We start from the raw sequence: 56627 nt of genomic DNA, 5'->3' as shown, positions 1-56627 counted from the left end.
ACGTCACGGACAATCCCCACCCGGTCCATGAGCGGGACCAGCTGGTCAAGGCCGGCCGTAAACCCTATGACAAGGCCCATGCGAAACATCATACGTCCCTCAGGGACTATGCGGATGCAAACGACCATCCGGATATTATGCTGATCAATCTGAATGGGGATGTGATTTACAGTGCCCGCAAGCGGGCGGATTTCGGCGTGAATGTACGCTCCCAAGACTGGCAGGGGACGCCGCTGGCTGCAGGATTCGAAAAGATCGTGTCCGGTGAAGCCGAAACCGTCCTGGGGTTCGATCCGGTATTCTACCCGGGTAAGGACAATGAGCCGGCGGGTTTCTGGATCGCTCCGGTAGCCGTTGGCTCGAAAACCATCGGGCTCGTGGTCTATGAGACACCGATCGGCAAGATCAATTCCCTTCTCGGCAAATACGCCGGCCTCGGCGAAACGGGGGACATCTATCTGCTGAACGAAGATGGCCTGATGATAAACGACAGTCAGCGCACAGCGGATGTGTCTGAATTGCTGAGCACACAGTTCAAAACGCCCGAAACCATGTCGGTGATGGGAGGCGAGGCGGCGTTCAAGCATCTGCCGGACTACAACGGACGGGATGTCTTCGCGGCGATGGTTCCCTTTACGGCGCTGGGCAACAAATACACGTTGGTTGTCGTTCAAGGAGCGGATGAGGTTCTGGCGCCGCTAACGTCTCTGAAACTCTGGATTTTCAGCATTGCGCTCGCCTGTGCGGTTGCCGCGTGTGTGTTCGGGCTGCTCATGGCGCGAAATCTGTCAGGCCGGATCAATGGCCTTGGCGAAGTCATGAACAGGCTTGCCGGAGGCGATATCGCGGTCGAGGTGCCGGCGCAATCCGCATCCGATGAGATCGCCGAAATGGCCGCTACGGTGGACGTGTTCCGCGAAAACGCCCTGGCTCGCGAGCGGCTGGAAGCAGAGCAGCGTGAATCCGGCCTTGCACAGGAACGGCAGGCTGAGGAAGTCTCCAGAATGATCGCTGATTTCCGGTCGGAAGTCACGGAAATGCTGGACGCGGTATACAGCAACAGCGAGCAGATGCGGTGCGCCGCCGAAGAGCTGAACAGTGTTGCTGACGAGACAGCGGGCGATGCCACAAATGCATCGGCTGCCTCCGAAGAGGCGTCGACAAATGTGCAGACGGTTGCGTCAGCCGCCGAGGAGTTGTCGGCATCGATCCAGGAAATCCGCCGGCAAGTTCAGTCGACCACTGAAATCGTCCAGAACGCGTCACATGCCGCGGTGCAGACCAACAACAAGATCGAGGGGCTCGCAGAAGCCGCGCAGCGTATCGGCGATGTTGTCAATCTGATTTCCGCCATTGCCGAACAGACCAATCTGTTGGCGCTGAATGCCACGATTGAGGCCGCAAGGGCTGGCGATGCCGGGCGCGGGTTCGCGGTTGTGGCTTCGGAAGTCAAGGAACTCGCGACGCAAACCGCCAAGGCGACGGAAGAAATCGAAGGTCAGATCGCGGAAGTGCAGGCGGCGACTAAAGAGGCCGTCTCGGCGATCGCTGGAATTACCCAGACAATGAGCCAGGTTGACGAATATACCGGGTCAATTGCTTCGGCCGTAGAGCAGCAGGGAGCTGCGACGAACGAAATTTCCGGCAACGTGCAGGAAGCGGCCAGAGGCACGCAGGATGTTGCGCGCACCATCGTGACGATCTCTGAAAAGACCCGGATCACGAGTTCGTCCGCCGGACAGGTGCTGTCGGCCTCGACAGATGTCAACAGCCGGACCAACGCCTTGCGGGCAACGGTCGACCGGTTCCTGAACGCGGTGGCAGCTGCTTGATATAACGCCCGGCCGGATCAGCCTGCTTTCATGAGAATTTCCATGAAAGCAGGCTGATCGATTCCGAGGTGTCGTACCGACCTCAACAAACAAGAACCTACAATTTACTCACGGACCGGACATTCAGCTGAACAGGCTGGAGACCGATTTTTCCAGGGCCGTGCGGTTGATGGCCTCACCGATCAGCGGGGCAATCGAGACGACGCGGATGTTGGCCGCCGCCGTGATCGCCGCCGTCGGTTCGATCGAGTTGGTGATCACCAGTTCCTTCAGTTTGGAAGAGGTGACGCGCGCGACGGCTCCACCGGACAGAACGCCGTGGGTGATATAGGCCGTCACCGACTTGGCGCCCTTGGCGAGCAGGGCCTCGGCCGCGTTGCAGAGCGTGCCGCCGCTGTCGACGATGTCATCGACCAGAATGCAGTCAAAGCCATGGACTTCGCCGATGATGTTCATGACTTCCGACTCTCCGGGCTTGTCGCGGCGCTTGTCGACGATGGAGAGTGGCGCCTCGATGCGCTTGGCAAGCGCGCGGGCCCGGACCACGCCGCCGACATCGGGAGAGACCACCATGACATTGTCGGTGGCATAGCGTTCCTTGATGTCGCGGGTCATGACAGGGGCGGCAAACAGGTTGTCGGTCGGCAGATCGAAAAAACCCTGGATCTGTCCGGCATGGAGATCCAGGGTGAGAACGCGGTCAGCGCCGGCTTCGGTGATCAGGTTGGCCACCAGTTTCGCCGAAATCGGCGTTCGGCCGGAAGCGCGGCGGTCCTGCCGCGCATAGCCGAAATAGGGCAGCACCGCCGTGATACGGCGGGCGGAGGAGCGGCGCAACGCATCGATGATGATGAGCAGCTCCATCAGGTGGTCGTTGGCCGGATAGCTTGTCGGTTGAACGACGAAAACGTCCTCGCCGCGCACATTTTCCTGGATTTCAACGAAGATCTCCTGGTCGGCAAACCGCCTGACCAGGCATTTGGCGAGGGGGACCTCGAGATATCCGGAGATTTCCTCAGCCAGGGCTCGGTTGGAATTGCCCGCGACGATTTTCATAAGCCGCAAGTCCTTCTGGTGCGACAGCGGGTCAGCAGGCAGGATCGTTCCTGCTGAAACGCGGAAAGGGCCAAGAGCATTCTGCGTTCAAGTCAACACAGACTTCTCCAACACTTTGAAATCGATCAGCTTTTCTTCTCTCACGCGATGCTGCATGTGAGCAGGCCGAATCGAGGTCTTAACACGTTGCCGGATGCCGGTGGCCCGAATGGAAAGCCTTGGCAGGCGGCGGCGTTGTAACAACCAACCACCCGGACCACAACAGGCGTTCGCCATTGAGACCCGCTTTTTTTGAATTTTTGTGGCGCTGCATGTTCATTATCCAGCTAAAGGCAGATTAGCGGTTGAGCCAGGCCTTTATTTCCACCATCGACCGGTTGGCGATGCGCGATAAAGTTCCGGAGCCGACCGCCTGCCAGGGATCGCCGGAAGCGCCGCCCGTATCCTCCGTGCCGGAGATTCGTTTCACCCGGCGGCCGGAGCCGTCAACGATATCGAACACATAGAAGACGGTGCCGTTGGAGGGTTGGCCGGTGGCTGCGAGATAACCGTTGACGCGATAGGTCGCGGCCGCGCCAACGCGGCGGACAAGAGTGATCCCCTGCTTGCGGGCTTCCGCTCCGATGAATTCGGACAGTTCGTCGGAAACGTTGCCCGGAGCTCCGGTAAAGGGCTCAAATGCTAACGTTACGCCTTCTTCCTGGTCGATCTGGCCCGAGATCGATGGCGCGGGTGCGGTCGTAGCGATGGGGCCTGGCGGCTGCGGTGCCGACTGACAGGCGGCCAGGCCGCCCAGCAACAGAAGGCAGACGATCGAACGCAGGGTCCAAAAGGAATTCTGTCTGGAAAAGGTGAGCATGTAGGCGCCTGGCTCTGGTAATCGATTTCGACATGGTGCGGACCGTCTGCCGGCAATGCAAGAACGGAGCCGGGCCGCTGAGTTGCAGTTTGTTTAGCCTGACTTGACCGGCAGGTCGAGAGGCAGGGTGGATAAGCGCTCCGGAGCGCCATTGGTGGTCAGGTAGGTCTGCCCCAGTGTCATCGCCGTTCCGGTAATGGAATCCATCAGGATCATGTGCATGAAGATTACCATGTCCGGCTTCACCTCGGCGGGATTTGCCTTGTAGGCCATGGGCATGTCCATCCAGCTCGGTGTGAAGCGGGCGCCCAACGAATAACCGCAGGCATTCAGCCTGTGGGGCATCATGTCATGGGCATCCATGCGTTCGGCATGCGCGTCGAAAACATCTCCGAAATTCCGGCCCGGAACAAGCTGGGTTTCAACGGCGGCAAGCGCTTCGCGTGCGGCGGTATACATCTCGTGGTGCCTGTCGGTCGGCGCACCGATGACGACAGTGCGCATCAGCGCGGCGTGGTAGTGGCGGTAGCTGCCCGCCCATTCCAGCGTGATCTGGTCCTGATCGGACAGGGTCCGCCGCCCGGCCTTGTATCGGCACAAAAGCGCGTCGGGGCCGGAGCCGATGATGAATTCATTGGCGGGATAGTCTCCACCGCCTTCGAAAATCGCTCCCTGCATGGCGGCAAGGATGCGGCCCTCGTCCGCGCCGGGGCGGATTTCCTCCAGCGCGGCATAATAAGCCTTGTCGGCAAGTTCGGCGGCCTTGCGCACATAGACGATTTCTTCCGCGCTCTTGATGGCGCGCAGTTGCGGGATCAATTCGGAGGCGTCGGAAATATCGGCGAAACTGGTCAACTCGGCATTGATCTGCAGTCCGATCCTGCCGGTCATGCCATGGGTCTCATATTCGATGCCGATGCGGCTGCCGAGGAGATCCATGTCGAACAGGAGATCCTTGAGCTGGGTGACCGGGCTGGCCGAACCCCGGTCGATCCAGATACGGATATCGGCGATGTTGGATGTATGCCTGGCCTGACGCTGGTCGGCGGAGCGGGTGAGGAGTACTTTTTCTCCGTCCCTTGTGACGACGAGACACTGGAAAAAGCAGAAGCCGAAGGTGTCGTAGCCGGTCAGCCAATACATGCTCTCCTGCGCGAAAAGCAGCATGGCATCGAGTTTTTCCGCCTCCATGGCGGCTTTGAGCTTTTCGAAACGGCTCTCGAACTCAGCTTCGGAAAAGTGCAGTGCCATCGGTGTCTCCCTATGTCAGAACGATCGCGCTGATCTGGCGGCCATAGTCCGGTTCCTTGCGGTGTGTGGTGCGTCGGTAGGAGAAAAAACGGGTCTCGTCACCGTAAGTGCAAAGGCAAAGGTCCGCGACCTGGCCAAGACCCAGTTGCCCGAGACTGTCCCCGATGAAGGCAGGCAGGTCGAACATGAAATGATTGTCCCGTTCCGAAGGCTGAAAATATTCCGTATTGGCAGAGGCGTCCTGAACGAAACGCTCGTGAAATTCCGGACCGACTTCATAGGCCTGACGGGATATCGTCGGCCCGAGGACCGCAACGATACTGTCTCTTGAGGCGCCGAGGACTTCCATGGCGGTGACCGTGTTCCGCAGAATTCCGGATATGGCGCCTTTCCAGCCCGCATGGGCGGCCCCGACGACGCGGGCTTGGGGATCCGCGAAGAGCACCGGACCGCAATCGGCCGTCGAAATCCCGATGGCCAGCCCCGGCGTGCTTGTGACGAGCGCATCGGCTTTCCTGTCCGCGCCGTCCCCCCATGGGCCACTGACCGTGATCACGTCCGGTGAGTGGATCTGATAGGGGGAAAGCAGGTTCTCCGGGGCGACGGCGACCGCATCGGCGACCCGTTTGCGGTTCTCCAGAACCCTGCCGCGCTCATCATCCGATCCGAGGCCGATATTGAGACTTTCATAAATGCCGTCCGAGACGCCGCCCTGCCGGGTGAAAAAGCCGTGGCGCAGGCCCTCAAGCTTCAATGCGTCTGCCTCAATTCTCATACGGGTCTCCGGACCGGTTCTTCCTGCTTGCGATTGGCCCCACACGAAAGCAGAAAAGTTGAGCGCTCTTAAGATGCTCCAGACGGGATTCGTTTTTGCCGCGATTGATCCTTGAGGGGATCAGGGCGCGCTGTCAAACGGCAGAAACGATATTCCGGCGCCTGTCACCGCCAGAACCTTGAAGAGATCTCCCATTTCAGCGGGAGCCGCCAGGCGCTCGACCGCGTCGTGGATCGCTTCCTGCTCTTCACGGGACTTTCCCGCACCGAGCGCGCCTGCGCGTTCCAGAAGTCCGGAACGCAGGAGAAAGTCCCCCTGTGTCATCGGCGGGAGCACCCTTGCGCCGCCTCTGACAGCCGCGGTTGCCAATGCGTCGAAATTCACATGCGCTGTCAGGTCCGCCTCGCCGGAATGGGCCAGAACATCGTCGAATTCATGCCTGTAAAGCGCCTGCAGCGTGTCGCCGGGGGCGGTTTTCAGATAGCCGTAATCGATGATAAGCGCTGCCCCGCCGTGATCGGCAATGCGCGCGCCGATGTCTTCGGCTATGGCGTTCGCTGCGGGTTGGGTTTCGAGGATAGTTCCTTCCGCGGAGCCGGCAATCCGGGCCGGGATGGCCTCGTCCGGGAGCCTGGCCGTGCCTGCGCCGAAGATGAGGCCGCCGTCCTCCGACAGGCCGATCTGGCGTTCGCGCCAGCCGTTCGCGGTTTTCACGAACTGATGGATGGGCAGCGCATCGAAGAATTCGTTGGCGATCAGGATCACCGGGCCATCGGGGATATCGGCGAATTTGGTATGGAAGTCCGGTCTGAGCGGTGAGCCGGCCAATGTCTCTTCCTGAATTTCCCGCAGCCGCGGGCTCGTTTCGACGAGGTTCAGGCGGGCCGCTTCAAGGAACGCCGGGCGCAGCGCCGCCGTGCGAAGCAGGTCAGCCATCAGGGTTCCGCGGCCCGGTCCGAGCTCGACGAGCTGAAACCGCTCCGGGGCTCCCATGGCCTCATAGGCGGACAGGCAGGATGCGCCGATCAGTTCCCCGAACATCTGGCTGACTTCAGGCGCGGTGATGAAATCGCCGCTCGCGCCGAAAGGCTCCCGGGTCGTGTAATAGCCCGCTTCGGGATCCCCAAGGCAGATCGACATATACCTGGCGACCGAAAGAGGGCCTTCGGCGGATATCCGCGCCTTGATCCTGTCCTTCAGAGAGAGGGCCGGCATGGTCTTACCCGGCTGTGGCAGCGGAATTGCGGGACGAAGCCCAGATCATCGCGGCCAGTCCACCCAGGATCATCGGCAGCGACAGCAATATACCCATGGTGAAAAAGCCGCCCAGATAACCGATATGGGCATCGGGAACCCTGAAAAGTTCGGAGATCGAGCGGGTTATGCCGTAGCCGCAGGCAAAGGCACCGGCGAGAAAGCCGGGTTTTTTCAGAAGTTTGAAACGGTGGCTGAGAAGGCGCAAGACCAGAAACAGGACAATGCCCTCCAGCGCGGCTTCGTAGAGCTGGCTGGGATGGCGGGGATCCGGACCGGCATTAGGAAAGACGACGGCCCAGGGGACATCCGACGGGCGGCCCCACAATTCCGAATTGATGAAATTGGCGATCCGTCCGAAGAACAGCCCGATCGGCGCCGCGCAGCCGGCAAGATCGAACATGGTCCAGACGGACAGGTCCCGACGCCAGGCGAACAGCAGCATGGCGACCACCGTGCCGGCGAAGCCTCCGTGGAAGGACATGCCTCCTGTCCAGATCGCGAACGCTTCCATCGGATTGGCGAGATAATAGGCCGGATTGTAGAAGAGCACATATCCGAGACGGCCGCCGATGATGATCCCGAGCGTTCCCCAGAGGACGAAGTCGTCGAGTTGGACCAGGGACGGCCTGCCGATGCTGCCCCAGAGCCGGTGGTTGAGGACGAGCGCGCGCATATAGCGCCAGGCCAGAATGATGCCGACGATATAGGCCAGCGCGTACCAGCGCAGCGCGAAAGGACCGAATTCAACAATGACCGGGTCGATGGCGGGGAACGGCAGGACGAGTAAGGGCGGCACGGCATAACCTTCTTTGTTTTTGTCCTGAAAGAGCAGGGCAAAGCCCGGCGCAACGCATGCGCGATCTTGTTCGATCCGTCAAGCACGCGGGCGGAATTGGTTCTTGAAGTTCAGGTCATTCCCACATACCTCTCAAGTGTAAGTTTGTTCCTGACCAAGGAGGGTCACATGGCCCAGGGCCCGAACCGTATTCTCGATGATTTCGCCAAGCTGATGACTGACGCCGCCGGTGTCGCCCAAGGGGCGCGCCGTGAAGTGGAAACCGCGTTCAGGGCACAGGCCGAGCGGTTCCTTTCCGACATGGATATTGTGTCGCGGGAAGAACATGAAGCCGTCAAGGAGATGGCTGTGCGTGCGCTCGACAAGGTTGAAGAGCTCGAATCACGGCTCGCCAAGCTGGAAAAAACCGGTTCCGCCAGCGGCAAGAGCGCCTGAAGCGGTCGCTGACACGGATGTGACCGATTTCTGTTCACAATTCGTGACAGATATGCGACGGATGCACTTGGCGGAAATGCTTTGCTTTTGAGCAGTGTGATGAAAATTGACGCTGTGTCGTCCACAAGATTCGGCTTTTCGGGCAGAAATGGTATGTATCCCTTAAATCATTCTTGCTCCTATACTCATCGGTAACAGGGATTCGTCGGAGCAAGACGGAACCGGTTCGCTCCAAGGACCACCAAGGGACGCGTTTTGCTCCTCCGGCATGGGACATTTCCCGGCGGTCCGCCCGGTTTTCCTGATCGGGTATTCGGCCCCGGCTCGAAAGGGAGTAGGCACATGAGCCTCATCGAGATCGAATTCGAGCGACCTGGCAATCCCGTTGATACAATAGAAACCGTCGCCGCTCTAAACGACTGGACTTTCGAACGGTCGGACGATGACGAGATCACCATCTCCCTGGGCGGCAGCTGGTGCGACTATCATGTTTCCTTTTCGTGGATGGAAGACGTGGAGGCGCTGCATCTCGCCTGTGCCTTCGACCTCAAGGTCACGGAACCCCGCAAGACGGAAATCGTCCGTTTGCTGGCGCTTGTGAACGAGCAGCTCTGGATGGGACATTTCGATCTCTGGCACAAGGAGAACGTCGTCATGTTCCGCCAGTCGCTCATTCTGGCAGGAGGGGCGGAAGCCTCTTCGGCGCAGATCGAGGCGATGCTGACGAATGCGCTTGAAAACTGCGAGCGTTTCTATCAAGCCTTCCAGTTCGTCGTCTGGGCCGGTCACTCGGCGTCCCAGGCAATGGACACGGCCTTGTTTGAAACTGCGGGAGAAGCATGAGTTTTTCAAAAGAGAGGCCTTTCCTTCTTGTCGGAGCCGGCAAGATGGGGGGGGCGATGCTGTCAGGCTGGGTGGCGGACGGAATAGACACGTCCGCCCTCATGGTATGCGATCCGCATCTGTCCGGGCCAATGGCCGCGCTCCTGAAACAGTACGGTATCCGGCATGTAGCCGCCGTACCGGATGACCTGAGCGCGGGCATTGTGCTTGTCGCCGTCAAACCGCAGATGATGGACGATGTCCTGCCCGCCCTGAAATCAGCGGTGGCGCCGGACACGCTCGTCCTGTCGATCGCCGCCGGGACGCCGGTCGCAAAATTCGAATCCGTGTTCGGGACCGTACCGGTCTGCCGCTGCATGCCGAATACACCGGCAATGGTCAAACGGGGCGTTACCGCGGTTTATCCAACGGCGGCGGTGTCCGAAGAGAGCAAAAATGACGTCACCCGGCTCTTGAGCGCAATCGGGAAAGTGGTCTGGCTGGACAGCGAGGACCAGATCGATCTGGTCACCGGCGTCAGCGGATCCGGTCCGGCCTATGTGTTTTATCTCGCCGAGGCCCTGAGCGAGGCCGGCAGGCAGGCCGGGCTTCCCGGCGATCTCGCCGATGAGCTTGCCATTGCCACGGTCTACGGCGCGGGCGAACTGATGCACCGGTCCGGCGAGCACCCTTCGGTTCTTCGCAAGAACGTCACCAGTCCCAACGGAACGACGGCGGCGGCGCTGGAGGTTCTTATGGGGGGCGACGGCTTGCAGCCGATCATGACCGAAGCCGTTGCGGCGGCGGTCCGGCGGGCGAGGGAACTGGCGGGCTGATCCCGCCAGCGTCTTCCTTGCCCACCGGCGCCCGCTTCATGGCTTCAGGTACTGGCGATTGAGGCGATGAAGCGCGCATTTTCAAGCGTGCTTCATCCGCTCTCTGGCCAAGCTTTTACTGCTCGTTGATGGCGGAAACCGCCAGACCCGTCAGCTTGCTGTTGGCGGCTTTTTCCTGATCGAGGATGCCGGACAGCAGGTCGTGCGCTTCGTCGTGGCCCAGGACCTTCGCCCACTCGCGCAGAGTGCCGTAGCGGGCGATCTCATAGTGCTCGACGGCCTGGCAGGCGGCGACAAGCGCCGCGTTTTTCGCCGTGCCGCTGGCTTCCTCGATTATGCTGTCGGTTTCCTTCAGAAGGCCCTCGATCGCATCGCATTTTTCCCCGGAGGCTTTCTTGCCGATCGACTTGAAAACCTGTTCGAGGGTCTTGACCTGGGTCCTGGTCTCTTCAAGATGGTCGCCGATAGCGTCCTTGAGCTTTTTACCGTTGGCGGCTTCCTGAAGTTTCGGCATGGCTTTCGTGAGTTGCTGCTCGGCGTAGTAAATGTCCTGCAACGTGTGTTCGAATGCATCGGCAAGAGTTTTCATGGGGTTTCTCTCCTCGGGATAATTGTCTGGTGGCCGGTTGTAACGGTCGATTTTCGAAAGGCTGCGACCCTGCCGAGCTGTCGCGGCTGTGGCGGGACCGCGAGGTGCCGGCCCGGGCCGCATCCTTCGAAAGGTCAACGCAGCGGCCTCCGCTCTGGTTCCGGCCACATGCGAAGAATGATCGGGCAGTAATACGGCCGGGGCCGCGGCACGGTGCCGCCCTTTCCTCCGGGTGTCAGGTTTCCTATCTTAGCGGGGGCAGACAAATTGGAGACCGCTTCATGGCAACCGCGAAGACCAGGCAGAAAATCCTTCAAACGTTTTTGGATCTGTTGAGCGAACATCCTTACAAGGATGTCTCCCTGCCGATGATTGCCGAGACGGCAAAGGTGAAGCTCTCGGAGATGCGCAGCGCTTATGCCTCGAAACTTCAGCTTGTCGCCGCTTTCACCGAGAAGATCGACACCACGGTTCTTGACGGGCTGGACGCGGATATGGGCGATCAGCCGCCGCGTGATCGGCTGTTCGATGTCCTGATGACGCGGATCGACGCGCTTGCCCCGCACAAGGAAGTCGTCCGGGCCCTGCATGACGCGGCGCGGCACGATCCGGGGCTTGCCCTGGATTTCAACAGGCTGGCGGTGCGTTCGCAGAAATGGATGCTGATCGCCGCCGGTATCGATGTTTCCGGTGTGAAGGCGACCATCGTCGGACAGGCCCTGGCTGTCGCCTTCGCCCGTGTGGTCGATGTCTGGCTGGACGAAGCCGACGAAGGCATGCCCCGCACGATGGCGCGCCTCGACAAGGAACTGGACAAGGGCTCCTCCTTCATGAAGCGTTTGAACGGTGTGGAGAGCCTCGCAAAGGGACTGCGCTCATTTCTGAGAAAGGCGTCGTCTGGCGGCAAGCGGCGCCAGCGCCGGGAAGGCGAGCCGGACCAGGATGCGGGTGTTGACGGAGAAGCGCCCGCAAGTGCCTGACGGCCACAGGTCTGCCGCAAAAAGCCGCTCCACTGCTGTCTGTGTCTTGCACGGTCCTCGCTGACCGGCCATGGTCGCTCGCAAAAGGAGTGTTTTCCGTGAGCGACCAGATCAGTTTTGACGATTTTATGAAAGTGGATGTGCGCGTCGGCCGTATTGTCGAGGCCGAGGATTTTCCCGAGGCGCGCAAGCCAGCCTACAAGATGCGGATCGACTTCGGCCCGGATCTCGGCGTCAAGAAGACCTCCGCGCAGATCACCAAGCACTACACGCCGGAAGAACTGGTCGGCAAGCTGGTGATGGCGGTGGTCAATTTTCCGCCGCGCCAGATCGGTCCCGTCATGTCCGAGGTTCTCACCCTCGGCGTTCCGGACGCGGACGGAGAAGTGGTGCTGCTGACCCCGGACAAGGACGTGCCGGTCGGCGGGCGGCTTTATTAGGGCACAAGAACAGACCTACGCCGGCACCCTCAGTCTCGTTCTCAACCCTCCCAGCGGGCTGTCTTCCAGGTAAAGTTCGCCGCCGTGGCCGCGGGCGATGTCGCGGGCAATCGCAAGGCCGAGGCCGCTGCCGGTCTGGTCCTGATTGCGGGCCAGGTCCAGCCGGTGAAACGCCCGGAAGGCCATGTCGCGCTGGTCCTCGGGAATGCCGGGGCCGTCGTCGTCAATGGTGATGACAAGCCACTTGCCCTCGATCCCGGCAGAGATTTCGACTTGGGTGCCGTATTTGCAGGCGTTGGTGACAAGGTTGGCAAGACAGCGTTTCATCGAAATGCGTCTCACTTCGACGTCCAGCGGCCCTTCAATGCGGGTCGTCACGGAATGGCCGGAGATTTCGGCTTCCTCCTCCAGTTCCTCCAGAAGAAGCGCCATGTCGGTCGTCTGAACCTCCTCGTCGCCGTCGCCGCTGGCAAAAGCGAGATAGTCCTCCAGCATATGGCTCATCTCGTCGACGTCCTTGCGCATGGCATCGCTTTCCGGCGTTTCGTCCAGAAAGGCGAGCTGCAGACGCAGGCGCGTCAGGATGGTCCTCAGATCGTGGCTGACGCCGGCCAGCATCGTGGTGCGTTGTTCTATCTGGCGTTCGATGCGGCGGCGCATGTCGATGAAGGCCAGGCTGGCGCGTCGGACCTCGCGCGCTCCGCTTGCCCTGAAATCCGCGGCCGGACGACCCCTGCCAAAGGATTCCGCGGCATTTGCCAGACGGATGATCGGGCGGATCTGGTTGCGCAGAAAGAGCAGGGCGACAATCACCAGAACAAGGGAAGTGGAGAACATCCAGACCAGGAAGATATGCGAGTTGGAGGCGTAGGTCTGGCTGCGCCGCGTGAAAATCTTCAGGATGGAATCGGTGAGCTGAATGCGGATTTCCACAAAGCGGGAGCGGCCGACCGTGTCGATCCAGAAGGGTTTGCCGATCCGCTGGCTGATCGCAAGGCTCAGTTCCTGGTCGATGACATCGAAGAACGGTTTGGGCGTGGGAGGCGGTAGCGGCTCCAGCGGCATGACGGTCATCGACATGCCGAGCGCGCGTGAGGCAAGCTCCTCGACCTTGCGGTTATCCTCATCCTGCGGATAATTCTCCAGCACGAAGACCACGGCGGCTATCTCCCGGACGACCGCCTCCGACATCCGGCGCGAAACCAGTTGATAGTGCCGCTCCATGAAGACGAAGACCAGGACCGACTGGAGGATCACGATGGGCGCAAGGATGATCAGAAAGGTCCGGGTGAACAGGCCCTTGGGCATGATCCGGTACATCAACCTGGATAAAAACCGGTACCCGTGGACAAACGGCTTCAAGGGAACGGCAAGGGACTTCAGGTGATCACCCATGTGAAAATGCCGGAGGAAGGTGAAGGTCTCTTTTTCCGCCATGGGGTCAGTCGCAGGCCAGCCGGTAGCCGATGCCCCGGACAGTCTGCAGATAGACCGGATTGCCCGGATCGGTTTCGATCTTGCGCCGCAGACGGTTGATCTGCACGTCCACAGTGCGCTCACCGAGACCGCTGTCGTCGCCGACGATCTTGTGACGGGGCACCGTTGCACCGGGCTGTTCGGCAAATATCGACAGGATCTGTTTTTCCCGGTCTGTCAGGCGTACAGGTTGGTCGCCGTTTTTCAGTTCACCCCGACCGGCATTGTAGGAAAACGGACCGAAGCGGATTTCCTGCCGGGCGACAACCGGCTGCTGGTTTCCGCGCCGCAGGATGGCCGCGATCCGCAACATCAGTTCCCGGGGTTCGAAGGGTTTGGCGAGATAATCGTCCACGCCGGCTTCCAGGCCGGCTATCCTGTCGGGAGCGTCCGATCTGGCGGTCAGCATCAGGATCGGAACTTCGGAATCCTTTCGCAGCGAACCGGCAAGCTCCAGTCCGCTTTCTCCCGGCATCATCACGTCCAGGATGATCAGGTCGAATTCCAGGCCGGACAGACACTTGCGCGCCTCGGCGGAATTGGCAGCGGTGGACACACGGAAGCCGTTGTCCTTGAGCAGCCTGGAAAGCAGATCCCTGATCCGTTTGTCGTCGTCTACCAGGAGAATGTGGTTGGCATTGTCGTCAGGCGCCTGAACGTTCATTTCGGTCGTCTCGTCCCCTTGGGTGGTGTCAGGATCGCGTTTGCCGGCTCAACGAACGGACGCTGAGCCCCTTATCTTTCTTTCAGATCGAAGGAACTGCGGACAAGCTTGAGGATGTCCGGCCGGGCATCGGGATCGATCATCTGCAAGAGGAACCTGCGGATGGTTTCCTCACTGCCATCAGGCAGACCAATTAGGGCGCGTTCAAGGCGCTTTTGCTGCAAGCGCGTGAGGTCGACAGCAAGCGCGTGGCCTGTTTCAGTGGTGTAGAGAAGGCGCTGGCGGCGGTCATGATTGCCCTCCCGCTGCTCGATGATCCCGGCGTCCACCAGCTGTTTCAGCACCCGTCCGAGGCTTTGTTTGGTGATCCCCAGTATGCCGAGCAGATCCGTCACCATGATGCCGGGGTTCCGTTCCACGAAATGCAGAACCCTGTGATGGGCCCGGCCGAACTCGTATTGGGCCAGAACTTCGTCCGGATCGCCGGTGAAATCGCGATAGGCAAAAAACAAAAGTTCAATCAGATCATAGGGCAAGGCGTCATCGCCGCCTGCCTCACCGCTGTCCGGCTGCCCGGGTTTGTTTTCCCTCGAAAGGGGGGGAAGTGCACTTTTGAAATTTACGTCAGCCATATTGACTTAATTCTGGTCGATTGTTACTTGTTAGCGTCCGTGGACGAAATGATCGGTCTTTTTGGTGCATTTTTACGCACCAGATGATAAACGAATCCGATCACGAACGCTGCGGTCATCAGGATACCCATAGTTGGCGTGCTGTGCAAAAGATACAGCGGTAAAGCGGGCGCAAGTCTTTGGCGCCATTTGCCTCTGCAACGGAAAACAATAATCGCTCTCAGAGCGGGCGGGAGATGAAAGATGGCTGGAACGCCTTTTGATCAGCTCAGTGGAGACATCTGGTACGACGGCATATTCGTGCCGTGGGCGGACGCGAAACTGCATGTGCTCAGCCACGGGCTGCATTACGGCAGCAGCGTGTTTGAAGGCGAGCGCGCCTATGGCGGCCGGATCTTCAAGTCCGAAGAACATACCAGGCGCCTGCTGGAATCCGGCCGCATGCTCGGCTTCGAGATCCCCTGGACCGCGGAGCAGATCAACGCGGCCAAGGAAGAGACCCTGGCGCGGATGAACCTGACGGATGCCTATATCCGCCCCGTCGCCTGGCGCGGCAGCGAGATGATGGGCATCTCCGCGCAGAAGAACACCATTCACCTGGCCATTGCGGCCTGGGAATGGCCGAGCTATTTCGCGCCGGAGGAACGGCTGAAGGGTATCCGGCTGGACATGGCGGACTACCGCCGTCCCGATCCGAAAACCGCTCCCTACAAGGCCAAGGCCGCCGGTCTTTACATGATCTGCACCATCTCCAAACATGCAGCCGAGTCCAAGGGCTATACGGATGCGCTGATGCTGGACTGGCGCGGGCGGGTGGCGGAAGCGACCGGCGCCAACGTGTTCTTCATCAAGGAAGGCAGGATCCATACCCCGACGCCGGATTGTTTCCTGAACGGGATCACCCGCCAGACGGTCATCGGCCTGGCCAAGGACCGTGGCATAGACGTGGTCGAACGGGTGATCATGCCGGAGGAACTGCCGGATTTCGAGCAGTGCTTCGTCACCGGCACGGCCGCGGAAGTTACGCCGGTCTCGGAAATCGCCGGAAACCGCTATGAAGTCGGCGCGATCATCAAGACGCTCATGGAAGACTACGATGCCGCCGTACGGCCGCAAGCTCCGGCGCTGCAAGCCGCCTCCGGCTGATCGGAAGCCGGCAAAAGCTTAGGAAAAAGGCGGGCATGAGCCCGCCTTTTCTGTTCTGGCCGTCTTTCAATTTTCAGACGGTTTCCCCGCGCTCCGTCGAATGGAACATGCGGCCGCGTTCGGCATAAAGGATGCAGCCGATGGCGCAAAGACCGTAGACCGTATAGGCCAGACCCAGGGGCTGGGTCGTTCCGTCGAAAAGCTGTCCCATGACATAGCCCAGAAGCGCGCCGCCCAGGGTGCTGATGAAACCGATCACGGAAGAGGCGGTCCCTGCGATGGCGCCGAGCGGCTCCATGGCCATGGTATTGAAATTCGCGCCGATGAAGCCGAACGTCGTCATGATGACGGTCACCAGCGCCAGGAAGATCCAGAAGTTCTCGTAGCCGAGTGCGGCAAGCAGATAAATCGTCATCCCCGTCACGGTATAGACCACCGCCGCGGTGTGCGAGAGGCGGCGCATGCCGATGGCCTCCACAAGCTGGGAGTTCATGAAAGAGGCCAAGGCCATGGTAATGGCGATTACGGCAAAAACGATCGGGAAGAGCGTTCCCAGGCCGAAGATGTCGACAAAGATCTGCTGGGACATGGCCAGGAAGGAGAACAGGCCGCCAAAGATGAATGCGGTGCCGACGGTATATCCCAGGCTGACGCGTGTCGTCAGCGCCATCAGGTAGGCGCTGGTGATGGTGGAAAAAACCAGTGGCCGCCGGTTTTCCGGTTCCAGGGTTTCAGGCATGCGCAGACCCGACCATACCAGCATCGCAACGCCGGAAATCAGCAGCAGGGCGAAGATCCAGTGCCAGCCGGCCACAAGCAGGATGGCCTGGCCGATGGAGGGTGCGATGACGGGGACGGACATGAAGACCATCATGACAAGGGACATGACCTTGCCCATGCGCCTGCCGGTATAACAATCGCGGACGATGGAGAGCGCCGTCACCCGAGCCGCGGCGCAGCCGATGCCCTGTGTCACGCGCGCGAACAGCAACTGGTCCAGGTCCACTGCGAAAATACAGGCGATGCTCGCCAGGCTGTAGAGCGCAAGACCGCCAATCAGAATCTTCCGCCGGCCAACGGCGTCCGCGACCGGACCGAAAAACAGCTGCCCGCCGCCAAAGCCGATCAGATAGGTGAGAAGAATAAGCTGCCGGTCATTGTCCTCGGCGATGTCCAGCGCGTTGGCGATGGCCGGCAGGGCGGGAAGCATCACATCGATCGCCATGGCGTTCAGTGCCATAATCATGGCGATGATGGTCACGAATTCGGCGAATGGAATGCCGGGCTCGCGCAGGACTTCGCTGTAGCCGCCGGACTTGGGTGGCCTCGCCGCCGAACGGGCCGGCGGGCTGCTGGATATATCGTCTTTGTGTTTCACGGAATCGAGACCAATTCGAAGGAATGTGACGCGGGGGCGCGTCAAGGAGGGTTTTGAAAGGCTATACGGTCAGTCGTTGAAAATCGGTTGTTTGCGGTTCAGGAAGGTGACCATCGCGCGGCGTCTTTCTCATCGCCTGCCTTGGTGTCCACCCAGGTGCCGCCGGTCCCCGATACGAGGTGCTCCTTTTTCCAGAAAGGTGCCCTGGTTTTCAGAAAGTCCATGAGAAAGTCGGCAGCCTCGAAAGCGGCCCGCCGATGCGCCGAGGCGGCGACGACCAGCACGATGTTCTCACCCGGCGCGATTTTTCCGAAGCGGTGAATGACGCTCAGCCCGGTGAGGGGCCAGCGGGCGACAGCCTCCTCGGCGATGCGTGTCAGCTCGGCTTCGGCCATGCCGGGGTAATGTTCCAGTTCCAGCGCCTCAAGCGTTCCCGCCTCGTCGCGGCACAGCCCGGTGAAGGTTACCAGCGCGCCGACATCCGTGCGGCCAGAGGTGAGGCGTCGCGTTTCCGCCCCGGCGTCGAAATCCTCTGCCTGAACCCTGACAAGCGGTCTCACCTGCATGCCTCAACCGCCCGTCATCGGTGGAAAGAAGGCGACCTCTCTGGCATCGCCGAGATCGGTGTCAGTTTCCACATGCAACTGGTCGAGAGCCACCCGGATGGCGTCTTCCTCCTCGAAGGCGGCCGCGTGGTTGTCGTCCAGGGTTTTCAGATGCGAGATCAGATCGGCGACGGTTTTCACACCTCCTGGAACCTCAATCGTTTCTTCCTCGATGCCGACCCGTTCACGGACCCAGGCGAAATAGCGAATGTTCATGAGAGCCTCGATAGTGTGCGGGCCAACGCCGAAGTGCGCAAACCGGTGCTGGGCGAGCTTAACTTGACTTATCCGATAGGGGAAGTCCGGCGGCCCGGCCCCTGAAAGGGCCGGTCAAGCGGGTCAAACCGGGCTGTTTCCGCTCCCGCCGACCGGCTCCCTACTCCTTGATGAGGTGGCCGATACCGGCGCGGAAATAATCATATCCTGTATATAGGGTGAGTGTGGCGGCAAGCCAGAGGGCGATCAGACCGGTCAAGGTGGTTCCCGGCAGAACCGTGTCGCCCGCGGGGCCCGCCAACAGGAAAGCGACCGCGACCAGTTGGACCGTCGTCTTCCATTTCGCCAGTTTGGTGACCGGCACGCTGACCTGGAGTTCGGCGAGAAACTCCCTCAGTCCCGAGACCAGAATTTCGCGGCACAGGATGATGATCGCGGCGATCATCGACCAGCCGCCAATCGTGCCGTCTCCAGCCAGCACAAGCAGGCAGACGGAGACCAGCAGCTTGTCGGCGATCGGGTCCAGCATGCGTCCCAGCGCCGATTGCTGCTGCCAGGCACGCGCCAGGTAACCATCGAAAAAGTCGGTGACGGCGGCCAGAATGAATATGCCGAGGGCAATCCACCGCGGTGTGTTGCCTTCGAAATAAAAACAGGCTGTAACCGCCGGAACCGCCAGTATGCGCCCATAGGTCAGAAGATTGGGCAGGCTGAGTACAATATTGCGTTTCATGTCGGCTTTCGGATTTCAGGCAGGAGTGCCGGAGCCGCTTTTGTCCGGGGCTGCGGAACATTGCCCGTAAAGACTTCCACGCGGCGGTGTTCCGCGCGCATCCAAGTGTGCGAGATCAATCGAATATGCCATCGCCCAGCTGGTCAATCATCATTTTTGCCTTGCGGATCATCTCGTTCGTCGCGCCCTGCTCGTCCGGCAGGGTATCGGCGCGGATGAAGGTGTGGGTCTTCAGGGTATCACCGATCTGCTTTTCGATCCGTCCGGCAACCTGCCATTGATTGTTCGAAAGCTGCGGTTCCGCAATGATCTGGAACCCGTCATAGACGACCGTTGTGCTCTTCGAGGCGGTTTTTTGGCCCTCGCCTGACGAGCCGAAGAGGGATTTGAACATCTTGCCGAGCATTATGTCACCCATTGCTGATCCGTTTGCCCCTTTTACGAGGGCGAGCGCGGACCTTCAAGGCAAGAGTTGCAAAGGTGGAGCGGGAATGTGTTCGAGAGCAGCGGTCCGGCGCGGTTTTGTTGCCGCGCCGGACCCATGCGTCTTCCGGCGGCCTCAAGGCCATTGAGCCGGTTGGCAGCCGGATGTTACTGGGCGGACGTTACTGGGCCGACGTCACTGGGCGGGACCTGCGCCACCGCGAAGCTGGTTGCGGATGTCAATCAGGACATCCAGTTCCGACGGGCCGGTTTCGACTTCAGGCGCCACATCGTCCGGCTTTTCCGCCGCCGACTTGATATTGTTGACCGCCTTCACGAGCATGAAAACGACGAAGGCGATGATCAGGAAATTGATGCATGAGGTGAGAAACGCCCCGTAGGCGAAAACAGCGGCGCCGCTTTCGCGAGCGGCCGCCAGACCGGCCCCGGCAGGCACGTCCCCGGACAGAACAACATACATCGATGTGAAATCGATCCCGCCGAGCACGAGCCCGATGATCGGATTGATGAGATCGTCAACGAGACTCGATACGATTGCCGTGAAGGCCGCACCGATGATGATGCCGACGGCAAGGTCCATAACGTTGCCCTTGGCGATAAAGTCGCGAAATTCCTTGATCATGTGGTGACCCCAATCTTCCCTGTATACCCGGACACTCAAGTGACATGTGAGTGACAGGCGCTTGCTTGCGTGAAACACCGTGCGGAAATCTAACACATTCCGGGGCGGTAAAAAGATTGCTTGTTTTTCCAATGGTTTGGTAAAGCTCAGGCGTCATCTATCCGGCGTCTCCATTGTCTGCTGAGCGGTCCGTTCGAAGCCGGCTTTCCACCGGCAGGGCACGATGCTGCCCCGGTACGGACAAAAAAACGCGTGATCGGAACGGTGCGGGCCGGTATCAAGTTGCATTCCCTCCCGCGAGGTCAGCAAGTATGAGCAGGTTCTGGAGTCCGATCGTCGAAAAGCTGGTGCCATACACGCCCGGGGAGCAACCCGGGCAGCGAAACGTCATCAAGCTCAACACCAACGAAAACCCTTATGGCCCGTCTCCGCATGCCCTGGAGGCCATCCGCGTCGCGACCGGGGACGGGCTGAGGCTTTATCCGGATCCCGCCGCCACGGACCTGCGCAAGGCGATAGCCGCAACATTGGGTCTGGATGTGGATCATGTTTATGCGGGCAACGGCTCCGACGAGGTTCTGGCGCATGCGTTCAACGCCTTTTTCACCGGCAAGGATGCGATTGTCTTCCCGGACATCACTTACAGTTTTTACAGAACCTACTGCGAGCTCTATTCGATACAGGCCGACAAGATTCCGCTCGATGCAGCTTTCCGGTGCAATCCGCAGGACTATCGGCGCCCGTGCGGAGGCGTGGTGATCGCCAATCCGAACGCGCCGACCGGTATCGCCATGCCGCTTGAGGACATCGCCCGGATCGCGCGGCAGAACCCGGATGTCGTCGTGATCGTCGATGAGGCCTATGTGGATTTCGGGGCTGAGAGCGCGGTGTCGCTGGTGCCGCGCTTTGAAAATCTGCTTGTCGTGCAGACCTTCTCCAAATCCCGCAGCCTCGCTGGGCTGCGTGTCGGATTTGCCGTCGCGCAGCCGCACCTGATCGATGCGCTCCAGCGGGTCAAGGACAGCTTCAACTCCTATCCGCTCGGCCGCCTCGCGCTCGCCGGAGCCGTTGCCGCGTGGAAGGACCGGGAGTGGTTCGACAGGACCCGGCAGCTCGTCATGGCGGACCGGGACGGGACAGCGAAAGCACTGCAGGATCAGGGCTTCGATGTTCTGCCGTCCGCGGCGAATTTCCTGTTCGCATCCCATCAGAAGGTTCCCGCCGAAAAGCTGCTCAGGGACCTTCGCGCGCGCGGCATTCTGGTCCGGTATTTCGCCAGGGACCGCATCGGGAACCACCTGAGGATTTCCATCGGCACGACAGAGGAATGCGCCGCCTTGCTGGAGGCGACCGGGAGCATCGTCCGGGAATAGAAGCTTTCAGGGGATGTGACTTTCGGACATCGCGCGGTCCGCGCCGTTGTTCGGCGCTACAGCTTACCCGAGTTCCCGGCGCGTCCAGTGATTGCGGCACAGCGAGACGTAGGTTTCGTTTCCGCCGATGACCACCTGATCGCCTTCCTCGATGATCTTGCCGTCGCTGCCCAGCCGGGCGGTCATGGTGGCCTTGCGGCCGCACCAGCAGATCGACTTGATTTCCTTCAGATTGTCGGCAAGCGCCAGCAGGACGGCGCTGCCGGGAAAGAGCTTGCCCTGAAAATCGGTGCGCAGCCCGAAACACATGACCGGAATGCGGAGCCGATCAGCGACCCGCGCCAGCTGCCAGACCTGTTCCTCGGTCAGGAACTGTGCTTCATCGACAAGGACGGCGTGCACCTGTCGGGTTTCGTGTGCCTTTGCAACATGTTGCAGGACATTGTCCGCGGAGGAGAATATATCGGCATCGGCGGACAGCCCGATCCGGGACGCAATCCTGCCTTTGCCGGCGCGGTCGTCGAATGCCGCGATGAGCAGAAGCGCGTTCATGCCCCGCTCCTTGTAGTTATAGGCGGCCTGCAACAGTGCCGTCGATTTGCCGGCATTCATCGAGGAATAGTTGAAATAAAGCTTGGCCATAGGTCTGCAGGGAGAATCGGTTGAGGTTTTCGCAGTGTTTCCAATCCGGGATACCGCCTCAAACAGCCCCAGGTTGAAATCACAGGCAATCTTTCAATTGCCGCCGGGCTTCGCAAGGCCAAGCTCGACGATTAGGGGGAGATGGTCGGAACCGATATCGGGGCCGATCGATACGCTGAGCACCTGCATGTCATCGGAAACCGCGAACTGGTCCACAGGGGCACCCAGAAGCCAGTGCAGGCGGTAGTCGAAGAAAAAGCGGGTGGTCTGCGGCCAGCGGTCCGGATACGCGGTCTTCAGGCCGGTTGTGGTCAGGGTTTGCTGGAACCGGGCTGACCAGGGCGAACTGTTCCAGTCGCCGATGGCCAGGACCGGGCCGTCATTGGCGGCCTTCAGGCCGCTGATGAGCTTGTCGGCCTCCTCGAAATAATGGCGCTTGTTCAGCCATCGGGATTCCGTTCGCGGGCTGTCCGGATGGATGGCCACGAGATTAAGGGGGCCGGCCCCGGTCTCCAGCTTGAGGGAGAAGAGTTCGCGGTCCGCGTTGTAATAGACATTGGCTCCGGGAGGCAACTCACCCTGAATGACGGTTGTGGTTTCGTCCAGGACCGGAAAGCGGGAGTAGATGGCAAGGCCGCCCAGTTCTCCGACCTTGAGGTATGGCGGAAAGCCGTGTTCTCCCGCGCTGCCGACGGACAGACCCAGACGCTGCCAGCGCTGTTCCTGCAATCCCCAAAGGGTCTCCTGAAGGACGACAATGTCCGCCATTTCCTTCTCAAGAAATGCCTGCAAAGCCCTGTCTCCCAGAAACAGGTGCTCGAGATTGATCGAAACGACCTTCAGCGGCACGCTTCCGGCCTGAAGCGGGGCGGGTTCCACCGTATTTGCCAATGTGCGGGCGCCGGCCAGTCCGGCAAGGCCGATCAGCGCCAGGACGGCCAGAAACCAGACCGTTTTGTAGAGCAGGGCGAACCGGTGCCGCACGAAAAATCCGAGCGCCCCCCCCAGGCAACCCAACAGACCGGCCGCGAGGAACTGCCTGAGGAAGAAGCTCATGTTGTCGGCAAGCCAGAAATCGGGGGCCGCGAAATTTGATAATCCAAGAGCGCTGACCGCCAGGGCGCCAAGGCAACCGCACCAGCCGATGAGCGAGAGCAGTGTCCTGATCAATGAACCCGACCTTGAAGTGTTTGTGAACATCATGAGCCGATCGTATCCGATTGGTGCGGGCTTGCGCTTTTGAACTTCAGCCGTCCTTTGCCAATTGAAAAGGCTGAAACGTCTACTCATGGAAATGGTCGTAGACCAGTTTGGCAATGGCTTCGGAAATGCCCGGTACGGCGGCCAGATCGTCGACCCCTGCCTTGGATACGGCCTTGGCGGTGCCGAAATGGCGCAAAAGGGCCTTCTTCCGTGTCGGGCCGACGCCGGCGATCTCATCCAGCGGGTTCCTGGTGATGTCCTTCTTGCGGCGGGCGCGGTGGCTGCCGATGGCGAAGCGGTGGGCCTCGTCGCGCAGGCGCTGGACGAAATAGAGCACCGGATCGCGCTCGGGAAGCATGAAGGACTGGCGGCCGGGCATGAAGAATTTTTCCCGGCCCGCATCGCGGTCGGGTCCCTTGGCGATGCCGACAAGAGGCACATCCGTGATGCCAAGGCTTTCCAGTGTCTCCCGCGCGGCGGTCAACTGGCCCTGTCCTCCGTCGATCAAAAGCAGATCCGGCCAGGCCGGCATGTCGGTTGCCGCCGGGGCCAAGTCAGCGTTGTCCGGATCTTCCGCGACAGCGGCATCTTCGGCAACGGCCGGTTTTTCCCGAACGTGTTCCTTGAGCAGGCGGGAAAAGCGGCGGCTCAGAACCTCGCGCATCATGCCGTAGTCATCGCCGGGAACGAGATCCTCGGACTTGATATTGAATTTGCGGTACTGGCCCTTGGTGAAGCCTTCCGTTCCCGCAACGATCATGCCGCCGACCGCGTTGGTTCCCATGATATGGGAATTGTCGTAGACCTCGATGCGGCGCGGAACGGCTTCAAGATCGAAGGCTTCCGCAACGCCCTTGAGGAGCCGCGCCTGGCTGGAGGTTTCGGCAAGGCGCCGGCCGAGAGCCTCGCGCGCATTGGTCAGGGCGTGATCGACAAGCTCCTTTTTCTCACCCCTTTTGGGTTTCGCGACCTCGATTTTCCTGCCGGAACGTTCGCTCAGGGCTTCGGCCAGCAGCTCCTGTTCGGCAAGCTCATGGGACAGGAGGATCTGTTTCGGGGCGGGCTTGTCGTCATAAAACTGGGCGAGAAAGCTCTCCAGAATGTCCGCTTCCTCGAAGGATTTGTCGGCTTTGGGAAAATAGGCCCGGTTGCCCCAGTTCTGACCGGTGCGGAAGAAGAACACCTGAACGCAGGTCTGTCCGCCGTCCTGATGGATGGCGAAGACGTCCGCTTCTTCCACCGTCTGCGGATTGATGCCCTGATGGGCCTGAACGTGCGAAAGAGCCGAGAGGCGGTCGCGGTATATCGCGGCGCGTTCGAATTCCAGTTCGGCGGAGGCGGTTTCCATCTGGCGGGCGAGCTGGGTCTTGATCAACTGGCTGCGGCCGGAGAGGAAGGCCTTCGCCTCCGAGACCAGGCCCGCATAGTCTTCCGGATCGATTTCCCTCGTGCAGGGAGCCGCGCAGCGCTTGATCTGGTACTGCAGGCAGGGACGGGTGCGGTTTTCGTAGTAGCTGTCCGAGCAGGTACGGATCAGAAAGGCCTTCTGCAGGGCATTGATCGTCCGGTCGACCGCTCCGGCGGAAGCGAACGGACCGAAATACTCTCCCTTGCGCTTGCGGGCGCCCCTGTGTTTGACGATCGCGGGAGACTCGTGGTCGCCGGTCACCAGGATATAGGGAAAGGACTTGTCGTCCCGCAGCAGAACGTTGAAGCGCGGGCGCAGGCGCTTGATCAGGTTGGCTTCCAGGAGCAGGGCTTCCGGTTCCGTCCTTGTGACGACGAATTCCATCGCCGCCGTCGCCATGATCATGCGCATGATCCGGTTCGACTGGCCCTGCAGCCGGGTATAGCTGATGACCCGTTTTTTCAGGCTGCGCGCCTTGCCGACGTAAAGGACTTCGCCCTTGTCATCCAGCATCCGGTAAACACCGGGGCCATTGGGCAGGCGTTTCACCTCGTCGGCGATCACCTCGACACCCTTTTTTGCGGGGGCGGCGTCTTCGGCAGCCGGGCTTTCGGCCGGGTTTTGAGAATCGGGCGTTTCCTGCATGCCTGACATTTAAGCGTGGAAAGCCGTTTGGGAAAGAGGCGGTCGCGAACGAAACCGGGTCAGTTGACATGTCCGAGTACATAAACGGACGCAATGTAAACGCAGTAGGCTATCGTCATCACCAGACCCGAGACCTTGTTGAGGCAGATGCGGTAACCGGCAAGGGCGGTCAGCAGCAATGCGCAGGCAAGCATCACCCAGACGTCCAGGTTCAGCACTTCGGGCGGCACGTCGATGGGGACGACGACCGCCGTGATGCCGATGATCGCCAGCAGGTTGAAGATATTGGAGCCGATGACGTTGCCGATCGCCACCGCGCCGTGCTGGCGGATGGCGGCCATGACGGTTGTCGCAAGTTCCGGCAGCGAGGTGCCGATCGCAATGACCGTGAGGCCTATCACGGCTTCGCTCACACCCCAGGCGGCCGCGATCGAGGTTGCTCCCGAGATGGTGAAATGCGCGCCAAGCGGCAGGCCGACAAGGCCGAGGAGAATATAGACCAGTGCGATCCAGAGCGAGTCCGGCACGTCCTCGACATCATCGAGAACGTCGGAGGTATCCGGGTCCGCATCCGCCACAGCGGCGCCCGCCGCCGCGGCCGCAATGGCCTTTTGTTCCTTGCGGTGGTTGCGGGCGGTCATGGTGGAGGCTGCCAGAAAGAAGACGAGCAGCGCCAGCAGCACGAGACCCGCCGGCAGTCCAATGGGCGTGAAGAAACACAGGGCGATAAACACCATTGTCACCGCGACCATGAATATCGCATTGCGGGTCGCTCCGGTTTCGCCGCAAGGCGTCGCCGCGATCATGGCGGGCAGGCCGAGCACGAGAAGGACATTGGCAATATTGGAGCCGACGACATTGCCGATCGCGATACCGCCGGCGCCTTCCAGAGCCGCCTTAAGGGAAATCACCAGTTCCGGAGCGGAGGTGCCGAAGGCAACGATGGTCAGGCCGATGACCAGGTTCGGGATACCCAGCCGCTGCGCGATACCGACAGACCCCCTGACCAAGACATCACCGGCGATAATCAAAACAACCAATCCGCCTGCGAGGCTTACATAGTCAAAGAGCATTTATGAATTCCGGTCCGGGTTCGGTGTGAGGCGGCTGCGGGAGGGGGCGCCGAACTGCCTGGGCGCCTTATACGCAATAGATTGGTATGGGGAAAGCCGGTGGCAAGGATCTTTACACCGGGCGGTGTGGCAATTTCTTCCGATCTGGATCGCGAAATGCAATCGCCTTAAGCGATCTTTCATCGTGTCTGAATGTTGCCGTCATTCGTCATCAAAACTCCTAAATCTCAATCCTGATCCGCCACAAAGGCTCTCCATATCTGCACAGTGGGGAGTGTGAGGATGCGGCAGCGCCGCCCTCCTGCTCGTTATTGGCCGACATGTTTCGGCCAAACCAAGTTTGGAAATGTGGATCTGGAGTATCTGTGATGAAACGTCTTGCACTTGCGGGTTTGGCACTGACGGCGGGGATCGCGCCGCTTTGGGCCGCGGACCTGCCGCAATCGCCGGCACCGGTCTATGAGGCAGTTCCGTCCCCACAGCAGTCCATCGACTGGACCGGGCTCTATGTCGGCGGAAATCTGGGCTGGGCTTTCGGACATTTCGATAATCGCGCCGGCGGTAACAGCGGTCTGGACACCGATGCGAACGGTGTCGCCGGTGGCCTTTATACCGGCTACAATTTTCAGGTGACGCCGAATGTGGTGGTCGGCGCTGAAGCCGATTTCAGCCTGACCGACCTTGAGGAGAACAAGACCAGCAACGGTCTGACTGTTCAATCGAAGTCTAACTGGAATTCCAATATCCGGGCTCGGCTGGGTTACAGTTTCGACCGCTATCTGGTCTATGGCGCCGGCGGTCTGGCTCTCGCCGATCTGGAAGTTTCCGGCAACGGCGACAGCGACAGCAAGACGGCTCTCGGCTGGACGCTGGGTGCCGGCGGCGAGGCTGCGATCACCAACAATCTGAGCGCCAAGCTCGAATATGTGTATCAGGATTTCGGCGAGCAGGACTTCAACCTGAACGGTACGGGTGTGAGCTCGGACCTGAACACGTCGCAGGTACGCCTCGGTCTCGGCTACAAATTCTGACCGTTGAGCCTGTCTGAAGAAATCGGCCCGGCACCTCAAAGGTGCCGGGTTTTTTGTTACAAGTAGTTACACGCTTTTCAGAATTTCGCCCAGGAAGCATGATAAACAAGACGCCAGGGCGTAAGGCGATGTTGCAGTGCTACATTTTTTGTGCCGGTTGCGGTTGGAGAGGTGAATGCGGTTTTTGATGCGTGGACTGCTGGGTCTGGCATTGATGGCGGTGATGATCGGTTTTGCCGGTATCGGCGTCTACCGGTTGTACACCGCGACGACGGCGGAGGATACCGTCCGCCAGCGGCCCGCGCGCGAGCGCAGCTACTCGGTAAATGTCGCTGAACTTGCGCCCGTAACGATATCGCCTGTCACCACCGCTTATGGCGAGATCGTGAGCTGGCGGTCTCTGGAGTTGCGCGCCAGCACCGAAGGCCTTCTGGTCGATGTGGCGAGAAAATTCCGGGACGGCGCCGCCGTTGCCGAGGGCGAACTGCTGCTCAGGATCGATCCGGCGAACGCGGAATTCCTGGTTCTGGATGCGGAAGCGGCGCTGGCGGATGCGCAGGCCGGGAAAACGGAAGCCGAGGAAGCGATTGTCGGCGCCGAGCAGGAACTGGAAGCGGCCCGCCGGCAGCTCGTTCTCCGCAGGCAGTCTCTTGAGCGCCAGGAGCAACTCAAGGACAAGGGCTATTCGACCGCGGTCCAGGTCGAGACCGAGGAACTTGGTGTCGCCTCTCTGGAACAGTCGCTGAGCAACCGGCTGCAATCGGTGATCACAGCCCGCAAGCGTGTCGAGCGCATGGAGCTGACCGTCAAACGCGCGCAATTCGCGCTGGAAGAAGCGCGGCGGGTGTTGAACGAAACCGCGCTGACAGCTCCCTTCAGCGGCAATTTATCCGAGGTCAACGCCACGCTCGGCCGGCGGGTCAGTCAATCGGAAACCCTGGCCTTGCTGATAGATCCAGCCGCCCTGGAAGCGAAGTTCTCACTGTCGACCAGCGAATTCTCGCGGCTTCTGGATGATGGCGGCAATCTCATCAAGGCTCCGGTAATCGTGACGCTGCAGCTTGGCGGCCGGTCGCTCGAAGTCGCCGGCAATATCGACCGGGCGGCCGCGGTCGTGTCGGAAGGGGAGGCGGGCCGGACCCTGTTCGCGACCCTGGAACTGGAACCCGGCACGGCGCTGCGCCCCGGAGATTTCGTCAAGGTGGAGGTGCAAGAGCCGGAACTCAGCCGCGTTGCGGTCGTTCCTTCGTCCGCCGTCACCGAAGACGGCCGCCTGCTGATTGTCGGCGACGGCGACCGTATCCGGGAAATCCGCACTACCTTGCTGCGCCGGATGGGCAATGAGGTTGTTCTGGCGGACGTGCCTTTCGGCACGGATTATGTCCGCGAGAGGCTGCCGCAGCTCGGCACGGGACTTAAGGTCACTCCGCGCCGCAGTGGCGAAGAGGGTGCGGCGCCGGCCGCGGACAGTCCCGCAACGGCTCGGATGTCTGAAGCCGGTGAGGAAGGCGCGCGGGGCGATCTGGTTGCACTTGACCCGGAGCGGCGGGCGGCCCTGATCGAACAGCTCAACAGCTCCGACATGCCTGAAAACCGCAAGGCCCGGCTGCTCGCCACGTTGAATCAGCCGATGGTGCCGAAAGATCTGATCGACCGGCTGGAACAACGGCTCGGAAGCAGGGGCTGACGGCCCGAGGTTCGTGATGCCATGAAGGGAGTGTTCTGACATGCGTTCTCCTGGCGGATCGCAATTCGCGTCGTTGCTGGACTACATGGTGCGCCACCGGACAGCGGCCAACCTGCTGCTTGCCATCATGCTGCTCAGCGGTGTCGCCGCCGGGACGCAGATCCGCACGCAGTTCTTCCCTGACTTCGTGCATGAGAGAGTGGATGTCGATGTCAGCTGGCCGGGAGCGGGACCGGAGGACATGGACCGGGCCATCGTCGAAATTCTCGGGCCGCCTCTCCTGGCGATCAACGGCGTGGACGAAGCCACGTCCGTCGCCCGGGAGGGCAAGGCCAGCATCGAACTTGAATTCGAAGACGGCTGGGACATGGGGCAGGCCACCGACGAGGTGAAAGCCGCCGTCGACCAGGCGCGCTCGAGCCTGCCGGACGGGATCGACGAGCCTGTCGTCAGCCGCAGCGTCTACAGCGACCGGGTGACCGATGTGGTCGTTTACGGACCTGTGGACATCGATCAACTGGCCCGCTTCGCGGAAGACCTGCAAACCGTGTTTTTCCGTCAGGGCGTGACCCGGGTGGAGATCAGAGGGCTCGCCGATCCGATCATCCGGGTCAATGTCGGTGAAAGCATGCTCGTGCGGCACGGGCTGACCCTTGCGGAGATCGCGGACACCGTCTCGGCGGAGATGGAGACCACTCCGGCGGGCGATATCAGCGGCAGCGGCGCGCGGCTGCGGACAGGGCAGACCCGCCGATCCGAACAGGAACTTGGCGAGATCGTCCTGAAAGCGCCCTCCCAGGGAGAAAAGCTGCGGCTGCGCTCGGTGGCGGACATCGTCACGGAAGGCGTGGAAAGCGGGCGCGCCTATTATCACAAGGGCATGCCCGCTGTCCTGCTGCGGGTCAGCCGCAGCGCCCAGGGAGACACGATCGAGATCCAGAGAGCCGTGGAGACAATCACGGCGGATTTCCAGCGCACGCTGCCCGAAGGCGTGGTCGTCCAAATGACCAATACCCGGTCCCAGGAGATTATCGACAGGTTGGACATTCTTGTCGAAAACGGGATTTTCGGACTGGGTCTGGTTCTTCTGTTCCTGTTTTTGTTTCTGTCCGCGCGCACGGCTTTCTGGGTGGCGGCGGGTATTCCAGTGGCGATGGCCGCCACGATCGGCCTCATGTATGTTTTCGGGCTGACGCTGAACATGATCTCGGTCTTCGCCTTGATCATCTGTCTCGGCATCGTCGTCGATGACGCCATCGTGGTCGGGGAACATGCCGATTTCCTGCACAGACGCGGATATACGCCCGCAGAGGCCGCCAGCCTCGCCGCGCGGAGGATGACGGCGCCGGTGTTCAGCGCCTCGATCACCACTCTCATCGCCTTTGTCGGCCTGATGGCCATTACCGGACGGTTCGGTAGTCTTGTCGCCGATATTCCCTTCACCGTCGCGGTGGTGCTGATCGCCAGCCTGGTTGAATCCTTTCTGATTCTGCCGGCGCATATGAACCACGCCCTCTCGGCGAGCAAAAAGCAGCGCTGGTACGACTTGCCGAACAGGCTCTTCAACCGCGGATTTGTCTGGTTCCGGGAGACCCTGTTCCGCCGCTTCATCGCCTGGATCGTCACCGTCAGATATCCGGTAATCGGATTTGCCGTGATGGTCCTGGCACTGTCCGTGTCGCTGTTCTTCGACGGTACTGTGCGCTGGCGTTTCTTCAACGCGCCGGAGCGGGCGGTGGTCTCCGCGAGCATCGCCATGATGCCGGGGGCGAAACGCGACGACACCAAGGCGATGATCGCGGAGATGGAACGGGCTCTGGATGTGGTCAATACGCGCTATGCCGGGGAATACGGCAGCGAGCCGGTCATCTTCGCCCTGTCCACGGTCGGGGCGACCGCCGGACGCGGGCTCAGCGGCGCCGATACCAAGGATGTCGACCAACTCGGCGGGATATCCATCGAACTTCTCGACCCGGACCTCAGGCCCTATTCCGCATTCCAGTTCATCGGGGACTGGCGCGCGGAAATCCGCCAGCCGCCGCTGCTGGAAACACTCGCCTTGCGCGGCGAACGTTCCGGTCCCGGCGGCGATGCGATCGACGTCAGGCTGTACGGTTCGTCCACCGAAGCCCTGAAAGCTGCCGCGGAAAGCCTCAAACAGGCGCTTGCGCCGCTGGAGGGCGTCAGCGCGCTTGAGGATACGCTGGCTTACGACAAGCCGGAACTGAGCCTGACGCTTACGCCGCGCGGCGAAGCGCTTGGTTTTACCACCGATGATGTCGCCCGCATCCTGCGCAACCGGCTGGAGGGTATTGAAGTCGCCGAATTTCCGGTCGGCCGGCGGACGGCGACAGTGAAAGTGCTGATGCCGGACGAGGAGGCGGATTCCTCCTTCCTCTACACGACCCGGGTGCGGACAGAGGCCGGGACCTACGTTTCCCTGAGCGAGATCGTCCGTGTGGACAGCTCCTACGGCTTCGCGTCAGTGCGGCGCAGCGACGGCCTGCGCACCTTGCAGGTGACCGGCGACGTGTCGGAGGACGATCCGGAGGCGGCGGCCCGGGTGACGGAGCTGCTGCAAAACGAGTTCCTGCCGCAGCTTGCCGCGGAGTTCGACGTCGAAAGCGAAATGGCGGGCCTTGCGGAACAGGAAAAGTCGTTCCTGTCCGACGCGATGATCGGTTTCGCGCTCTGTCTGGCCGGCATCTATCTGACCCTCTGCTGGATCTTCGAATCCTGGACCCGGCCGCTGATGATCATGATCGTCATTCCCTTCGGCTGCGTCGGCATGATCTGGGGCCACTACCTGCATGGGGTGCCGCTGTCCATGTTCTCGGTGGTCGGATTCATCGGCATGGCGGGGATCATCATCAACGACAGTATCGTGCTGGTCACGACCATTGACGAGTACGCGAAGGATCATCCGTTCCGCGAAGCCCTGACCAACGGTGTTTGCGACCGGTTGCGGGCGGTCATCCTGACGACCGCGACGACGGTTTTCGGACTTGCTCCGCTGCTGTTCGAAACCAGCCGGCAGGCACAGTTCCTGTTGCCGACGGTGATCACGCTCGCCTACGGGCTGGGTTTCGGCCTGCTGCTGGTCATCCTGCTGACGCCGGCGCTTCTTGCCGTGCAGAGCGACTTCGGCAGGTCGATCGCCAGCGGCCGGCGGCTGCTGAAGGTCCGGGGCCGGCGTTCCCTACCGGGCAGAGAAGTATAGAACGGCCTGCTTTCGTCAAGAAAGCGGCCCGGTCCGGCACTCAAAATGAATTACCGGACGAGCGTTGATCCGGATGCGGTCAAAGGAACACCGAGACCAGGTTCGGCCATGTGAGCAGAGTGAGCAGGGCCAATAGCTGGATGCCGATAAAGGGCAGGAACCCCTTGAAGATATCGGTCAGCGAAATGTGCGGCGGGGCGACCGATTTCAGATAGAACGCGGCCGGGCCGAAGGGTGGGGACAGGAAGCTGACCTGCATGTTCATCGTGAACACCACCCCGAACCAGATCGCGACATGCCTGGGCTCGACATTGCCGAAGAAGCCGAGTTCTTCGACAGGCATCGCCAGGACGATGGGCAGGAACACGGGCATGATCAGCAGGACGATGCCAACCCAGTCCATGAACATGCCCATGATCAGGAAAACCACCATCATCACAAGAATGATGCCCATCGTGGGAAGCTCGGTCCCGACAATCAGCTTGGCCACATAGGTCGGGCCGCCGACCAGGGTGTATGCGGCGGCGAGCGCCGCCGCGCCGACAGTCACCCAGATTATGGTGCCGGTGGATTTCATGGTGCGCATCAGCGAATCGAGGAGAACGTTCAGGCTCATTTCCCCGCGCAGGACGGAAATCACGAAGACGGCGACCACACCCATCGCGGCGGCCTCGGTGATGCCGGTGATGCCGCCGTAGATCGACCCGAGCACGACGCCGATGACGACGAGCGGCGCGACCAGACCCTTGCCCATCTCCCAACCGCGCCGGATGCCGTCGCGACCGAAGACGAATTCCATCAACAGGCCGCCGATGATCAGGATGCCAATCTGATAGGGCATGGCCGATGCCATGCCCCAGGTGATCGGATCGACACCCTCCGTTACGGCGTTCGCTCCGGTGGCTGTGAAAAACAGGGTGCGTACCAGCAGCAGGGCAGTGGCCGCCAGGACGATCACGGTCATGAAACCGGCAAACAGAACCGCTTTCTCGCGGCCGGGCGGATCGTTCGGATCCGGTTCGGGCAGGGGCGCCTGGTCCGGGTTCAACTGGGTCCGGACGACAATGTAGATCAGGAAAAACGCGGCCAGCATGAAACCCGGCAGGAACGATGCGGTGAACAGGGCCTTGATCGAGGTTTCCGTGACCAGGCCGTAGAAAATGAGGACGATGGAGGGCGGGATCATGGTGCCGAGCGAGCCGCTGGCGCAGATCGTGCCGATGGCGAGGTTCTGGTTGTAGCCGAGCCGGAGCATCTGCGGCAGCGCGATCAGGCCGAGCAGGACGACTTCACCGCCGATGATGCCGGACATGGCCGCCATGATCACGGCCATGATCGACGTCACGATCGCGATGCCGCCTCGCGTTCGGCTGAGCCAGACGTTAAGTGAGGAATACATGTCCTTGGCAATGCCGCTGCGTTCCAGCAATGCCGCCATGAATATGAAAAGGGGGACGGATATCAGGACATAGTTCGTCATCTGCCGGTAAATCGCCTGGCCGATGACAGCCAGCGGCCCCCGCCCGAAATCCCGGAACAGCAGGTCCGGTCCGAATTTCAACACCAGAATCGCGCCGGCCAGAGTGGCGGATGCAAATCCCAGCGGCATGCCCAGAGCCAGCAGCAGGAACAGGCCCAGCAGCAAGAGAAGTGAAATCGTCCCGACGTCCATCCTGCTAACCCTCAATATTCTTGCGTATGAGTTCGATCTCGTGCTCATCGATCTCGTCGACGGGCAGGTGAACTTCCGGTGCCTTGTTCCAGTCGGCGATCAGGTTGGACAGAGCCTGGATGGCCACCATCAGCACGACAATCAGAATCGCGGGCTTGATGGTGGCCGGGATCGGCGGATCCCATGCGGTTCCGAAGGTTTCCCAGCGGAAAAACTTGGCGACCGCCTCGTTGTATCCCCCCCAGATCAGCAAGAAGGTGAAGACCCAGATCAGCAGAACCGAAAACACATCCGAAAGCTTCTGGAGCCAGCGGGGAAACAGATCGTAGATGATGTAGATGCGAATGTGGCTGCGTTGCTGCATGGCATAAAGCCCCGCGAGCAGGAACACGAACCCCGCGATCCACAGCGACAGTTCATTCGCCCATAACGTCGGTTTTTCGAAAACGTAGCGGGAGACGACTTCAAAGAACATGACCAGCACGATGCAGGCGGTTGCGATCATGGACAGGCGCGCGCAGATCAGACTGACTATGTCGAAGAAACCGCAAGGCTCGGGCTCAATCACACCGCGCCTGTCGGACAGATAAATGCTGGCCGAAAGCAGGGCAATGGTTGCCAGGATCAGAGTCGCGAAAACCACCGGTGTTTCCCCGGGTGACAGGACCTGCTTCATGTTGAAATCGGCGCCCAAAAACAATCCGCTCAGGATCAGCCAGAGCACAAACGCAACGGTGCCGGAAAAACTGGTCCACATGATCATCCGGACCGGTTTTCTGGCAGAGCCCAGCCACACGCTTTCCGCTTGAACAGCCACAACGCCCTCCCTTGCGTTTCAACAGCCCTGCGTGAAAAACGAGCCCCGAAGGGCTCGTTCAAGTCTCACTCGTGCGAGGCGCTTAAGTCTACTGGATTTTTCCGATGCGGCGCAGGAACGCGCGATGAGCCTCGACCAGCGCCTTGGCTTCCGGTGTCTTCTCGGCCCATCCGTCCCAGGCGCGTTGTGCGCCGGCGCGGAATTCCGCGCGGTCCTCCGGCGACCAGTCGTAGAGCTTCACGCCTTTTTCCTTCAGCATGGCAGCGGCTTCTTCGTTGGCGATATGGATCGTCATCGACGTTTTGAAAGCCAGTGCCTGTGTCGCCGTTTCGATGATCGCCTTGATGTCGTCCGGGAAGCTGTTCCAGACCTCGAGGTTAAACGTCACGTGGTCTACCGGCATCGAGTGGAAGCCAGGATAGGTGGCGTGTCCGACAATGTCATAGAGGCCGAGGCCGACATTGTTGGCGAGGCTGGATGCATCCGCGCCGTCAATGATGCCGGTTTCAAGCGACGTGAAGACTTCCGTGAAGTCGATGACGATCGGGGAAGCGCCCAGTTCGGCGAAGATTTCGGTTTCGAGGCCCGGAGGAGACCGGAATTTCCAGTCCTTCAGGTCTTCGGGGCCTGCAATCGGGCGGGAAGAGGACATGGCTTCCTGACCACCGGTCCACCATCCGACGAGATGCATGTTATGCGCCTCGTAAAGTTCGTTGGCAGCCTTTTCACCACCACCGAAATAGTAAAAGCTGTAAAGCTCCCAAGGCGTGTCGTAGCCGCCCATAGGGTCACCCACGAACTGGAAGGCGGGGTTTTTACCCGTCTGGTAGGCGCCACCATGCATTTCACCGTCGAGAATGCCGGTCGCAGCTGCGTCGAACCCCTCCACGGTGGCGACGACGGCCGACGACCAGAACATTTCGATATGGACACGGCCACCCGACATGCGCTCGATATTGTCGATGAATTCCTGCGCAAGCTGGCCCGAAACGGCTTCGGGTGAATAATGCGTCTGCATGCGAAGATTAATCTCGGCCGCAGATACGCCGGTCGCAAGACCTGCGGACAAGGCGGCAACGGCCGCCAGATTTCTGAATTTCATAGTCTCTCCTCCCAGTTCCGTTGTTCCCTCCCAGAGAACGCGCGGGGCCCGTGCCGGTTTTCGCGGTCTACGAGCAACACCGTGTTCTACAGCTAAAGCTGCCACGGCAACATGTCAATATTTGCTATACCTGAAGATTTTTGCTTGGTATACCAAATACAGTTTCCAGTTCGATGGAAGTCCTTTATCAAGGCCGGAAACTCGAACCGTTTTGAGACTTGTCCCGTGGCACTGAAACAAGAAAATACGATCGACCTTCCTTCCCTGCCGCGCCAGCGGCTCGGTGAACAAATCGCCGATGTCCTGCGCGAACAGATCCTCCTGGGTCAGCTGTCTCCGGGGAAAAACATTCCGGAACGTGAAACCGCGGCCGCGCTCGGCGTCAGTCGAACGCCACTGCGCGAAGGACTCCTGGTGCTGGAAGCGGAGGGCCTTGTTGAAATGTCGCCCTCCAAAAGTCCGGTCGTTGCAAATCCCTCGTTCGTCGAGGTGAACCATCTTCTGCTGGTGCAGTCCGCGCTGGAGGAACTTGCGGGAGAATGCGCCTGCGACGAGGCCACCCAGGACGAAATCGACGAGATCGGGGCCATGCACCAGATGATGGTCGCCAATGTGCAGGAACCCGACCAGATAAAGTTCTTCCAGATCGATATGGCGTTTCACGAGGCGATCGTCGCCTCGACGAAGAACCCGTCGCTGATCAAGACACACAAACAGTACCATTCACGCCTTTGGCGCGTTCGGTTTCTGTCCGCCCGGCACCGGGAGGCCCGGGACAAGGCCATGGTCGATCATGGCCGCATAGTCGAAGGACTTCGGCTACGCGACAAGGATCAGGTCTCCTCCGAAATCAGGATCCATCTCCGTCGTGCGATCGAAAATATCAGAATCGTGTTTGCCGAGGAGGAAGCCTCCAAGTCGGCCACCGATTGAGGGCAAGGAGGAAATGGATGACTATTTCCCGGAGTTCTTGGCCGTTTCCTGTTTGCGGCAGAACAATGATCTGACAATCCACACAACCCGGGAATGACCGCGCTCTATCTCTAACGCTACCAGAACGAAGGATACACGCCGGAAGAACCTCAGTCCGGACGGCCCGTCATCGGTATCGCCCAGTCCGGTTTCGAACCTGCTCCTGGCGGCAAGATCCAACTATTGCTCGGCGAACCGATCAAGGCAGGCCTCCGCGAGGGAGGCGGGGTTCCAATTGAGTGTCCCGCGCATCCCCCCGCACGGGAACGGCAAGAGGCCCGCAGCGACGCTGGACTGGAATCTCGCCTGTCCGGGGCTGGTGGAGGTGTTGCACGGCTATCTGTCCAACGGGGTTGTTTGAGGCAAAGCGAACCATTGATCCCAGGAGTCAGCCCGGCGGGAAGGTGATAAAAATGGCAGACGATCTTTTTGACGTATCGGGAAAAAACGTTCTGATCTCCGGCGGCAGCAGGGGGATCGGTCTTGCCATGGCGGAAGCGTTCGCCGTGCGCGGGGCGCGGGTCATCATTACCGGGCGAGACGAAAAGACCTTGCGGACCGCCTGTGAAGCCGGAGGGTCCGCTTCGAACCCGATGGCCTATGAAATTTGCGACGTCAGCGACACGGACACCATCACAGCCTGCGTTGAGGCGGTTGTCTCCGAATTCGGCCAGATCGATGCCCTGATCAATTGCGCCGGCGTGAATATCCGCAAGCCGGCCGTTGAGTACACGCCTGAAGAATTCGACACGATCATGGATATCAATCTGCGCGGCGCGTTCTTCATGGCGCAGACTGCCGGCAAGCAGATGATCCGTCAGGGCAATGGCTGCGTGATAAACGTGGACAGCCTGTCCACCTTCAGTTCCCTTGCCCAGGTCGCGCCCTATGGGATGTCGAAGTCCGGCCTGTCCAGCATGACCCGCGTGCTGGCTCTTGAATGGGGAAAGCATGGTGTGCGGGTGAACGGCCTGGCGCCGGGCTTCATTCTGACCGATCTCACCGAAAAGCTGTGGTCTGACCCGAACCTGCAGTCCTGGAACCGGACAGTCACGCCGCTGGGGCGCATGGGCACCGTGGACGACCTGATCGGCACGGCGATCTTTCTGGTCTCGCCCGCGGCGGCTTTTCTGACGGGGCAGACGATCAGGGTGGATGGCGGCGCATCAAGTGGCATCAACTGGCCGATTGACGGGGAATACGACGTCACTCCACGCGCATAGATTATCCTCCCGCGCTCAGATAAACGCGGGAGGCCGGTCTGTCGGGTTAGCGCAGCATTGCCGGGGCGTCGTCGGGTACAGGTGCCGCCGGCTGTCTGGTATCGGCAAAGGCGGGAACCGCGGCTTCGAACGCGTCCAGCCAGGCGACCAGCGCTGGATGGTCCTGACGCCACTCACCGCCGAAGCGCATGTCGAGATAGCCAAGGGTGCAGGCAAGCGTCAGCGTGCCCGCCGTAACGTCGGCCTGGGTCGCCGGCGCGGGCGGCGTGTTTGCCTCGAAATACGCCAGGCCGCGTTCCATCTTTGCCGCCTGATAGGCATCCCATGCGGGATCGCGGTACTTCTTTTCCTTGAAGCGCTTTTCATAAACCCGAAGGATGGCGGCATCCATGATGCCGTCTGCCAGCGTTTGATCGCGCAGCACGGAGAAACGGGCTTCGCCGGCTGGAAAGAGCTTGTCACCGCCGGCCAGGAAATCGAGATATTCCACGATGACAGCGCTGTCATAAAGCACGTCGCCGTTTTCCAGAACGAGCGCCGGAATTTTACCGAGCGGGTTCTGGCTGCGAATGCTGTCGGATGGGTCGGCCGTGCTGGTATCTTCGACCGCGATCCGGTCCTTCAGGCCGAGGATCGCCATTGCGAGTTTCACCTTGCGGCCGAAAGGCGAGGGGGGAGACGAACGTAATTTCATCATGGTCCTAACTCCGGAACAGAGAGACTTGGGGAATGCGGCGGCCTGGTCTTACCGGGCGCCGGGTGGGGGAACGGCGAGGCTGGCGGACCGGCATCCTGCCCGGTCAACGGCGGGGCAGGAGCGGAACGCCAGGTCCTTCGTCAGGCAGATGCGGATTTCTTCCAGCTCGCCCTGATCGCAGGTGACGGCCATGGCATCTTCCCGCAAGCCCGGATTTGCGAGGCGGAAGGCCTTTTCAACGGTTGCCGGAGCGGCCTTGCCGCGCTTGTCCAGTTTTGTGAAGACGCCCGGAATGGCGATCTTTTCGAAAGCCTGACGGGTCAGGCTGAAATAATCCTCGGGATCGAGGCCGGAGCAGGTGCCGTGCTTGCGCCACTGATGGAAGACAAGTGCATGACTGGGCATGATGTCTTCCATATCTTCGGCGATCCGGCGATCGATGCGCTCCGGCATGCCCGGACAGGATTGCGGGTAGCCCTGCTCATGCTGCGGCCACAGGCCGTGAACCACAAAGCGGTAGGGATCGCTGACGCCGCACTGGTGCGGATTGGCGGCCTCGCCCTCCTGCTTGCAATAAGTCGGTGACCAGGAAAGGGAAAGGACGAAAAAATCGAATTCCCCGGGCTGGTCCGCCATTGCCGGCGCGGACATGAGGCCCGCCAGCAGGCAGACGGTCATCAGCCATGCGCGGCTCGGGAGCGCCATCGGAAAAGACCTTTTGTGGTTCAGCGCGGGCGGGTCGTGCTGCAATGGTCGCCATAGACGTGCCATTTGTCGAGAGGCGCCATGCAGGCTTCCACGTTCCAGCCAAGGCCGAGAAAACCGGCATTTTCCTCAACGAGATAATGGACCGACCGGATGCTGCCGTCGGAGAGGCTGGCCTTGCCGCGGCAGTATCGGCGGGCAACCGGACTGATGTCTACCTGGTAGCCGGTTTCGCGAATGTCATCGATGCCCATGATGGTGCGGCCGTCGTAATAATCCCGTCTGGCGCTGGCAACCGAACCGGCAACGGCACTTTGCACGGATGCCGCGGTGCATTCGGGCAGACGGTTTTCACCGCCGAAGGAAAAATAGATGCGGTTTTCTTCCGCCGAAGCCGGCGCTGCAAGGCTCGCGCAGACGGTCAGGGCAGTCAGAAAAAAGCGGGCGGAACGGGCAACATGCACGGCAAGATCTCCGGTATGCAAACAATGAGGAAGACGATGAGGGAGGGCGGGCCGGAGGTCAAGCATTGATCCATGCAAAAGCGATTGGGCCCGGGCGGTTATTCGCCAATGAGCTGAGTGACATTCCAGCCTGCTCCGGGCCCCAGATGCAACACGTCGCTAAGCCATGGCAAGATCACGCGCATTTCGCCTGCCAGTGTGAAAGGCGCGTTGACAAGCGTCATGCCGGAGCCCAGCATTCTCGTATCCGGACCGCTTTTACCGGCATTGAGTTCCAGCGTCAGCACATCGCGCAGACCGGCCTCCCTGAACGCCTCGTGCATCCGCCGGACCGCTCTTGCGTCCTTCAGCGGATACCAGATGGCGTAGGTGCCTCCGGGCCACTTCTTCCAGCCACCGACGACCGCTTCGGTCATCCGCTCGAATTCGCCGGTCTCTTCGAAGGCGGGATCGATCAGCACGAGCCCGCGTTTCTCCTTGGGCGGCAGAAAACCGCCCAGCGCGAGCCAGCCGTCCAGGTGAATGGTCTTGACCTGATGGTCCCCGGTGAAGAGATCCGACAGGGTTTTGAAGTCCGCCGGATGCAGTTCGGTCAGGGTGAGCCGGTCATTGGGACGCAACAGGTTGCGCGCCAGCAATGGTGAGCCCGGGTAAAGCTTCAGTCGGCCGCCCGGATTGAGCTCGCGGACGACGTCAAGCCAGGGGGTCAGAAGTTCGGCAACCGGAGCCGGTACGCCGGCCGCCAGTATTCTGCCAATCCCCTGTTGCCATTCCCCGGTCTTCTGCGTTTCCACCGAGGTGAGATCGTAGCGGCCAGTGCCGGCATGCGTATCGAAGACTCGGAAGGCCTTGTCCTTGCGCTTGAAATAGACAATGAGCCTCGACAGAACGGCATGTTTCAGCACATCGCCGATATTTCCCGCGTGGTAGGCGTGCCGGTAGTTCATGCGTGCCGGTCCCGATCTGCCGGCTGTGGCGGGCGTTTGAGGTAAATGACGGCCTTGTCTCCGTGATCGGCTTTGCCGATCTCCTCAAACCCCAGCCGCTTGTGAAACTTCAGGGATCCGGGATTGGGGGGACGCTCGTTGACTTCGCAGACGAAGCTGCGTCCGGAGCCGGCAAGATGCCGAAACAGCCCGTCGTAAAGCGTCTCGCCGATTTTCCGTCCGCGCTGTTTTTCGTCAACGGCGATGCGGTCGGTATAGGCAAAATTCGAGAAACGCTCGCTCAGCCAGCGATAGTTCCGGCTGTCATATGCAGTGCCGTCGCCGATACACAGAAGGAACCCGGCGGGCATATCATCGATGTCCGCAACCAGGCAGATCAGCGCGGAATTGACGAGGTCGAGCAAATCCTCGGCTGTCAGTTCATTGACGGCCGGAACGGCTGAGTTGTTCAAGGGCAGAAGTTTGCTCAGATCGCCGGGCCGGAAAGGTCGCGCGATTGCGGAGGAAGTCGGCCTGGATGTCATGAAACCACCTGGATCAGCCTGCTGGAATGGGCAACGGCATGAAAGCGAAACACTTGTGTTATTCGATAGCGTGCCTCACGGAAACCGCGTTCGCGCGCCAGAAGACAAAATCGCCCGAGCGGCATTCCGAGCCGCCTTATAGAGCCTTTTGCGGTGAGATTGAAGCGCCTGTCCGATTGTAGCAAAGCGCGAACCGCGCCAGCGCGGCGGGAGACAGGCGCCGGGGTGTTTGCAGGCAGCGCCCCGGCCGGACAAGACGCCAGTTCGCCGGAGCTGAAGCCTGGCGGCCGGGTGAGATGGTTCATTCCGGGGTAAAAGAATTTGGCCGGAGTAAAAGAAATTGGCCGGAGTAAAAGAAATTGGGCGTGGCTGAACCACGCCCAAATCGCTCACCTGACTGGGTGAGTGACTTTCAGTTCTCGACCGGCTGGCTGTCTTGCTCGACAGGATTACCGTCTTCATCGAGAGCCTGCAGGTCGACGGCCTTCGGACCCTTGCCACGGCGATCCGGCTCGGTTTCGAAAGAAACCCGCTGGCCGCTGTCGAGCGAGGTAAAGCCCGATCGTTCGACGGCGGAGATATGCACAAACACATCCGCGTCGCCTTCATCCGGTGTGATGAAACCGAAGCCCTTGTCTGACTTGAAGAACTTCACCGTGCCGGGCTGACGCGGACCGCGTTCGACCGGAGCCATGTCCCGGTTCGGGCGCTGCTGACGGAATCCGTCACCTTCTCCGCCGCCGTAGCCTGCGCGGCCGCCAGCGTAACCACCGCCTTCGCGATTGCCGCCGCCGTAGCCGCCGCCGGAATAGCCGCCGCCTTCGCGATTGCCGCCACCGTAGCCACCGCCGGCTGGGCCGCCGCCTTCGCGATTGCCGCCACCGTAGCCACCGCCGGCTGGGCCGCCGCCTTCACGATTGCCGCCGCCGTAACCTCCGCGGCCGCCACCGCCGTAGCCAGCACCCTCGCGATTGCCGCCGCCGTAACCACCGCCGGAATAGCCACCGCCTTCGCGATTGCCGCCGCCGTAGCCACCACCGGAATAGCCGCCGCCTTCGCGATTGCCGCCACCGTAGCCACCGCCGGCTGGGCCGCCGCCTTCACGATTGCCGCCGCCGTAACCGCCGCGGCCACCACCGCCGTAGCCGCTGTTTCTGTCGTCGCGGCCGTGGCCGCCACCATAGTCATTGTCGCGTCCACCCCGGTAGCCGCCATCACGGCCACCGCCAAAGTCACCACCACCGAAATCGCTTCCGCCGAAATCACTGCCGAAGTCTTGCGGACCGCCAAACTCGCGTTTGCCGCCGCGCCGACCACGCGACCGCCGGTCCGAATCGCCATCGTGCATTACCAGATCACCTTACCTGCTGCGCCCTTTCGGCACATACCGACCAATCTCACCCGCCTTCACAGTCGAGTCACCCCAACCAGGCGCACCCGGTACGCCTGTTCAACATCCCTGGATCGGGTTGAAACACTCCTGCCGCATCCCTATCCAGCCGCTGCGCTTTCATCATAAGGGCGTGATGGACAAAACCGCAAGAGAATCCTTGGTCCGCGCGCTAATTCGAGGCGTTTTTAGGAGGCCAGGTATTTGACCAACTGGACAAGTCCGGGACGGTTCCGTCACATGTTTTCCGGGTTGCTTCTTCCAGCAGGACGAGTCCGGTCCCGTTCCAGACCCACCTGTTCCAGAGGCCGCATTCGCCGACACCGGAGCCCTTGAAGTAACTGACAAGCTGCTGATCCGCCGGAGACCACTTTGCATTGTAGATCAGATCGGTTGCCACCGGACCCTTTTCCGACATGCGGGCCACATGGATCTGCCGCGCAGCACCGTCCTTGCCGGAGAGGACGGCGACATAGGGGCTGTTATAGGCCGTCGGGGCTCCGCAGGGGACGATATAGAGCGATCCGTTTTCGTCCAGGGGGACGCGCACCGCGTTCAGACCGGCGAAGATTGCCGGATCGATTTCGGAACACAGGCGGTTGGCGGACCAGACCGCGGCGACTTCCGGCGGAAGCTGATCCGCGCTGACCAGCGGTATGGCATGGGGGGCATCCTTGGCGGGGTCCGCGCCGGGAGCTACAATAGCCGCAACGGTACCTGTGCGGTCCTGTTGATTGTCGAGCCACAAGAAACCGGCCTTCAGACCTTGAAGGGAAACAGGAACCGCGACGGGATCGGCATCCTTTGCCGCGGGCAGATGGATTGTCAGTTCCCGGCCTGCCTGCATGGCTTGAAGCAATGTCACGGTCACCGGGCCCGTCGGATACCAGAACCCCTCACCGCCGAGCGGGCGGAAGCCGGCCGGAGCGGTCACGGTGGGCTGCATTTCCCGAAGCTGCTCGATCGGCAGTGCCTCGATCTCGGTCCCGTCGACGTCGAAGCGCAGGATCCCCTCCTGGGGCAACTCGGTATTGGTGGTCAGACGCACAAGAGGCTGGGCTTCCGCCTGCCAGTCGCGCACGATGCGCAGATCCACCCACACCGACTGTGTGCGGGTAAAGGACGACGCGAAACACACTCCCGTATTGCCGCAATCGACGGTCCAGCTTTCGAAGCCGGGCGGCGTCCGGCCCGGCTGCGCCGACGCGCCGGAAGCGATGACAAGCGCCGCTGTGGCAGAAATCAGAAATGTTAAAAGTCTCAGCGTCATTAGCCGGTTACCCGATTATGGTTGCCATCTTTTCAGCGGCCCATACATCTTGTACGAAATGCACGCGGCAAGGTGAAGCCGCTAGTGACCAGAAACACGACGGCGGTCGCCTTTGTCCCGCATTTCCTACAAGGGCGGACCGGCGTTGCTGCCAGAGGAGCCGGATGTGACTCAAGGGACTTCAAATGCCGACGGAGAAAACGCAAAAGACGGCAATGAAGACGATATGCCGCCGATCCAGGTCATGGTCATCGTCGTTACGCCATTCCAGCAGAACTGTTCGCTGATCTGGGATCCGGCAACCATGCGCGGCACGGTGATCGATCCGGGCGGCGACGTGGAGCGGATCCGGACAGCCATCTACAATCAGGGGGTCAAGGTCGAAAAAATCGTTCTAACTCATGGACATATAGACCATGTCGGAGGAGCCGCCGACCTGGCCGAAGCCCTCGGGGTGCCCGTGGAAGGACCACATGAAGCCGACCAGCCGCTGATCGACAGGGTGGCTGACCAGGCCGCGCAATTCGGTGTCGACGGGGTCAGGCCGGTGATGCCGGACCGCTGGATGGCCGAAGGCGATCAGGTCGAGATTGCCGGCCGCATGTTCGACGTCCTGCACTGTCCCGGACACTCGCCGGGGCATCTCGTATTCTACGACAAGGACCTGCGGTTCGCGATTTCCGGAGATGTTCTTTTTGCCGGCTCGATCGGCCGGACGGATCTGCCGGGGGGCGACCACGCAACCCTGATCAGGTCGATTCAGGAAAAACTGCTGCCGCTTGGAGACGACGTCTCCTTCATTCCCGGTCACGGACAAGCCTCGACCATCGGTCACGAACGTGAGACCAATCCGTTCCTGACCTGATGCTCCGAGGTCTTGACGTCGTTCGGTTTCAGAGAAGCGCTCTGAGGTCGTCGATGCGATCGTTGACCAGCCAGCCGTAATAATTCTCGCGCGGCCATGTCTGGCCGGAGCGGCGGAACTTCGCCGCCCGGCTCCACGGATCGCCGAGATTATAGAGGGTCGCGGTGAGGCCGGGATTGTTGGATATATCGACCTTGCCGACGGATTTGTAAGCGGCGATGGAATCCTGAATGATGGCGGCCATATAGTGGAGCGAAATGTTCGGATCCATCGTGGCCTTGTAAACGCTTTCCGCATTTGTGGCTTGCAGCTTGCGGAAATTGCTTTGCCGGGCCACACGGTCGGTCATTTTCAGAACGGTCAGCGGGCTGAGCTGCCCCAGCCCGAAACTCTGACCGGCAAAGAGCGGCTGGAAGAAGGCTTCGTTGAAATTCTTCTTCGGGTAGCGGACGCCTTCGACGGACCTGCCGCGGAACTTGCTGTTCCAGACATTCTCGTAACAAGACCAGCGGCGATCGCTGCTTTCCTGAATGTGGGCCTTGCGGCAACGGTCGAACTGGGGGCGTTCGACGAAGGTCTCGACATGTTCGCCGTTGATTTCGAAATTTATGCGCACACCGGCATAGGCGAGCGCCTTGACGTAGTAGGACTGAGCGCTGTCGAGGGTGTCGTAATTATAGGTGTGTTCGCCAACGATGGCGCCGATAATGTGGATCGGATCGATGCCGTAGCGTGAGGCTACCCGTTTGATGGACGAAATCAGGCCGCGGTCGCGCTTCAGAACGCCCAGCACTTTTTCGAACTTGGCGTCATAGGAGGACCTGGATGCCGCAGTCCGGCGCGACGAGGCGTAGGGTATGTTCGGCTGGGACCTGATCCGGTTGCCCTCCGGAACCATGCGGACCGACTGGGCCATTGCCGGCTGGCTGGCGGGGAAGAGCGGAACGGCGGGATTGACAAGCAGAGCAACAGCCAGGCATCCCGCGCCAAGCAGCGAGCTAAGTCTGAACGAACCTGTGTTCCTGCACATTGTGATCATTCTGCGCCTGGTATTGTTGTTAAATATGCGCGGGCAAGCAGATCCTGCGCTATCCGACCGTAGCGGTTTCACATAGTCCGCAAAATGCGACAGTAAATAACTCATCCTGCAAAAAGCCCCCAGAAAGAAACACTACGGCATCCCAGATGCAACTGGTTCCTTCCCTTAAGTGCTCGCCATCAACAAAGAAGTGACGCCGGTCACAGGGGTTTCGTTTGGCGGCGTTATTGCGAAACCTTTCCGGAAAGGCGGGCCGGACCCATCCGCAGCCGGACCTCTTTGGGCACTCCAAGGAAGTCGTTGAAGGCCCTGTGCTGGCGCAGACCGCAGAGTTCCCTTTGAATGATGACATGCCACAGGGCTTCCCCGGCCAGCGCGACAAGGCGCTCCCGTTCGCCCGGTAGCAGGCCGGGCGTGCCGTCCGCGGTCTTCAGGTCTGAAAGTGCTTTTTCCAGTTTTCCGGTCAACCGGGAAAGCGTCGAGGCCTTTTCACCCAGTATTTCCTGTTCCAGCGCCGCGGAAAGCGGGTCCTTTTCGGTATTGCGGCTGAAGACTTGCGGCGGACGCACGGCCATGATCGGTTCCCGGCAACTGGTTCGAACCGGCGGTGAAAGGCTCCAAAACACTTCACCCGCCTCGTTCAGGAGGAATTCCGTTCAATATATGATCATTTCAAATCAGATAAAATGCGCCGGGCAAGTAATTGCTGCAAGGACGCGTCAATTTTCGCGGCGTCATGTTTTCTTCGATTTCGCGATGCAGTATACTCTGGGAAGTCACAGTTTGGCCGCGAACGCATCAGGCGCCGGAAATGGGCGCCGGCAGGATCGGCGTTGGCCCGATGATGTTCGGGTTGTCCGAGTGGCGTTTTATCGACTTACGCTCTAATTTCATGCTCCAAAGTTTAGGCAGTGCCATGAGCGATATTGGCTTGAAACCGAAACTGCAGCAGAAGACCAAGGTTGAGAAACCGAAGCTGTACAAGGTCATTCTGCTGAACGACGACTACACACCGCGTGAATTCGTGGTGCTCATCCTGAAAGCGGAGTTCCGTCTGGACATGGCCCAGGCGGAGGTCGTCATGCTGACCGCGCATCAGAAGGGTGCCTGCGTCGTTTCCGTCTATCCGAAGGATGTCGCGGAGACCAAGACCACCCGGGCCATCGATGCGGCCAGCAAGCTCGGCTATCCACTGCAATTATCGGTCGAGCCGGAATAGGCCGGCGGGTCTCATCTCCCTTTATGGTCCGTGATCTAAGCATGTCGCGTTAAATTGAATTCAGTAAATCGCCCGAACGCCTTCGCAACGCAAACGCTGCTTCCGGCGTCTTCCTGAAACCATGAATCCGCTTAAACGCGACAGGCTATAAAGAAAAGCCCCGGCGCAAGGCCGGGGCGGATCATTTCAGGCGCGGGATGGATAATGGATCAGTCGCGCAGCTTGACGATCTTCTTGTCGTCGCCGCCGGACGGGGTGTCGTCATCCGGTCCCTCATCGTCATCAAGATCGATCGGGTCGAGTTCCGTCGGCAGCGGCTCGGTGATGCCGAGTTCCGCGATCGGGTCGTAGCTCTCGGTCAGGCCCAGCTCTTCGGCCGGTCCCTTGCCTTCCATGGCCATCTGGTAGTTGGTGATGACCGATTTGAGCTGAACGATCTGCTCGTTGGCGGTGTCCACCTGGATCTTGTAGCGCTGCAGGCGTTTGTTTTCCTCGATCAGGTCTTCCAGATTGTCTGCGAATTTCTGGTTCTGATTGCGCTGGTGGTTGAGGTCCGTGAGGGCCGAATTGTAGCGCAGGTTGAGTTCCCGCAGCTTGGCGGAGGTCGCCATCAGTTCGTTGCGGTCTTTTTCGTGGTTCTTCTGGGCGCTGTCGAGAAGATGCTCGATTTCCTGCATGCGCTTGAGGAGATCGCGGTTACGCTCCTTGAGCGTGGAGTTCTCGCGGGCCATCTCCTGCAGCGACTGTGCGCCGATGCGGCGCTGGGAAGAGAGGTTCTCGATTTCCGCATTCAGCGCATAGACCTCGTTGTCATGCTTGCGCTGTTCTTCCTCGAGCCGGGATTTGGCGTAGACCAGTTCCTGATTGGCGACGTCGAGATGGGATTTCAGGTCGATATTGTCGTTGCGGAATTCGCCCAGCTCGCGCTTGGAGGCTTCAAACTCGCTGGTGACCAGATTGTTCTTGCGGATCTCGTCTTCCAGCAGCTTGGCGCTTTCGGACAGGTTCTGCTGCAGTTCCTTTTCCCGGTGCCTGACCGCTTCCAGGTCGGAACCGATATTTTCGGCATGTTTGTCCAGCGTCTCGAATTTGGCTTTCAGGTCATTGAGCTCGCCGCCGAGATCGGCGACCAGTGAATTGGCCTCCACCAGCTTGGCGCTCTGCAGCCGGTATTCGTCGTTGATCTTCTTGTTGTTGTCGCGGATCGAGACGATGTCATTGCGGGCGGTTTCCAGCGCCGTGCGGGTCTCGGTGGTGCGTTTGCGCAGGGAATGGACTTCCGCCTGCGCATCTTCCAGTTGGGTGGTGAGTGTCCTCACCTTGTGCTCGGCGTCCAGAAGGTCGGTCGAGATCTTGGCATTTTGCGACTTCAAGCGGACTTCGGTCTCGACACTGGCGCGCGAGGATTCCAGAAATTCCGACATCAGGCGGATCGAGGTCTGGCTTTCAGCGGCAAAGGCAGCCATCTGGTCGAATGTCTGGTTGAGCCCGCCGACCCGGGATTTCAACCCGTCCAGCTGGTTCATCTTTTCCTGCATCTTCAGAGCGAAAGGCGAAAGATGCTCGACATTGCTTCTGTCCGGAAGCACAGCGTCTTCCTGCATTTCGACGCTTGGCGCCCCGCTCTCAGCCTGCCGCTCCTGCTCTTCGCCGGGGCGGGAGGATTTCGAGAAAATGCCCATTCCTGTCTCCTGAACTTCCACACCGGCGCTTGTCCGGCGATAGATACGCAATACTTTAACTCTTTCTTAACCCAAAAGTCCCGGGTGTTACAACGACTCACGCAAACCACACTGCAGAATACAACGCCAAGTGTTACCTCAAAAAGACAGATTCCTCCGCATTATTCAGGGTTTTTGAGCCTATGGTTAACCGCGGGGCGGCCATTTACGCCTGCGGGTCAGTTCCCCATCTCGTCAATCGTCCAGCTGAGCGGCCAGCCCTCGGGCGGACCCGTGACGCCGTCGCAGGCGGATTTTTCCCGATATTCGATGAGGATGTAGTCGCCGGATTCGGCTTCCATCTCGTGGCGCTCGAAGGCGCCGCAGTCATAACCGGGGCCGTAATAGGTGGTGCCGGTGACCTGGCCGGTGGACGGGTCGTAGAAGAGATTGTTGACCAGCGCGTGATTGGGCTGGTTGAAGCCGGGCGGCGTTTCGAACTCCTTCCACTCGTCGAGCGACGGGTTGAAGGGAATGTGGATGGCGAGAAAATAGGGCACGTTGGCGTCCGCCATCTGGCAGGGGACGACCCAGCTCTCCACATCGCCTTCAGCGAAATATTGCGCGCCGAAGGCGGGCACAGTCTCGTCGAGCTGACAGTCGAGCGTGCGTATGCCCATCATCTGTATGTCATCCGGAATCTCGGAGACCGCATAAACAAGACCCTGGGCACCGCGATCGATGCTGCTGTTGTTTGTCTCCTGAGAGGGCATGACAGGCGGTGGCAGGTCCGATTGGGATCCGCTCGGCGCCGGGGCTGCAGACGCGGCGACAGATTTCGGCGCTTCCGGCTGCGTGGCCGGTGCGGCGGCGATCAGCGTCTCCGCATCCGCAGGGAGCCCGCCCCAGGCGACAATGGCGTCCGTCCTGCCGATGCGTCCCTGTTCCCGGTCGATCCGCAACAGCGCGTGGGTGAGGCCGGTGAGCGACACGCGGTAGGTGAGCGTGTCCGCCGGGCCGCCATACTGGATCTGGATGACAGCGTTCATGCCGAGGCGGAGATTTTCCATCAGGTCCCGGTCGGCGTCTCCGCCGAAGGTCATCTCGTTGCCGGTATAGATCTTCTCGGCAAGGCCGAAGAAGCCGTAGTTCTCCTCCTCGCCCTCCACCTCGATCCGCGCCCGCATGCCGACTTCAAGTTTCGTCGCCGGCCTGAGAGTGACGAACACCTGCGAATCCGGTTTGGCCCCGCGCTCCACCTTCAGCCTGAAGGCCTCGCCATTGGACCCGGTGCCCTGGGTGTCCGCGATGCAGTAGATCTTGTCGTTGCAGCGGACCGACCAGTCGCCATAGGTGGTATCGGCCAGTTCCGCCGAAGCGGAGCCAATGAAAAGAACCGTAAACAACGCCACACAAAAATCCGAAACACAGCGTCTCATGCGCAGACCATCTCCCAAGATTGCCGGACTGCATCCGACTTCGCCTTTCCCTCGCACCGCGGAAGTTCCCATAGAGGGATATTCACGGCACATGCCGGGCCACAATGACGCCGGGGCAGAAGATGTCAATCTGGATGGGAGCTGGAACGAACGGCTCAGCTGGCCGTTTACCCGGTAACACCGGGTGAACCGGCACGCAGCCAAGAGGAAGCATCATGACATCGAGACATTTGCGTAATTCAACCGCGCTGGCCGCGGTGCTGGCGTTTGGCTTGCAGATCCCGGCGAATGTGAGCTACGCGCAGGACACCGCCGTGGACTGCGCCGCCAATCCGGAGGCGTGCGTGGACGGCAAAGCCGTTGACGGTGGGGAGAACGCAGTTCCCGACGGAGGGGAAGCGGCAGGGGAAGTCGCACCCGAGGCGGTGACGCCCGAGGTAGTGATGCCCGAGGTTCAGGCGCCTGCGGAGACACCCGTCGAAGCGCCCGCCGAGGCAACACCCGCTCCAAAAGAAGCTCCGGCAGAAGCCGCTCCGGCGGAACAAGGGACCGCGGAAGATGTGCCCGCCGCCAAATCCGCGGAGGAAGCTGCCCCTGCCGCCGAACCCGCCCCCGAGCCAGCACCGGAAGTAAAGACACCGACCGACAAACCCGCCGAAGAACCGGCGGCCGCGCAGCCCGCAGCCCAGGACAGCGTGCCGGTGGAAGCGGTGCCCGGCGGGGAAGTTGCTCCGGCGGCCGAAGACACTCCGGAGGCAACCCCTCCGGTTGAAAAGCCCGCTGCGGCGGCGCCCGCCGCGGATGAAGCCACTCCGGCCGGAGAACCGGTGAAAGAAGAAGTCCCCGCGGAAGAAACCGTGCCGGCGGAAAAGCCGTCACAGGACCAGCCGCAAGAGGCGCAGCCATCCCTAAAGCCGGCTGTGGAAACCGAGCCCGCCGCCGAAGCCCCGGCCAAGGACACCTCCGCGCAAGAAGCTCCGCTGCAGGAAACGCAGACGAAGGAAACGCCGGCCGAAGCGACGCAGTCCAAGGGTGCGCGGACGGGCCGTCTGCCGGCCGGGGAGGCGACCGCGGAACCGGGCGAACCGATCAAGGCGCAGGCCTCCGGAAGCCCGGAAGAGCCGGCTGCCGTGGTTTCGGACGATGTCACCGACAATCAGCGTGCACAGAACAAGGAGCGCGAGGAGCGCCGCCGGGACAAGGCGCGCGACCGCCGCCTGGAACTGCTGGGCGCCGCCGCCGTCGGTGCGGGCATCGGCATGCTGATCCCCGCGCTTGGCGGCAAGGTTGTGGAAGACCAGGGCGACCGGATCATCGTCGAACGCGACGGTGACTATTACGTGCGCAAGGACGAGAGCAGCCTGCTGCGCTACGGCGATGCGGAGGTGCATGCCGAGCGGCTGCGCGGCGGACGTACGCGCGAGACGGTCACGCGCCGCAACGGTGTGCGCATTGTCACCATCCGCGACGAGGGCGGATTTATTCTCTACCGCTCGCGGATCTTGCCGGACGGACGGGAATATGTGCTGGTCGACAACCGCCAGGAGGATCGTCTCCGCCGGAACTACGATCGCGACCTGCCGCCGGTCCGGGTCGGCATCCCGCGCGAGCGCTATATCGTGCCCGCCGGCCGCGCCAGCTATGATGATATCTACGACACCTTCGCGGCTCCGCCGGTGGAGGAGGTCGAACAGGCCTATACATTGCGCGAGGTCCGCGAGAGCGAACGCCTGCGCGACAAGATGCGCCGCGTCGATCTCGACACCGTCACCTTCGAAACCGGCAGCGCCGTTGTGCGCCAGAGCCAGGTGCCGCTCCTGCAGGACCTCGCCCGCGCCTCCGCCGCGCTGATCGAGGAAGACCCGACGACCGTTCTCCTGATCGAAGGCCATACCGACGCGGTCGGCTCCGAGGTTTCCAACCTTGCCCTGTCGGACCGGCGCGCGGAAACCGTCGCCCGCATTCTCGCGGAGCTCTACGACGTTCCGCCGGAAAACATGGTTGTCCAGGGCTATGGCGAGTCCTATCTCAAGATCGACACCCAGGGCTCCGAAGAACGCAACCGCCGCGTCACCCTGCGCAACATCACCCCTCTGCTGAGCACAGGCGCGCGGTAGGGGGATTGCAAGGGGCTTCGGAGCCACCCGCCCCCCTGTGGTCATCCCCGACTCGACCGGGGATCCATTGGTTTCCAGAGCGGTTGGGAAATAGACGGCGGTTGCCACGATGGCGGTGCCCCATCTGCACCAGCAACGTGTGGCGAGGTGGATTGGATCCCCGCTCAAGGCGGGGATGACCGATGGTCGGGGTGTGAATCCGAGACCAAAAATTTCCGGTCTTTGCGGAGTTCGTCCGGCTCAAATTCCTCGATTTCCGGCGGACAAGACACGCCGGACCGCTCCTCCTCTCTGTGGTCATCCCCGGCTCGACCGGGGATCCATTGGTTTCCAGAGCGGTTGGGAAATGCACAGCGGTTGCCACGAATGTAGGGAGCCTTGCGTACCAGCGCCGAGTGGCGCGGTGGATTGGATCCCCGCGCAAGGCGGGGATGATCTGCCGTGGGGAGGAGAATCCGAGACCAAAAACTTCCAATATTTCCAGAGCTCGACCGGCCTAAATTGTTCAAATTACCGATAGAAGAAGCAGTCTGGACCGCTCCTCCTCCCTGTGGTCATCCCCGGCCCGACCGGGGATCCATTGGTTTCCAGAGCGGTTGGGAAATAGACGGCGGTTGCCACGAATGTAGGGAGCCTTGCGTACCAGCGCCGAGTGGCGCGGTGGATTGGATCCCCGCGCAAGGCGGGGATGACCGACTGTGGGGAAGGGGAGCCGGGACCTGAAACTTTCGATCCTCCTGGAGTTCGCGCGGCCCGGTTTCTTCGATTTCCCGGCGGACGAGGTTCACTGGGCTGCTCCTCCTCCCGGCGGTCATCCCCGGCAAGCGCAGCGCGACCGGGGATCCATTGGTTTCCAGAGCGGTTGGAGAAATGCTATGCGGAAGTCGCGATGGCAGTATTCTATCCGCACCAGCAGCGAGTGGCGAGGTGGATTGGATCCCCGGTCGAGCCGGGGATGACCACTTCTGGGGTGGGGGCGGTGCGTTGAAACAGCACGGTCCCTATGGACCTGGCCCAATAGTTTTCAGTGTGAACGGATGGTGCTTTCAGCTCGCGATCCTACCGGTTCAGATCCTCGTACAGGTCTCGCCACTGAGGGTTGAACGCCTCGATGGCCTGGATCTTCCACTCTCTCGACCAGCGTTTCAGCCGTTTCTCCCGGGCAATCGCGCTATCCGGGGTATCGTATGGCTCATAGTAAACCAGCTGCGTCGCGCCGTAGCGACGGGTGAAGCCGCTCGCGGTTTTCTCCCTGTGCTCGTAGACCCGGCGCGCCAGATCGTTGGTGACACCTGTGTAGAGCGTCCCCCGCTTGCGACTGGCCAGTATGTAGACGAAAAACGCCATGCCTCAATTTGGCTGGTCATGGGGGCTTGATCAAGTCCGGCGACGGCCTGAAACAGAGAAGTCCGGACCTTTCCTCCTTCTCGGTGGTCATCCCCGGCTCGACCGGGGATCCATTGGCTTCCAGAGCGGCTGGGAATTGGAATGCGGTTGCCACGATGGCGGTGCCCCATCTGCACCAGCAATGCGTGGCGAGGTGGATTGGATCCCCGCTCAAGGCGGGGATGACCGGTGGTCGGGGTGTGAATCCGAGATCTGAAACTTCCGGTCTTTGCGGAGTTCGTCCGGCTCAAATTCCTCGATTTCCGGCGGACAAGACACGCCGGACCGCTCCTCCTCTCTGTGGTCATCCCCGGCTCGACCGGGGATCCATTGGTTTCCAGAGAGATTGGGAAATGCACAGCGGTTGCCGCGATGGCAGTGCCCCATCTGCACCACAGCAACGTGTGGCGAGGTGGATTGGATCCCCGCTCAAGGCGGGGATGACCGGTGGTCGGGGTGTGAAGTCGAGATCTGAAACTTCCGGTCTTTGCGGAGTTCGTCCGGCTCAAATTCCTCGATTTCCGGCGGACAAGACACGCCGGACCGCTCCTCCTCCCGGCGGTCATCCCCGGCTCGACCGGGGATCCATTGGTTTCCAGAGAGATTGCGAAATGCACAGCGGTTGCCGCGATGGCAGTGTCCCATCCGAACCAGCAGCGAGTGGCGAGGTGGATTGGGTCCCCGGTCGAGCCGGGGATGACCGGCTGTGGGGAGGCGAAGCGGTGCTCCGTTTTCAGGGGACATCGCCGATCCGTATTGACAATTCGAACAGGGTCGGGCCACGTGGCCGCGCCTTAGCGGCACACAGGATTCCTTTCCCGGTCCGGGCAGAAAGCCCGCCGCCGGCCACCCGCCTCGACGACAATCCCTATCTGGAGTTGCCCCATGAGACTGACTGCCCCTTCCTTCATCGTCTTCCTGATTTCCCTCGTGCTTTTCGTCATCGCGGTCCTGCCGCTGGCCGGCATCGCCATTCCGAGCATCGGGGTCTCGACGCTGTGGCTCCTGATCGCGGCCTATGTGGTTCTGGCGGCCGGGGTGCTGTTCAAGGGGATCTGAGGACAAAAGCCGGTTTGACGAATGGGCTGTCCGGGAGACGGGCAGCCCATACAGGGAGCAGGCATCTGACCGGTTGATTTTTACCGGGATCATACCCCCAACCGTCATTCCGGACCAGTGAGGCGAAGCCGAGCGCCGATCCGGAATCCAGACATATTTCGCGCCCAAGGCGCGGCTTGCTTCCAAAAGCAGTCTTCCAAAGGATCCGGCGCTTGCATGCTCCATTCCGCCGCACCGGCCGAATTGATCGCAGTTCGTCTCCCGGGAGGACTATGAGCAGGAAAAGCCGTGGTGGCCAATATAGGTCAAGCCGTAGGCCTTTTCCTCAAAGTGGCTGCCGGCTTCCCTGTCGTCGATCCGCGTCGACTTTCCGGCGATGAACCGGCCCCAGTGGACAACCTCATGCAGCAGGGTCCGCTCGAAGTAGCTGGTGATGTCCGGGTCCCGTTCGATCCCGCTGGCCACATGCCGGTTCACGTAGACGAGGTTCTTGACCTCGGGATCGCATTCGCCGCTGTACATGCCTCCGATATATTTAATCGGATGGCCGGTCTTGCCGATGATGTTGACGATATTCACGCGCGGATAACGGCCGGCGGTGACCGCCTGGCGGGCGAGTTCAGCCGATTCAATGCACTCGACCAGCGCCGAGAACACTTTCGGGTCGCTTTTCTCCAGACCGATCAGCTTGTTCCGGATGATATCGGCGCAGACCGGAAATTCGCCGTCTTGAAAGAACATCATTCCACAGTCCTCCTTCGAGCCCCTGTATCGGATAGCAAACGGGAAGGTCCGTGGCTGTGAGCCCGGTCACAGATCGGCGGGTTGAGTAGAGGAGTTCGCTGCGCTCACGCTGATGTCTGGATTCCGGACCAGTAAGGCGAAGCCGAGCGCCGATCCGGAATCCAGACATCATTCGCGCCAAAGGCGCGGCCGGTTCCTATTGCCCCGGCCGCCCACTCTTCTTAGGCCGTCCTCTTTGCCTTTTTTGCTCGCCCGGGTCCTCATAGGAGCCCGCGCCGATCTTGTCACGCACCAGCGGTTTGACCGGGTCGTCGCCGCGCCCGAGCGGGACTTCCGTGCGGCCGACGGTCATTTCGTCCAGCGTGTTCTTGCGGACCTTCGCGGACGGGGCCGGCAGGGGGGCGGTGTTTTTGTTCTTTGCGGCGCGGGCCCGGTCGGCGGCGGTCTGCTTTTTCTTGCCGCTGGCGCCTTCCTTGGTGCCGCCGGCGCCGAATTTCCTGTCGCCCCGGAAGCCGCCGGATTTGTCGTCGATGGTGGACTGGCGGGCCATGGCGTCGTCGGCGACCGCCAGTTCGGTCTGCTGAAGGCGCTTGATCTCGTCGCGCAGGCGGGCGGCGGTCTCGAAGTCGAGGTCGGCGGCGGCGTCGCGCATCTTCTTTTCCAGGTCCTCGATATGGGACTTGAGATTGTGACCGACGAGATTGCCGTCCTCGGCGAAGCCGGCGTCCACGGTGACGTGGTCCTGCTCGTAGACGCTGTCGAGAATGTCGGCGATGTTGCTCTTGACGCTTTCCGGGGTGATGCCGTGCTCTTCGTTATAGGCGAGCTGCTTCTCGCGGCGGCGGTTGGTCTCGGCAATCGCCCGGTCCATGGAGCCGGTCATGCGGTCGGCATAGAGGATCACCTTGCCGTCGACGTTCCGCGCGGCGCGGCCGATGGTCTGGATCAGCGAGGTTTCCGAGCGCAGGAAGCCTTCCTTGTCGGCGTCGAGAATGGCGACCAGGGCGCATTCGGGAATGTCGAGGCCCTCGCGCAGCAGGTTGATGCCGACCAGGACGTCGAAGGCGCCGAGGCGCAGGTCGCGCAGGATCTCGATGCGCTCCAGGGTGTCGATGTCGGAATGCATGTAGCGCACGCGCACGCCGTTCTCGTGCAGATATTCGGTCAGATCCTCGGACATGCGCTTGGT

54 protein-coding genes (2 of these 54 only partly in view) are annotated in these 56627 nt (G+C 60.9%); 17 read left to right on the top strand and 37 right to left on the bottom strand.

Features of this window, described 5'->3' with window-relative positions:
* Positions 1 to 1832 carry the 3' portion of a methyl-accepting chemotaxis protein gene (locus CLV41_RS18155; protein ID WP_103223836.1) on the top strand. 295 nt of this gene lie to the left of the window's left edge, so the window shows 1832 of its 2127 coding nt (coding positions 296–2127); its start codon lies beyond the left edge, outside the window; its stop codon occupies positions 1830 to 1832.
* 123 nt (positions 1833 to 1955) lie between these two features.
* Here CLV41_RS18155 and CLV41_RS18150 read toward each other — a convergent pair whose 3' ends face one another.
* From CLV41_RS18150 to lgt, 6 genes are all read right to left on the bottom strand, one after another.
* A complete protein-coding gene (locus CLV41_RS18150) occupies positions 1956 to 2888 on the bottom strand; it encodes a ribose-phosphate pyrophosphokinase (protein ID WP_103223835.1) in 933 nt (310 codons plus the stop codon).
* Positions 2889 to 3225: 337 nt separating this feature from the next.
* The gene (locus tag CLV41_RS18145; RefSeq protein ID WP_103223834.1) at positions 3226 to 3747 is read right to left on the bottom strand and encodes a hypothetical protein; all 522 of its coding nucleotides are present in this window, start codon (positions 3745 to 3747) and stop codon (positions 3226 to 3228) included.
* 93 nt (positions 3748 to 3840) lie between these two features.
* Entirely contained in the window at positions 3841 to 4998 is a 1158-nt protein-coding gene (locus CLV41_RS18140; RefSeq protein ID WP_103223833.1) for a M24 family metallopeptidase, read from the bottom strand.
* 10 nt (positions 4999 to 5008) lie between these two features.
* Positions 5009 to 5773 (bottom strand): peptidoglycan editing factor PgeF, encoded by a 765-nt coding sequence (pgeF, locus tag CLV41_RS18135; RefSeq protein WP_103223832.1) that lies wholly within the window; start codon positions 5771 to 5773, stop codon positions 5009 to 5011.
* Between the two features lie 120 nt (positions 5774 to 5893).
* Positions 5894 to 6988 (bottom strand): class I SAM-dependent methyltransferase, encoded by a 1095-nt coding sequence (locus CLV41_RS18130; protein ID WP_103223831.1) that lies wholly within the window; start codon positions 6986 to 6988, stop codon positions 5894 to 5896.
* Between the two features lie 4 nt (positions 6989 to 6992).
* Complete coding sequence (lgt, locus tag CLV41_RS18125; protein WP_208987585.1) at positions 6993 to 7826, bottom strand: prolipoprotein diacylglyceryl transferase; 834 nt, start codon at positions 7824 to 7826, stop codon at positions 6993 to 6995.
* A gap of 168 nt (positions 7827 to 7994) precedes the next feature.
* On the opposite strand from lgt, the gene CLV41_RS18120 reads away from it, so the two are divergent.
* The 3 genes from CLV41_RS18120 (at position 7995) to proC (ending at position 9919) form a co-directional block, all read left to right on the top strand.
* Positions 7995 to 8261: an accessory factor UbiK family protein gene (locus CLV41_RS18120; protein ID WP_103223919.1), complete on the top strand. Its 267-nt coding sequence runs from the start codon at positions 7995 to 7997 to the stop codon at positions 8259 to 8261.
* A gap of 342 nt (positions 8262 to 8603) precedes the next feature.
* A complete protein-coding gene (locus tag CLV41_RS18115; protein ID WP_103223830.1) occupies positions 8604 to 9104 on the top strand; it encodes a type III secretion system chaperone family protein in 501 nt (166 codons plus the stop codon).
* Entirely contained in the window at positions 9101 to 9919 is an 819-nt protein-coding gene (gene proC / locus CLV41_RS18110) for a pyrroline-5-carboxylate reductase (RefSeq protein ID WP_103223829.1), read from the top strand. Before CLV41_RS18115 ends, proC begins: the two co-directional genes overlap by 4 nt.
* 115 nt (positions 9920 to 10034) lie before the next feature.
* On the opposite strand, the gene CLV41_RS18105 is transcribed toward proC, so the two are convergent.
* Entirely contained in the window at positions 10035 to 10508 is a 474-nt protein-coding gene (locus CLV41_RS18105) for a YciE/YciF ferroxidase family protein (RefSeq protein WP_103223828.1), read from the bottom strand.
* Positions 10509 to 10789: 281 nt separating this feature from the next.
* Between CLV41_RS18105 and CLV41_RS18100 the strand changes: the two genes are divergently transcribed.
* Both CLV41_RS18100 and CLV41_RS18095 read left to right on the top strand, forming a co-directional pair.
* Complete coding sequence (locus tag CLV41_RS18100; RefSeq protein WP_103223827.1) at positions 10790 to 11488, top strand: TetR/AcrR family transcriptional regulator; 699 nt, start codon at positions 10790 to 10792, stop codon at positions 11486 to 11488.
* 98 nt (positions 11489 to 11586) lie between these two features.
* The gene (locus tag CLV41_RS18095; RefSeq protein WP_103223918.1) at positions 11587 to 11928 is read left to right on the top strand and encodes a tRNA-binding protein; all 342 of its coding nucleotides are present in this window, start codon (positions 11587 to 11589) and stop codon (positions 11926 to 11928) included.
* A 15-nt stretch (positions 11929 to 11943) separates the two neighbouring features.
* Here CLV41_RS18095 and CLV41_RS18090 read toward each other — a convergent pair whose 3' ends face one another.
* The 3 genes from CLV41_RS18090 to CLV41_RS18080 form a co-directional block, all read right to left on the bottom strand.
* Positions 11944 to 13323: an ATP-binding protein gene (locus CLV41_RS18090; RefSeq protein WP_170107252.1), complete on the bottom strand. Its 1380-nt coding sequence runs from the start codon at positions 13321 to 13323 to the stop codon at positions 11944 to 11946.
* Positions 13324 to 13369: 46 nt separating this feature from the next.
* A complete protein-coding gene (locus tag CLV41_RS18085) occupies positions 13370 to 14068 on the bottom strand; it encodes a response regulator (protein ID WP_103223825.1) in 699 nt (232 codons plus the stop codon).
* Positions 14069 to 14139: 71 nt separating this feature from the next.
* Entirely contained in the window at positions 14140 to 14700 is a 561-nt protein-coding gene (locus CLV41_RS18080) for a MarR family winged helix-turn-helix transcriptional regulator (RefSeq protein WP_103223824.1), read from the bottom strand.
* 243 nt (positions 14701 to 14943) lie between these two features.
* On the opposite strand from CLV41_RS18080, the gene CLV41_RS18075 reads away from it, so the two are divergent.
* Positions 14944 to 15846 carry a branched-chain amino acid aminotransferase gene (locus CLV41_RS18075; RefSeq protein ID WP_103223823.1) on the top strand — a complete coding sequence of 301 codons (903 nt, stop codon included), beginning with the start codon at positions 14944 to 14946 and terminating at the stop codon, positions 15844 to 15846.
* 73 nt (positions 15847 to 15919) lie between these two features.
* Here the strand turns inward: CLV41_RS18075 and CLV41_RS18070 are convergent, their stop codons facing one another.
* The 6 genes from CLV41_RS18070 to mscL form a co-directional block, all read right to left on the bottom strand.
* Positions 15920 to 17224, bottom strand: coding sequence for a multidrug effflux MFS transporter (locus CLV41_RS18070; RefSeq protein ID WP_328590044.1), 1305 nt, complete (start codon positions 17222 to 17224; stop codon positions 15920 to 15922).
* Between the two features lie 98 nt (positions 17225 to 17322).
* Positions 17323 to 17790: a molybdenum cofactor biosynthesis protein MoaE gene (locus CLV41_RS18065; protein ID WP_103223822.1), complete on the bottom strand. Its 468-nt coding sequence runs from the start codon at positions 17788 to 17790 to the stop codon at positions 17323 to 17325.
* 3 nt (positions 17791 to 17793) lie between these two features.
* Entirely contained in the window at positions 17794 to 18045 is a 252-nt protein-coding gene (gene moaD / locus CLV41_RS18060) for a molybdopterin converting factor subunit 1 (RefSeq protein WP_103223821.1), read from the bottom strand.
* Between the two features lie 160 nt (positions 18046 to 18205).
* On the bottom strand, positions 18206 to 18778 hold the full coding sequence (gene pgsA / locus CLV41_RS18055) for a CDP-diacylglycerol--glycerol-3-phosphate 3-phosphatidyltransferase (RefSeq protein WP_103223820.1): 573 nt from the start codon (positions 18776 to 18778) through the stop codon (positions 18206 to 18208).
* 115 nt (positions 18779 to 18893) lie between these two features.
* Positions 18894 to 19196, bottom strand: coding sequence for an HlyU family transcriptional regulator (locus CLV41_RS18050; RefSeq protein WP_208987583.1), 303 nt, complete (start codon positions 19194 to 19196; stop codon positions 18894 to 18896).
* A 201-nt stretch (positions 19197 to 19397) separates the two neighbouring features.
* Positions 19398 to 19844 carry a large conductance mechanosensitive channel protein MscL gene (mscL, locus tag CLV41_RS18045; RefSeq protein WP_103223819.1) on the bottom strand — a complete coding sequence of 149 codons (447 nt, stop codon included), beginning with the start codon at positions 19842 to 19844 and terminating at the stop codon, positions 19398 to 19400.
* Between the two features lie 311 nt (positions 19845 to 20155).
* On the opposite strand from mscL, the gene hisC reads away from it, so the two are divergent.
* Positions 20156 to 21217 carry a histidinol-phosphate transaminase gene (gene hisC / locus CLV41_RS18040; protein ID WP_103223818.1) on the top strand — a complete coding sequence of 354 codons (1062 nt, stop codon included), beginning with the start codon at positions 20156 to 20158 and terminating at the stop codon, positions 21215 to 21217.
* 63 nt (positions 21218 to 21280) lie between these two features.
* Here the strand turns inward: hisC and CLV41_RS18035 are convergent, their stop codons facing one another.
* From CLV41_RS18035 to CLV41_RS18020, 4 genes are all read right to left on the bottom strand, one after another.
* Positions 21281 to 21859, bottom strand: a complete 579-nt coding sequence (locus CLV41_RS18035) for a thymidine kinase (RefSeq protein ID WP_103223817.1) — start codon at positions 21857 to 21859, stop codon at positions 21281 to 21283.
* Between the two features lie 93 nt (positions 21860 to 21952).
* Positions 21953 to 23029, bottom strand: coding sequence for an endonuclease/exonuclease/phosphatase family protein (locus CLV41_RS18030; protein ID WP_208987582.1), 1077 nt, complete (start codon positions 23027 to 23029; stop codon positions 21953 to 21955).
* Positions 23030 to 23141: 112 nt separating this feature from the next.
* The gene (uvrC, locus tag CLV41_RS18025) at positions 23142 to 25115 is read right to left on the bottom strand and encodes an excinuclease ABC subunit UvrC (protein ID WP_103223816.1); all 1974 of its coding nucleotides are present in this window, start codon (positions 25113 to 25115) and stop codon (positions 23142 to 23144) included.
* Between the two features lie 59 nt (positions 25116 to 25174).
* Positions 25175 to 26188: a calcium/sodium antiporter gene (locus CLV41_RS18020; protein ID WP_103223815.1), complete on the bottom strand. Its 1014-nt coding sequence runs from the start codon at positions 26186 to 26188 to the stop codon at positions 25175 to 25177.
* A 368-nt stretch (positions 26189 to 26556) separates the two neighbouring features.
* Here CLV41_RS18020 and CLV41_RS18015 point away from each other — a divergent pair, with 368 nt between their 5' ends.
* The 3 genes from CLV41_RS18015 to CLV41_RS18005 all read left to right on the top strand — a co-directional run bounded on the left by CLV41_RS18015 (position 26557) and on the right by CLV41_RS18005 (position 32126).
* Complete coding sequence (locus CLV41_RS18015) at positions 26557 to 27219, top strand: outer membrane protein (RefSeq protein ID WP_103223814.1); 663 nt, start codon at positions 26557 to 26559, stop codon at positions 27217 to 27219.
* A gap of 175 nt (positions 27220 to 27394) precedes the next feature.
* A complete protein-coding gene (locus tag CLV41_RS18010; protein ID WP_103223813.1) occupies positions 27395 to 28906 on the top strand; it encodes an efflux RND transporter periplasmic adaptor subunit in 1512 nt (503 codons plus the stop codon).
* Positions 28907 to 28946: 40 nt separating this feature from the next.
* On the top strand, positions 28947 to 32126 hold the full coding sequence (locus tag CLV41_RS18005) for an efflux RND transporter permease subunit (protein ID WP_103223812.1): 3180 nt from the start codon (positions 28947 to 28949) through the stop codon (positions 32124 to 32126).
* Positions 32127 to 32205: 79 nt separating this feature from the next.
* Here the strand turns inward: CLV41_RS18005 and CLV41_RS18000 are convergent, their stop codons facing one another.
* The 3 genes from CLV41_RS18000 to CLV41_RS17990 all read right to left on the bottom strand — a co-directional run bounded on the left by CLV41_RS18000 (position 32206) and on the right by CLV41_RS17990 (position 35717).
* Entirely contained in the window at positions 32206 to 33798 is a 1593-nt protein-coding gene (locus CLV41_RS18000; protein WP_103223811.1) for a TRAP transporter large permease, read from the bottom strand.
* Between the two features lie 4 nt (positions 33799 to 33802).
* The gene (locus tag CLV41_RS17995) at positions 33803 to 34615 is read right to left on the bottom strand and encodes a TRAP transporter small permease subunit (protein ID WP_235867170.1); all 813 of its coding nucleotides are present in this window, start codon (positions 34613 to 34615) and stop codon (positions 33803 to 33805) included.
* Positions 34616 to 34703: 88 nt separating this feature from the next.
* A complete protein-coding gene (locus tag CLV41_RS17990; RefSeq protein ID WP_103223809.1) occupies positions 34704 to 35717 on the bottom strand; it encodes a TRAP transporter substrate-binding protein in 1014 nt (337 codons plus the stop codon).
* 225 nt (positions 35718 to 35942) lie between these two features.
* Here CLV41_RS17990 and CLV41_RS17985 point away from each other — a divergent pair, with 225 nt between their 5' ends.
* Both CLV41_RS17985 and CLV41_RS17980 read left to right on the top strand, forming a co-directional pair.
* The gene (locus CLV41_RS17985) at positions 35943 to 36650 is read left to right on the top strand and encodes a GntR family transcriptional regulator (RefSeq protein ID WP_208987579.1); all 708 of its coding nucleotides are present in this window, start codon (positions 35943 to 35945) and stop codon (positions 36648 to 36650) included.
* A gap of 452 nt (positions 36651 to 37102) precedes the next feature.
* Positions 37103 to 37912: an SDR family NAD(P)-dependent oxidoreductase gene (locus tag CLV41_RS17980; protein ID WP_103223807.1), complete on the top strand. Its 810-nt coding sequence runs from the start codon at positions 37103 to 37105 to the stop codon at positions 37910 to 37912.
* Between the two features lie 46 nt (positions 37913 to 37958).
* Here the strand turns inward: CLV41_RS17980 and CLV41_RS17975 are convergent, their stop codons facing one another.
* The 7 genes from CLV41_RS17975 to CLV41_RS17945 form a co-directional block, all read right to left on the bottom strand.
* Positions 37959 to 38609: a glutathione S-transferase family protein gene (locus CLV41_RS17975; RefSeq protein ID WP_103223806.1), complete on the bottom strand. Its 651-nt coding sequence runs from the start codon at positions 38607 to 38609 to the stop codon at positions 37959 to 37961.
* 48 nt (positions 38610 to 38657) lie between these two features.
* Entirely contained in the window at positions 38658 to 39314 is a 657-nt protein-coding gene (locus CLV41_RS17970) for a ribonuclease T2 family protein (protein ID WP_103223805.1), read from the bottom strand.
* Between the two features lie 20 nt (positions 39315 to 39334).
* Entirely contained in the window at positions 39335 to 39778 is a 444-nt protein-coding gene (locus tag CLV41_RS17965) for a hypothetical protein (protein WP_208987578.1), read from the bottom strand.
* A gap of 98 nt (positions 39779 to 39876) precedes the next feature.
* Positions 39877 to 40725, bottom strand: coding sequence for a 23S rRNA (adenine(2030)-N(6))-methyltransferase RlmJ (locus CLV41_RS17960; protein WP_103223804.1), 849 nt, complete (start codon positions 40723 to 40725; stop codon positions 39877 to 39879).
* The gene (locus CLV41_RS17955) at positions 40722 to 41249 is read right to left on the bottom strand and encodes a GNAT family N-acetyltransferase (RefSeq protein WP_103223803.1); all 528 of its coding nucleotides are present in this window, start codon (positions 41247 to 41249) and stop codon (positions 40722 to 40724) included. The genes CLV41_RS17960 and CLV41_RS17955 overlap by 4 nt, the downstream gene beginning before the upstream one ends.
* Positions 41250 to 41661: 412 nt before the next feature.
* Entirely contained in the window at positions 41662 to 42597 is a 936-nt protein-coding gene (locus tag CLV41_RS28340; protein WP_103223802.1) for a cold-shock protein, read from the bottom strand.
* 214 nt (positions 42598 to 42811) lie between these two features.
* Positions 42812 to 43909, bottom strand: a complete 1098-nt coding sequence (locus tag CLV41_RS17945) for a DUF1176 domain-containing protein (protein ID WP_103223801.1) — start codon at positions 43907 to 43909, stop codon at positions 42812 to 42814.
* A gap of 226 nt (positions 43910 to 44135) precedes the next feature.
* Here CLV41_RS17945 and CLV41_RS17940 point away from each other — a divergent pair, with 226 nt between their 5' ends.
* Positions 44136 to 44774, top strand: a complete 639-nt coding sequence (locus CLV41_RS17940; protein ID WP_103223913.1) for an MBL fold metallo-hydrolase — start codon at positions 44136 to 44138, stop codon at positions 44772 to 44774.
* Between the two features lie 28 nt (positions 44775 to 44802).
* On the opposite strand, the gene CLV41_RS17935 is transcribed toward CLV41_RS17940, so the two are convergent.
* On the bottom strand, positions 44803 to 45690 hold the full coding sequence (locus CLV41_RS17935; RefSeq protein ID WP_103223912.1) for a DUF1402 family protein: 888 nt from the start codon (positions 45688 to 45690) through the stop codon (positions 44803 to 44805).
* A gap of 347 nt (positions 45691 to 46037) precedes the next feature.
* Positions 46038 to 46388 (bottom strand): DUF6665 family protein, encoded by a 351-nt coding sequence (locus CLV41_RS17930; RefSeq protein ID WP_103223800.1) that lies wholly within the window; start codon positions 46386 to 46388, stop codon positions 46038 to 46040.
* A gap of 341 nt (positions 46389 to 46729) precedes the next feature.
* Here CLV41_RS17930 and clpS point away from each other — a divergent pair, with 341 nt between their 5' ends.
* The gene (gene clpS, locus CLV41_RS17925) at positions 46730 to 47032 is read left to right on the top strand and encodes an ATP-dependent Clp protease adapter ClpS (protein WP_103223799.1); all 303 of its coding nucleotides are present in this window, start codon (positions 46730 to 46732) and stop codon (positions 47030 to 47032) included.
* A 209-nt stretch (positions 47033 to 47241) separates the two neighbouring features.
* Here clpS and CLV41_RS17920 read toward each other — a convergent pair whose 3' ends face one another.
* Positions 47242 to 48714 (bottom strand): coiled-coil domain-containing protein, encoded by a 1473-nt coding sequence (locus tag CLV41_RS17920; protein ID WP_103223798.1) that lies wholly within the window; start codon positions 48712 to 48714, stop codon positions 47242 to 47244.
* Between the two features lie 218 nt (positions 48715 to 48932).
* Positions 48933 to 50132 carry a DUF1176 domain-containing protein gene (locus tag CLV41_RS17915; protein WP_170107246.1) on the bottom strand — a complete coding sequence of 400 codons (1200 nt, stop codon included), beginning with the start codon at positions 50130 to 50132 and terminating at the stop codon, positions 48933 to 48935.
* Between the two features lie 215 nt (positions 50133 to 50347).
* Here CLV41_RS17915 and CLV41_RS17910 point away from each other — a divergent pair, with 215 nt between their 5' ends.
* Positions 50348 to 52249: an OmpA family protein gene (locus tag CLV41_RS17910; RefSeq protein WP_103223796.1), complete on the top strand. Its 1902-nt coding sequence runs from the start codon at positions 50348 to 50350 to the stop codon at positions 52247 to 52249.
* 1059 nt (positions 52250 to 53308) lie between these two features.
* Here CLV41_RS17910 and CLV41_RS17905 read toward each other — a convergent pair.
* Positions 53309 to 53596, bottom strand: coding sequence for a GIY-YIG nuclease family protein (locus CLV41_RS17905; RefSeq protein WP_103223795.1), 288 nt, complete (start codon positions 53594 to 53596; stop codon positions 53309 to 53311).
* 924 nt (positions 53597 to 54520) lie between these two features.
* On the opposite strand from CLV41_RS17905, the gene CLV41_RS27830 reads away from it, so the two are divergent.
* Entirely contained in the window at positions 54521 to 54694 is a 174-nt protein-coding gene (locus CLV41_RS27830) for a hypothetical protein (protein WP_170107245.1), read from the top strand.
* Between the two features lie 270 nt (positions 54695 to 54964).
* On the opposite strand, the gene CLV41_RS17900 is transcribed toward CLV41_RS27830, so the two are convergent.
* Both CLV41_RS17900 and uvrB read right to left on the bottom strand, forming a co-directional pair.
* Positions 54965 to 55438: a hypothetical protein gene (locus tag CLV41_RS17900; protein ID WP_103223794.1), complete on the bottom strand. Its 474-nt coding sequence runs from the start codon at positions 55436 to 55438 to the stop codon at positions 54965 to 54967.
* Between the two features lie 196 nt (positions 55439 to 55634).
* On the bottom strand, positions 55635 to 56627 hold the final stretch of the coding sequence (gene uvrB, locus CLV41_RS17895; RefSeq protein WP_103223793.1) for an excinuclease ABC subunit UvrB. 1929 nt of this gene lie beyond the right edge of the window; only the last 993 of its 2922 coding nucleotides appear in the window; its start codon lies beyond the right edge, outside the window; its stop codon occupies positions 55635 to 55637.

Origin of the sequence: Roseibium marinum, assembly GCF_002906165.1 — a bacterium.
Lineage (GTDB): Bacteria > Pseudomonadota > Alphaproteobacteria > Rhizobiales > Stappiaceae > Roseibium > Roseibium marinum.
This window is presented reverse-complemented; position numbering and strand designations above follow the sequence as displayed.

Bases quoted from the DNA above. Each gene is read 5' to 3' on its own strand.
- CLV41_RS18150 (WP_103223835.1), bottom strand. From the start codon at position 2,888: ATGAAAATCGTCGCGGGCAATTCCAACCGAGCCCTGGCTGAGGAAATC.
- CLV41_RS18145 (WP_103223834.1), bottom strand. From the start codon at position 3,747: ATGCTCACCTTTTCCAGACAGAATTCCTTTTGGACCCTGCGTTCGATC.
- CLV41_RS18140 (WP_103223833.1), bottom strand. From the start codon at position 4,998: ATGGCACTGCACTTTTCCGAAGCTGAGTTCGAGAGCCGTTTCGAAAAG.
- pgeF (WP_103223832.1), bottom strand. From the start codon at position 5,773: ATGAGAATTGAGGCAGACGCATTGAAGCTTGAGGGCCTGCGCCACGGC.
- CLV41_RS18130 (WP_103223831.1), bottom strand. From the start codon at position 6,988: ATGCCGGCCCTCTCTCTGAAGGACAGGATCAAGGCGCGGATATCCGCC.
- CLV41_RS18120 (WP_103223919.1), top strand. From the start codon at position 7,995: ATGGCCCAGGGCCCGAACCGTATTCTCGATGATTTCGCCAAGCTGATG.
- CLV41_RS18115 (WP_103223830.1), top strand. From the start codon at position 8,604: ATGAGCCTCATCGAGATCGAATTCGAGCGACCTGGCAATCCCGTTGAT.
- proC (WP_103223829.1), top strand. From the start codon at position 9,101: ATGAGTTTTTCAAAAGAGAGGCCTTTCCTTCTTGTCGGAGCCGGCAAG.
- CLV41_RS18105 (WP_103223828.1), bottom strand. From the start codon at position 10,508: ATGAAAACTCTTGCCGATGCATTCGAACACACGTTGCAGGACATTTAC.
- CLV41_RS18100 (WP_103223827.1), top strand. From the start codon at position 10,790: ATGGCAACCGCGAAGACCAGGCAGAAAATCCTTCAAACGTTTTTGGAT.
- CLV41_RS18090 (WP_170107252.1), bottom strand. From the start codon at position 13,323: ATGGGTGATCACCTGAAGTCCCTTGCCGTTCCCTTGAAGCCGTTTGTC.
- CLV41_RS18085 (WP_103223825.1), bottom strand. From the start codon at position 14,068: ATGAACGTTCAGGCGCCTGACGACAATGCCAACCACATTCTCCTGGTA.
- CLV41_RS18080 (WP_103223824.1), bottom strand. From the start codon at position 14,700: ATGGCTGACGTAAATTTCAAAAGTGCACTTCCCCCCCTTTCGAGGGAA.
- CLV41_RS18075 (WP_103223823.1), top strand. From the start codon at position 14,944: ATGGCTGGAACGCCTTTTGATCAGCTCAGTGGAGACATCTGGTACGAC.
- CLV41_RS18065 (WP_103223822.1), bottom strand. From the start codon at position 17,790: ATGCAGGTGAGACCGCTTGTCAGGGTTCAGGCAGAGGATTTCGACGCC.
- moaD (WP_103223821.1), bottom strand. From the start codon at position 18,045: ATGAACATTCGCTATTTCGCCTGGGTCCGTGAACGGGTCGGCATCGAG.
- pgsA (WP_103223820.1), bottom strand. From the start codon at position 18,778: ATGAAACGCAATATTGTACTCAGCCTGCCCAATCTTCTGACCTATGGG.
- CLV41_RS18050 (WP_208987583.1), bottom strand. From the start codon at position 19,196: ATGGGTGACATAATGCTCGGCAAGATGTTCAAATCCCTCTTCGGCTCG.
- mscL (WP_103223819.1), bottom strand. From the start codon at position 19,844: ATGATCAAGGAATTTCGCGACTTTATCGCCAAGGGCAACGTTATGGAC.
- hisC (WP_103223818.1), top strand. From the start codon at position 20,156: ATGAGCAGGTTCTGGAGTCCGATCGTCGAAAAGCTGGTGCCATACACG.
- CLV41_RS18035 (WP_103223817.1), bottom strand. From the start codon at position 21,859: ATGGCCAAGCTTTATTTCAACTATTCCTCGATGAATGCCGGCAAATCG.
- uvrC (WP_103223816.1), bottom strand. From the start codon at position 25,115: ATGCAGGAAACGCCCGATTCTCAAAACCCGGCCGAAAGCCCGGCTGCC.
- CLV41_RS18020 (WP_103223815.1), bottom strand. From the start codon at position 26,188: ATGCTCTTTGACTATGTAAGCCTCGCAGGCGGATTGGTTGTTTTGATT.
- CLV41_RS18015 (WP_103223814.1), top strand. From the start codon at position 26,557: ATGAAACGTCTTGCACTTGCGGGTTTGGCACTGACGGCGGGGATCGCG.
- CLV41_RS18010 (WP_103223813.1), top strand. From the start codon at position 27,395: ATGCGGTTTTTGATGCGTGGACTGCTGGGTCTGGCATTGATGGCGGTG.
- CLV41_RS18005 (WP_103223812.1), top strand. From the start codon at position 28,947: ATGCGTTCTCCTGGCGGATCGCAATTCGCGTCGTTGCTGGACTACATG.
- CLV41_RS18000 (WP_103223811.1), bottom strand. From the start codon at position 33,798: ATGGACGTCGGGACGATTTCACTTCTCTTGCTGCTGGGCCTGTTCCTG.
- CLV41_RS17990 (WP_103223809.1), bottom strand. From the start codon at position 35,717: ATGAAATTCAGAAATCTGGCGGCCGTTGCCGCCTTGTCCGCAGGTCTT.
- CLV41_RS17980 (WP_103223807.1), top strand. From the start codon at position 37,103: ATGGCAGACGATCTTTTTGACGTATCGGGAAAAAACGTTCTGATCTCC.
- CLV41_RS17975 (WP_103223806.1), bottom strand. From the start codon at position 38,609: ATGATGAAATTACGTTCGTCTCCCCCCTCGCCTTTCGGCCGCAAGGTG.
- CLV41_RS17970 (WP_103223805.1), bottom strand. From the start codon at position 39,314: ATGGCGCTCCCGAGCCGCGCATGGCTGATGACCGTCTGCCTGCTGGCG.
- CLV41_RS17960 (WP_103223804.1), bottom strand. From the start codon at position 40,725: ATGAACTACCGGCACGCCTACCACGCGGGAAATATCGGCGATGTGCTG.
- CLV41_RS17955 (WP_103223803.1), bottom strand. From the start codon at position 41,249: ATGACATCCAGGCCGACTTCCTCCGCAATCGCGCGACCTTTCCGGCCC.
- CLV41_RS28340 (WP_103223802.1), bottom strand. From the start codon at position 42,597: ATGCACGATGGCGATTCGGACCGGCGGTCGCGTGGTCGGCGCGGCGGC.
- CLV41_RS17945 (WP_103223801.1), bottom strand. From the start codon at position 43,909: ATGACGCTGAGACTTTTAACATTTCTGATTTCTGCCACAGCGGCGCTT.
- CLV41_RS17940 (WP_103223913.1), top strand. From the start codon at position 44,136: ATGCCGCCGATCCAGGTCATGGTCATCGTCGTTACGCCATTCCAGCAG.
- CLV41_RS17935 (WP_103223912.1), bottom strand. From the start codon at position 45,690: ATGGCCCAGTCGGTCCGCATGGTTCCGGAGGGCAACCGGATCAGGTCC.
- CLV41_RS17930 (WP_103223800.1), bottom strand. From the start codon at position 46,388: ATGGCCGTGCGTCCGCCGCAAGTCTTCAGCCGCAATACCGAAAAGGAC.
- clpS (WP_103223799.1), top strand. From the start codon at position 46,730: ATGAGCGATATTGGCTTGAAACCGAAACTGCAGCAGAAGACCAAGGTT.
- CLV41_RS17920 (WP_103223798.1), bottom strand. From the start codon at position 48,714: ATGGGCATTTTCTCGAAATCCTCCCGCCCCGGCGAAGAGCAGGAGCGG.
- CLV41_RS17915 (WP_170107246.1), bottom strand. From the start codon at position 50,132: ATGAGACGCTGTGTTTCGGATTTTTGTGTGGCGTTGTTTACGGTTCTT.
- CLV41_RS17910 (WP_103223796.1), top strand. From the start codon at position 50,348: ATGACATCGAGACATTTGCGTAATTCAACCGCGCTGGCCGCGGTGCTG.
- CLV41_RS17905 (WP_103223795.1), bottom strand. From the start codon at position 53,596: ATGGCGTTTTTCGTCTACATACTGGCCAGTCGCAAGCGGGGGACGCTC.
- CLV41_RS27830 (WP_170107245.1), top strand. From the start codon at position 54,521: ATGAGACTGACTGCCCCTTCCTTCATCGTCTTCCTGATTTCCCTCGTG.
- CLV41_RS17900 (WP_103223794.1), bottom strand. From the start codon at position 55,438: ATGATGTTCTTTCAAGACGGCGAATTTCCGGTCTGCGCCGATATCATC.